Source organism: Magnetospira thiophila, assembly GCF_054657015.1.
Genome location: NZ_BAAHXF010000002.1, coordinates 1,540,001 through 1,596,942, shown reverse-complemented (window position 1 = coordinate 1,596,942; position 56,942 = coordinate 1,540,001). Strand labels below are relative to the sequence as shown.

The following is a 56,942-nucleotide window of genomic DNA, read 5'->3' as shown; positions in this document are numbered from 1 at the left end:
GTCGTAACGGGTCACGCGATAGAGCTTGTCGGACTGCGCCCTGCGAGCGGCGAAAAAAGACATGAGACGGTCGGGGAACAGCACATCCATGCTGGTGACGAAGGCGAAGTCGCCCCGGCTGCGACGGAGGGCAGCGTTGCGGGCATGGCTGCCCATCACCGCACGGTCCAGGGAACCGGCCCGTTGTCGGTGCAATTCAGGGGACACAGTGATTACCCGAATGGTGGTCTGTCCGGGCACCGTCGGCCATTCCAGGGCTTCGGCCAGGGGGCGGCGATCCTCAGGGGTATTCCAATCGACGAGGATGAATTCACTCGGAATGCGGAACTTTTCCAACTGCTGGAACAACGCCCCGAAGACCCGGTTCATGCGCCGGATCGGGTCCCCCGCATGGTCGTCATTGCGCGAGGTGGTGACGATGCTAAGATAGGGTGTCGCGTCCATGCCACCTAGCTTTGGGAGGTTACGAAGGCCTTGATCGTCTCGGCAACATAGTCGCGGGCCGCGTCGTCGATGCCTTGATGATTGCCGACGGAAAACCCGTGGCTCATGATCGTATCGGCCTCGGTCAGCGGTCCGGCGATGCGGTGCTCAAACAATTTCATGCCCGGCTGGGCGGCGATATTGCCGGCGATCAATGGACGGGTCTCGATACCCTGGGCGTTGAGATGACGGCAGATGGCCGCCCGGTCGAAGGGCGCGCCCGGTTGAACGATGAGCGGAAAACCGAACCAGGAATGGCGGCCCTTGGGGGTTTCTTGCTGCTGGCGCAAGTGGTTGCTCACGGCTTCCAGATCCGCACCAAGCCGCGCCGCGTTATGCCGCCGGATATCGACGAAGCCTTCCAGCTTGTCCAACTGCACCAACCCCATGGCGGCTTGCGGTTCGGTGACTCGCAGATTGTACCCGGCGTTGACGAACAGGAACTTGGGGTCGATGTCCGGGTGGGCGGCGGTATGGGGCGTGGGGTCGTCCAATTCCCGGATCCAGCCATGGGCCCGCAGCACGCGCATCAATTCCGCATCGTCTTGCGCGCCGGTGACGCAGATGCCGCCTTCCAAGGTGGTGATATGGTGCGAGAAATAGAAACTGTAGGTGCCGACGCGCCCAAACGAACCCACGTAGTTTCCGTCGTAACGTGCGCCCAGGGCTTCGCAGCAGTCCTCGATCAAGATCAGGTCATGGCGGGCGCAGATGTCCGTCAGGGCGTCCATGTGGCAGGGGTTGCCATAGACATGCACCGGCATGAGGGCGCGGGTCTTGGGACCGATGGCCCGTTCCGCCGCCGCCGGGTCGATGTTCAGGGTTTGGGGGTCGATATCGACGATCACCGGCACCAGCCCGCATTGCACCAACGGCCAGATGGTGGTCGACCAGGACAGGGCCGAGACGATGACTTCGCTGCCCGGTTCCAGCCGGTCGCGGGCCGCCGGATTGGTCAGCGCCGCAATGGCCAGCAGATTGGCCGAGGAGCCGGAATTGACCATCACCCCGGCCCCGAAGTGGTGATGCGCGGCAAAGGCTTTCTCAAATGCCCGGACCTTGGTCCCGGCGGTGACCCGGGTGGTCAGCAAAGGCTCGACGGCGGCGACAATTTCCGCCGCACCGAAGGCCGGATCATGCAGCCGCACGGCGGGATGGGCCGGGTCGAAGGCAAAATCGTGGCGGGCCTCGCAATAGGCGGCGATGCTCTGCGCCACCGCTTGCAACAAGGGGTCGTCGGCGGTCATGGGGTCGGGTGATCCTTGCGCGGATGCTGCCAGGGATCGGCGCGCATGGCCAGGGCCTCGGCGACAATGCGGGCAGCGTCGGGAGTGCCGTTCTCCAGCCGTCGGGCCACCCCGGGGGAGCGGTCAACCATGCCGACGGCGCGCACCGGACGCCCGGAGGCAATCATCAGGTCATAAGCGATGGATTGGGCGGCCCCGGCGATTTCATAAGCGGAATCAATGATCAAGCCGCAGGCACCGTCGCGCAGCGGGGCCAGAATCCGTTCGGTCAGATCAAACGGCTTGATCCACAGCAAATTGATCAGCGACACCCGGACGCCCTCGGCGCGCAAGGCGGCGACGGCTTCGATGGCGGCGAAGCGGCCCGCCGACAGGGCGTAAATCACCACCTCGGCATTGTCCTCGATCAGGTCCGGCAGGTCCTCGGTGTTCTTGTAGGAGCGCCGGTGCTCGCTGACCAGCATGGGGTCGTCATGATCGAGAAAGTGCTGCCAAATGGTTTTATATTCGTTGGGGGTCATGGGGGCGACCACGGCGATGCCCGGCATGTGCATGAACAGGCTGTGGTAACAGTTGGTATGCACCGGCCCGGAGGCATCGCCTTCCGAGGCAATGGCGCGGACGAACACCGGCGCCGGATAGCCGAACATTTCCTTCGACTTGGCGGCGTAATTGACGATGGGGCTGCAATTCAGCCACAGGAAACTCTGAAACCGGATGACGAAAATCGGTCGCGGCCCGATGATCGCCGCCCCGACGGCGAACCCGGCACCGGCGATGTCGGTCATGGGCAATTCCACCATGCCCTTTTCCTGTGCCGGAATGGTGTTCTGCACCCAGCCGACGGCGGTCAGGCATTGCCCGATGACGATGCCGTCGCGCTGCTCGATATGTTCCCGGGTCAGTTCCCGGATTGTGTCCGCAACCGTTGCTGCCATAGTTCCCTTACGGACTCCCTGGTTTCGGTTTCAATGCGCCGGGCGTCGTCGCCCAGGCCGAGGTCGTCGAGTTTGTCGCGGACCCGTTGGAAGCGGTCCCATTCCATGGCCCCGTCACAGCCGGTGCCCACATGCCAAAGCTCGCGACAGACGCGGATATTGATCAACGCGGGCAGTCCGGCGTCCTTGAACTCTCGCACCCAATGATCAATCAACCACGGATCGTCGGTGATATCGACCGCATGGATGCCAAAGGATTCCGCCACCTCGGTGACATTCCAGGTGCGCCGGTCCCGGGTCGGGGTGAGCACCGAAAGATCATTGTCCTCGACGATGAACAGCAGCGGCAATTTGCGGCTGCCGACGAAGCTGAAACTGCCCAGCACGTAGTCTTCTTCCGCTGCGCCGTCGCCCAAGAAGCAGACCACCGGGCGGCCCTTGGATTGCAGAGCCACCCCGGCCGCCACCGGCACCTGATCGCCAACCAGACCGTTATGACCGATGATGCCCTGGGCGAAATCCTGCAATGGCGGCGAACCGCCCATGCCCCGGTTGGCGCCGCTGTCCAGGCCGAGCAGTTCGTCGATGAGACGGGGATGATCGCCGCCGAACGACAGATAGACCCCGTGACAGCGATGCTGCGCCAGTACCCAAGACCCGGCCATGGACATGGAAACGGCGGCGGCGGGGGTTTCCTGTCCGGCGGACAGGTAGATCAGGCAGTCGACATGCCCGTTCTGTTGGGCGGCGCGGGCCTCATATTCGTTGCTGCGGATCAAGCACATGCGCCGGAACATTTCCAGCGAGTCCGCTTTCGGGCAAGCCTCCGCCAGACCTTCGATCATGCCGAAATGGGGCGATCGACGCAGCGCGCCCTCGGGGTCCTGGGACAATGAAGGATGCTCCCTATAGACAAAGACTTTTGTATTTTCTCTAAATACCCAAATAGCATAGGTGTGAGTCCGCTCCAAGGCTCTTGTTGCCCGGACAGCGGGGAGGAACTACAATGGCTTCGTCCAAGAAATGGACAGGCCGGGTCACAGAAGCGGACAATGCCATGGATACGCCCCTTACCCCCGAAGAAAAGCCTTTGTTGAAGGTCGAGCCCGGCGCGCTTGCCGCCGACCCGCAATGGGCCGCCAAGGCGCGCGCCGAACTGGACCGCATTTTCAAAGGCGGCACGGTTCAGCGGATTTTGTTCATCGTACCGCCGGACGGCGATGCTTCCATGTTCGATCTGCGCACCGGACGGCTGGGGCGCTATCCCAATTATCCAGCCTATGGAGCCATGTCCATGGCGTCGCATTTGCGCGACGACAAGGTGGACTCAAAGATTCTCAATCTCAATGCCGGGGTGCTGGCTGCATGTCAGGCTTTGCCCGAGGGCGAGGATTTCGATTTCCCGGCCTACGTCCGTCAGGCCGTCGAAACGGCGATCGGCGATTTCCAGCCGAACCTGATCGGAGTCAGTTGCATGTTCTCCCAGACCCACCGGTCGGCCCGCGACACCCTGGCCCTGGTGCGCGACTTGGCGCCGTCGGTGCCGCTGGCGGTGGGCGGGGTGCATGTGTCCAACGGTTTTGCCGAAAGCCATACCCGGGCCTCGCTGGTCCGCGATTTGGATATGGTGGATCTGTATTTTCTGTACGAATGCGACACCGCGTTGCGCGATTTCGTGCGGATGGTCAATGGGGCTGGGGACGTGAACGATCTGGCTCAGGTGGTCTTCAACGGCCCTGAAGGTTTGTTGCATCTGGCCGGATGGAAGCGCCCGGTGGATGCGGAACTGGACCGCTTGCCGGCCCATGATCTGGACCCGCCGACCGACCTCGCCCGCCATGGCCGCATCGGCACCTTCCATGGGCTGGTGCCCGAGGATACGGTTTTCGGCACGGTGCTGTTCAATCGCGGCTGCCGGGCTCAATGCAGTTTCTGCACGGTGCGTAATTTCAACGGCGTCGGCGTGCGCTCCCGCTCAGTGGATTCCATGCTCGACGAACTGACCCTGCTCAAGGAGCGCTACGGGGTCGGCCATGTGATGTGGCTGGATGACGATTTCCTGTATGATCGCCCGAAGGTGATGGCGCTGTTTGACGGCATGGTCCAGCGCAATCTCAACATGACCTGGGACTGCTCCAACGGCGTGTTGGCCCATTCCTGTACCGAGGACGTCATTGCCGCCGCCGAAGCGAGTGGCTGTATCGGGCTCAATATCGGCATGGAAAGCGGTAATCCGCAAATTCTCAAGTCGATCCGCAAACCGGCCACGGTGGATGTGTTGCTGCGCGCCGCTGACGTGCTGCGCCCGCACCAGAAGATCAACACCCGCATCTTTTTGATGTATGGCTTTCCCGGCGAGACGGTGGGCATGGTGCGCGATACCTTCGAGGTGGCGCGGCAGATGAACCTGGATTGGTGTTTCGTGGCCCCCTTGCAGCCCTTGCCCAACACGCCGCTGTTCACCCGCATGGCCACCGAGGGGCTGATTGCCTCGTCGGATTTTGATCAGGTGCGCTATACCCTGGGGGCTTACGGCAAACACCGCACGGCGGCGCAAAAGGCCCATGGTCCGATGGCCTTGCCGTTCGAGGACGTGTTCGAGGGGCTGGACCCCGATGCCCCACCCCAGGGCGAGGATCTGACCCGCATTTGGAGTTACATGAATTATCATCTGAACTTCGGGCGACTGTTGGAGGAAACCCGTAGACAGAAATTGGAACAGGCATTCAAATTCATCGACTACATCGCCCGTGTGATCGCGCCGCGCGATGTGTTTGCCCTGTTGTTCCGCGCCTATCTGGTCAAGGCCCTCCGGGGGCAATCCGACCCGCAGGCCCTGACCGCCATTCAGGCGGTGATTGCCGAAGCCCCGTTCTGGCAGGAGCGATTAGATGAGTTGGGACTCGATGTGGAAGGGCTGGCCGGGTGAGCGACGACAACGACCCCTGGCGCGTGGCCTTCGAAACACCCTGGTTCCGCATTGAGGAGAAAATGACCGTTCTGCCTGGGCATGCGGGGCCGGAGCCTTATTATCGGATTGCCCAGCCCAATACGGTGATGGCCATCGTGGTGACGGCGGCGGGGGAGCTGGTAGTGGTGCGTCAATATCGCCCGGCGGTGGGGGCGAAGACCCTGGAACTGCCCGCCGGGATTTGCGATCCGGGAGAAACGCCGGAACAGTCCATCCGTCGGGAGATTCTGGAAGAAACCGGCTTCGATGTGCCGCGGCTGGATTATCTCGGCGAAGGCAATTTCATGCTCAACCGGGCCGGATGGTCGGATTTTCTGTTTCTGGCCCGCGATGCGGTGCGACGGGAGGGTTTCGTCCCCGAACCGGGCATTGAGGTGCTTTTGTTCCCGCCCGCCGCCCTGGCCGAGGCGGTGGTCAAGGGAGAATTCTACAGTCTGTCTGGCCTCTGCGCCTTCAAACTGGCCGAACTGAGATACGGCATTGATCTGTTTGCCGGGCATCGGCTGAACACCGAGGGGAGCAATCCGTGAGCCGCCTGATCATCGTCGACCCTTGGCTGCTGTCGCATGGCGGCCATCATTTCAATTTCGACCTGTCAATTATCGAGCAGGCGCAGAAACGCGGCTTTCAGTATGCGACCCTGGCCCATCGCAACTTGATCGAGGAATCCTTGCGGCAGAAAGTACAGGCGGTGCCGGTGTTCGAGTGGCATCAATATTCAGCCGTGCCGTCCTGGGTGATGGAAAAAATTGAGACCGGCGAGATTGCCGCGCCGGGTCAGGACCTGCCGACGGACGAACTGGCCGAACGCTGGTTCTCGGGTTACCTCAACACTTATTTCAGCGAGGTGTTCAAGGTCGCCCTCGACCCTCTGGTCGAGAACGGCGATATGATCGTGTTCCACTCCCTGAACGCCCGAATGCTGTCCGCCGTCGCCCAGTGGACATTGCAGGCCACCCGGCGCAAACGCTGCGTGGTGGCGCTGCTGCTCATGGCCACCGACTATATGCGCTTTGCCACCATGACATTCGGCTGGCAGGCCCATGCCTACAAGGCAGCTCTGAACACCCTTGTCGGAGTGAACCCGGATCAACTGTTGATCACCGCCGAGACACAACCCATCGCCGACCATGTGGCCTTGCTGGCCGATCACCGGATTCCCATCGGCGTTTCCGATCATTTCAAGCCAGAAAGCCTGTTGTCGGAGCTGATGCCGCAGGGGGAGTTTCAGATGCCGGACTTGCCGTTGACCCTCGGCTATTTCGGTCACAGCCGGTTTGAGCGCGGCACGCAGTTGTTGCCGGACGTGGTGCCGCAAATCCTGGAGCGCTTTCCGGGGCAGGTAGAATTCAAGATCCAGATCAATCTGACCTATTACGAGGGCTGGCGGCACCTGGCCCCGGACCTGCCGCAGCGTCTGGACAGTCTACGCGGCCTCGCAAATGTGGAATTGCTGACCGGCGAATTGATGTCCAAGGACTTCTACCGCTATATGGCGGGCTCGGATCTGTTGCTGATGCCCTATTCCGGGCGCTACGTGATTGCCGGGTCCGGTCTGTTCTGGGAAGGATTGGCCCTGGGCAAACCGATGCTGGTCCCGGCGGGAAGCTATCTGGCGGAGGCCGTCGCCGCCATAGACGGCGGTGGAGTGCTCATGGCCGAACCGACGGTCGAGTCCCTGGTGGCGGCCATATCCGAGGCCGTGGAGACCTACGAAACCATCGCCCGCAAGGCCTGGGCCGCCGGACCGCAATGGCACAGGGATCACAGCCCGGCGCATTTCCTGGAGGAGATGACCGACCGCTTGGCCCGCGTTCAGGAGAGTCCCCGAGCCTCTTTCTGATGGGCGAGGAACCAGTCGTAGGTCGCGGACAGACCCTCGGCGAGGGCGATTTTCGGGGTCCATCCAATGGCTGTCAGGCGCGAGGAGTCGAGCAGTTTGCGCGGCATGCCGTCCGGCTTGTCCGAATCGAAACGAAAGGCGCCGGTGTATCCCGTGACCTCGGCCAACAGGCGGGCCACCTCGGCTATGCTCTGGTCGCTTCCGGCCCCCACGTTGATCGGCGCGTCTTCCGAATAGTGGCCGAGCAAAAAAACCAGGGCGTCGGCCAGATCATCCACATGCAGGAATTCCCGCAGCGGTTTGCCGGTGCCCCAGATCTCCACGCTGTCAGCCCCGTTTCGCGCCGCTTCGTGCAGCTTGCGCATTAATGACGGAATGACATGGCCGCCGCTCAGGCTGAAATTGTCTCCCGGGCCGTACAGATTGGCCGGAATGGCGGTGATGAAATCGGCCCCATGCTGGCGGCGGTAGGCCTGGCACAGCTTGATTCCGGCGATCTTGGCCACCGCGTACCATTGGTTGGTCGGTTCGAGTGGCGCGGTGAGCAGCGCGTCTTCGGTGATCGGCTGCGCGGCATGGCGGGGGTAGATGCAGGCTGATCCGAGAAACAGCAGTTTTTCGACTCCGCTGCGCCAGGCGGCCTGAATGAGGTTCGCCTCGATCATCAGGTTGTCGTAGAGAAAATCGACGGGCAGGCTGTCGTTGGCCTGAATGCCGCCCACCTTGGCGGCGGCGGCGATGACCACCTCGGGGCGCTGGCTGGCGAACCAGTCCACCACCTGATCCTGTCGGGTCAGGTCCAACTGAGCGCGGTCGACGGTCAGCAGGTGACAGGATTCCGAAGCCAGACGGCGGATCAGGGCGCAACCGACCATCCCCCGGTGCCCGGCGACGAAGACCCGTTTGCCGCGCAGGGAAAACACGGCGGCGGCGTCCGATGTGCCCATGAGCCGATCCGCCGCCTCCGGCGCCCCCTATTTGGCGAGACTGTTCAGCAGCGCCGTCGCCTCGTCCCGCCCCGCAAAAGGCCGATCGCTGCTCAAGGCGCGCTTGAGGTGGGTGATCGCTTCCTTGGGCTCGCCGCTCTTGATCAGCGCCTGGGCCAGATGCAGCCGATAGGACGGGGCTGCCGGGTCCATGTCGACGACCCTGCGCAGATTGACGAGGGCGTTGGGAATATTGTTGTTGGCCAGGAAGATGACCCCGGCGGTATCGACCACCGGTGCCTGGTCGGGCGCCACTCGCAAGGCCCCCTCGGCCTCGGCCTGGGCGGCTTTCAGGTCGCCCAGTTCGAACAGGGTCCAGGCCAGATTGTTGCGGGCCACCCAGTTCTTCGGGTTTTTTTCGACGATGATCTTGAATTCGCGCACGGCATCTTGTTTCTGTCCCAGATCCATGGCGCGGGTGGCATAGATCAGCCGTGCCGGGGTGTCATCCTCATGGGTGCTGAGCCAGTTGAGCAGGGTGGTCTGGGCGGCATCCGTTTGCTCGGCGCGCCATTGGGCCGCCGACAACAGAACGATCAGGTTGCGCGACGGGTCCTTGACTTTGGGCAGACCGGATTCCAGCAGGCTCACGGTTTCCGCCGCCTTGCCCTGGCCAAGGGTCGACATGGCTTCCAACTCCAGGATTTCGGCGTCCACCCCTTCGGCCGGTTTCATGGGCTCATAGAGTTTCGTGGCATCGGCGTACTTGCCGTCCTCGATGTAGAGCCGGGACAACATCAGCCGGGAGTCCCGATGCATCGGGGTCAACTCGACGACTTTTTCCAGGGAATCGATCAGGCGCCGCCGATCCTTGGTGTTGAGATAGGCCGTCGCCAGCAGGAAGTAGTTGTGGGATTGATCCGGTTCCACCTTGACCAGACGACGCAGGGTATCGGCGGCATTGGCGAATTCACCGGCCATCAATTGCGCCTGGGCGACCACCTTCATGAGTTCGGCGTTCTCTGGATTGGCGAGCAGGGTGCTTTGAGTGACGCCCAGGGCCTTGACCGGATTGTTATCCTGCAAATGAATGCGGGCCAGGGCGAGCCGGGGGGGGATGGCATCGGGCGTGGCTTCGACGGCTTTCTGGACCCACGACCGGGTGGCGGCATCGTCGCCCACCGTCGCTTCGAGCTTGGCCAGCATCATCATGAGATCGGAATTCTTGGGATTATGCTCAATTCCCTGGGTCAGGTAGGTGCGCGCAGCATCGTAATTCTTGCTTCCGATTTCCAGGGACGCCATGTTCTTGGCCGCATCCACGGCTCCCGGATCGGCCTTCAGAGACTGGGCGAAGGCGTCACGGGCCTTGTTCAGGTCTCCCTCGGCGATGTGCACGATGCCCTGCATGGAAAAGCCGACCGACTGATCGGGCTTTTCCTTTTGAATGCGCTTGGCCAGTTCATGGGCCTTTTCGAATTGCCGTTCCTTGAGCAGGGTGGCGAACAAGGTGAAAACGGCGGTCTCCATCTGCGGGTCCAATTCGACCGCCCGTTCCAGGTTTTTCACCCCTTCGTCGGCCATGCCCAGGTTGATTTTAATGGACCCCAACTGGGCCTGGGTGGCCGCATCGTCGGGTTTCAACTGAGCAACCTTCTCGATGTAGAGGCGGCTGGATTCCATGTCCTGAGCCTGCATGGCCGCGGCACCGATGAGCGCCAGAAGTTGGCTGTCATCCTGTTTTTCCTCGGCCAGAGTCCGCAGCACTTCCATGGCTTTGTCCCCATGGCCGAGCTGATACAGGGTGGCTCCGTAGAGACGCCGGGCGCGCTCCTCATCCGGGTTGTCGGCCAGATAGCCGCCGATGAATTTCGCCGCCTGCTCGTATTCTCCCAAGGCATATTTCGATGCCCCGGCAATGAGCAGGACGCTTTTGTTGTCCGCATCGGTGGCGAGCATCTGGCTGGTCAGCTTATCGGTTGTTTTATAGTCCTTCTTCATGTAGGCGACCATCGCCCGCAGATAGGTGACCAGGGGGAGATCGGGCAGGCTTTTATAGAGCTTTTTGGTGTTTTCTTCCGCCTCGTCGATTTTCTGGGCCATGATCTGGGCGCGGGTCAGGGCGATGATGGGCACCGGATTGCCCGGCATCATTTTACCAAGGGCGATGAAGGCGACCTCGGCATCCGCGGCGCGGCCCTGGGCCATGGCGAGATCGCCGGTCAGCGACAGGACTTCGGCACTGCCGGGGGCGAGTTTTTCCGCTTCCTTCAAGCGCGAGGCCACGGTGTCGATATTGCTGTCGAGAAAGGCCAGACGCGCCAAGCCCAGGTAGGGATCGGCCAGATTCGGGGCCATGGCCAGCGCCTCTTCGAAGGACTTGCGGGCGTCATCATATTGCTTCAAGGCCATGTAGGCCCGGCCTTTTTGGGTGATCAACTGGGCCGTTTCCGAGGTTGTGGCCGTCTCGGGCAGGGTGATTTTGAGAACGTCCTCGCTTTTGCCCAGGGAAATCCAGGTCCGACTCAGCGGCGGCAGCCAATCCTCGACCGGGGCCTTGAGGTCGCGGGCGGCGATGAATTCGCGCTCCGCATTCCAGGCATCTCCGGCATTGAGATAGGTATTGCCGATCAACAGCCGGGCTTCGATATGATCCGGGTTTTCCCTGAGCACGTTCTTGGCTTGAATGATGGCCCCACGGATATCCCCCTGTTCGGCCAGATCTTTGGCTTCCTCCATGTAGGATTGGGAGGAACGGGTGACTTTTTCCGGAGTCCCGTCATCACAAGCCGTCAGGGTGAGGGCCATCAATAGACCGGTGAAAATCGACGTGGCCAGACGATGGCGAAGGGTGGTGGATCGAGAATGCATAATTGAAGATTCCATTTTGCCAAACAAAAAAAACCGAAAGGGTCCAGGACAACCACCACGGAACATGCCAGAAGAATATGTCGGTGTTATGTCCGAGGTGAGACTAGCGGGAACCAGGACCAACGACAAGGGCTGGCGGGTGCCGCGACGGAATGAAACATTGATTCATGGCCTTGAAACGACGAAGATCGGCCCGCATTCATGGACACACAGGGTCACCGGCAAGATGTCGCGTGATGGGGACAAATGTCAAAGACCATTCATCTGATCGCCGGCGCACGCCCCAATTTCATGAAAATTGCCCCGCTTTACCACCGCCTCAAAAAAGAACCGTGGTGCGATCCGCTGTTGATTCATACCGGCCAACACTACGACCCGGCCATGTCCGATGCCTTTTTCCAGGACCTGGGATTGCCGCAGCCCGACCTGCATCTGGGGGTGGGCAGCGGCTCCCATGCCGAACAAACGGCCAAGGTGATGGTCGCTTACGAGCGGGTTCTTCAGGACAATCCACCGGCCTGGACCATCGTCGTCGGCGATGTAAATTCGACCCTGGCCTGTACCCTGGCGGCCAAGAAGCTGTGCCTGCCGGTGGCCCATCTGGAGGCCGGATTGCGCAGCCGCGACCGCACCATGCCGGAGGAAATCAACCGGTTGGTGACCGACGTCATCGCCGATCTGTTGTGGACTCCGTCCCTCGACGCGGATGAAAACCTGCTGGCCGAAGGGGTCGCCCCGGAGCGGATTGTCCGGGTCGGCAATATCATGCTCGATTCCTTTGAGATGGTCCGTCCGCAGGTGGAGGCCGAACGGACCTACGAAGAATTCGGGCTGACCGCCAGGGGATATGGGGTCGTCACCCTGCACCGCCCGAGCAATGTAGACGACCGGGCGACCCTGGCCGGTCTGGTCGAGTCCCTGCTTCGGGTGTCGCGGGATATTCCATTGGTGTTTCCGGTTCATCCGCGCACCCTGAAAAGTCTTCAGGCGCACGGTCTCGAAGCGGCACTGGTCGCGGCACCGGGCATTCATCTGACCACGCCCATGGGCTATATCCGCTTCATGGGGCTGGTGGTCGGGGCGCGGCTGGTGCTCACCGATTCCGGCGGCATTCAGGAGGAAACCACCTATCTGGGCATTCCCTGCCTGACCCGCCGCGATACCACCGAACGCCCGATCACCGTCAGTCAGGGCAGCAACCGGCTGGTCTTGCCCGAAGAAGTGGAGTCCGCCGTGGCCCAGGCCCTGAGCGGCGATTGGCCGACCGGCAGCCGCCCGGAATTCTGGGACGGCCATACGGCGGACCGTATCGCCTTGGACCTGGCCCAGAGAGTCTGAGCTATTTGGCTTTGAGCAGGCTGTCGAACAGGGCGACCACCCGGCGGGCGTTGCCGTCCCAGGTCAGGTCGCGATCCTCGATGGTGGCCCGTGCCCCGGCACCGATGGCCTGACGCAGTTCCGGGTTATAGACCACCCGTTCCAAAGCGCCACGGAAGGCACCGTCGACGGCCGGATCGAATAGCACCGCATTCTCCCCATCGACCAGGATTTCGCGGATGTTCGGGGTGTCGGGACCGACGATGGCGCGGCCCAGGAACATGTATTCGAACAGCTTCAATGGCGAGGCATAGGCGGTGACGGCCGGTTGCAGGGCAATGTCAAAGGCGGCGACATAGGCGGGCACCTCGTCGCGTCCGACGAAGCCGGTGATGGTGATGCGGTCTTCCAGATGGGCGGCGCGGGCCTGTTCTTCCAGTTCGGCACGCACCGGACCATCGCCGACCAGCAGCAAATGCAAATTTGTCTCTGGCGGGGCATCGGCCAGCAGGTCGATCACCAGATCCAGACGATGCCAGTCGCGCACATAGCCGGTGAAGCCGAGCACCAATTTGCCATCCAGTTTCAGCGCCCGCTTGGCCTCTTCGGGCGACGGGGCGGCGGCGAAGTGGGCGCGGTTGATGCCATTGGGAATGACTTGGATATGATCGTTGGGGACACCGACCGCCCGCAGGTGGTCGGCCAGCACGTCGGTCACCGGCAGGCAATAATCAGCCCCGCGCCAGGTATGGTTTTCCGACCAGCGGGCGAGGGACTTCAGGGCCAGGCCGCCAAATTTGTCCCGCTCCTCGACCAGCGGCGCATTGACTTCCAGCAGCATGGGCAGGCCGTACTTGCGTTTCAACCGCACCCCGGCCGGCTGATAGAGATTGTAGCGTTCATAGAGTACGTCGGGGTGATGTTTTTTGTACAATCGTTCCAAACGTCGGTAGGCGGTCACCGAATAGCCCAGTTCCAGGAGTTCATAGGCCGCCTTGGGCAACAGGCGCTTGAGCAGGCCCACCGCGCCGCCGCTGTGGCCGCTGCTGGCCTCGACCATTTCCGGGGCCGCCACCACAACCTCGTGACCCAGGCGGCGCAAGGCCCCGATCATTTCCTCGATATGCACATTCTGGCCGTCCTTGGAGCGGCTGCGGTGATGATACAGAATTTTCATTTCTGTGCTGTCCGTTCAATAATGTTACCGAACAGGCGCAATTGTCCTTCGGTGGTGTCGTCCCAACTGAACCGTTCCGCATAGGCGCGGGTGTCGGCCCGGTCGGGATAATGAGTGAACAGATCGTTGGCCGCCTCGGCCAGGGCCTGCGGCGTGCGCTCGGCCATCAGCCGTCCGGCCTCGGGTGCGGTCACCACTTCCGGGGTGCCCCAGATGTTGGAGGCGACCACCGGCGTGCCGCAGGCCATCGCTTCCAGCAGCACATTGGCCCAACCCTCGCGGGACGAGGCCAGCACCAGGGCATCGGCGGCGCTGTAGATCCAGCTCAGTTCCTCGTGCGGGCGGCGCCCGAGAAAATTGACCCGCTCCGTTACCCCCAGATTTTGCGCCAGGGCCTTGAGCGCCCCGTCTTCCGGCCCATCTCCGGCAATGACCAGGTGCACATCGGGCAACAAGGGCAGCGCCCCGATGACAATCTCGTGGCCCTTGCGCTCAATCAGATGACCGACCGAGGCGAGCAGTCGCCGGTCGTCAGTGATGCCCAGTCGCGCACGTGCCTCGGTGCGCTCCCGGGGCACAAAATTTTCCAGGTTCACCCCGTTGCGCAGCACGGTGACCCGCTCGTCCGCCACCCCCAGTTCGAGCAGGCTGTCCTTGAGCGCCTGACAGACGGTCATCATATGGTCGGCCCGTTCGGCAGCCCATTGGATCATTTGGCGCGGCTTGGGGAATTGCGGAATCAGATTGAGGTCGGTGCCCCGCGCGGTGATGGTCAATGGCTTGTTGAATTCCCGGGCCAGCAGGGCGGCGGCGACCCCGTCGGGATAGAAATAATGGGCATCAATGACGTCGAAGTCATAGCCCTCGCGCAAAATGCGCGCCACCGTGCGCCGTGCCCCGCGATACATCAAATAGGGTGTCCAGTTCATGCCGATCTTGGGAATCAGCACATAGCGCGGATGCTCGATGACAACTCCGTGGCGTTCCTCGCGGGCCGGAATGCGGGCGAAGTCGGCGTAACTGCCGAAACGGGAAGAGGTGAAGGGAAACCACGGCACCGGGGCCACCACCCGCGCCTCGACCTGCCCCGACGCCCGAAGATAGCGCTGGCGGTTTTCCACGAATACCCCGTGGTGGGGCTGTATCGCATTGGGAAACAGGGTGGTGAAGGTGAGCAGTTTCATGGGATGTCCTTGCCCAACAGCTTGTCATATTCACTCAGATAGCCATTCACCATGGCCGTCACGCTGAACTGGTCTTCAATGCGTTGACGCCCGGCGATCCCGTGTTGACGCGCCAAATCCGGCTGATCCATGTAAGTGGCCAGGGTTTCGGCCAGGGCCACCGGATCGCGGGACGGCATCAGCAGGCCGGTCTGCCCGTCGAGCACCAGTTCCGGATTGCCGCCGACCCGGGTCGCCGCCACCGGCAGGCCGCTGGCCATGGCTTCCAGGATGGAAATGGAGATGCCCTCCGAGATCGACGGCAGAACATAAACATCCAGGCTCCGCAACAGCTCCGGCACGTCGTCCCGCGCCCCGGGCAACCATGTCAGGTGAGTCAATTCCGCCGCGTCGAGCACCCTCAGGCATTCGGCGCGCAGGTCGCCGTCGCCAATCATCGCCAGACGGGCGCGGCCCATCAAATCGGGGCGGCGTTCGGCCAGGGCGACGAAGGCCTTGGCCAGATTGACCTGATCCTTGACTGTTTGCATGCGACCGACGGTGCCGAAAACCACCCGGTCCGGCTGATCGAAACCGGGAACCGGCAACGGCTGGCGCGGCCCCTCCGGCGGGTGAAAACAGGTGGTGTCGACACCGTTGTAGATATGGCGGACCTTGCGGGCGGGCAGTCCGACGCGATCCTTCAGCCAGGTCTCGATATCCCGCGACACCGGCACATAGCAATCCACCAGCGGCGACAAAAAACGGCGCATGAGATTGTATTTGCGACTGCCGCCCCGTTCCTCGGAAATGTCCCAGCCATGTTCGCTATGCACCAGATGACGGACTCCGGCCAGCTTGGCGGGCAGGCACATGTCGATGGTCGGCAGGTTATGGGAATGGACGATGGCCGGTCGCAGTTCCCGCAGCACCGACCAGGCCTTGCGATAGATGGACAGGTCCTTGCCCGGTCGGCGACCCAGGCTGTGGATGGGCAGGCCGGGCACGGTGATCCGCTTCTGGAAATCGGTGGCCCCGCGCAGACAGATGATGCCATGACGATAGCGGCCGGGGGGGGTATGGTTGATCAGATTGACCAGCACCACTTCCAGGCCGCCGATCCCCAATTGATCAATGATATGGACGACCAGGGGGTCGGACGGCGGAGCAGACATGAAACTTCCTACAGTGGACCTGGAGTGGATTTCCCAGACAGTGGTAGCGGCTGCGCCGGAAGGAGACAAGGCGGAATATATGGGCCAAGCCAATCGCTTGTTGCAGAACCAAGGTCTCAGGCGCTATTGAACGGGGGGTTGGCAGAAAATGGGGGATGTGATGAGCAAGGGAACGGTCTTGGTGAGTGGCGGTGCCGGTTATATCGGCAGCCATACCTGTTACGCGCTGCTGGAAGCGGGATGGCAGGCGGTGGTGATCGACAACCTGACCACAGGGGTGCGCGAGCAATTGCCGGACGCGGTGACCTTTTACGAAGGGGACGTGGGCGATTACGACAATTCCCTGGCGATCATGAAAAAGCATGGCTGTTCTGCGGTCATCCATTTCGCCGGATTCACGGTGGTGCCGGAGTCGGTCACCGACCCCTTGAAGTACTACCGCAACAACACCTGCGTCAGCCGGTCGCTGATCGAAGCCAGTCTGGCCGCCGGGATCGGGGCCTTCATTTTTTCGTCCACCGCCGCCGTGTATGGCGATCCGGTGACCCTGCCGGTGACCGAGGACGAGCCCGTAAAGCCGCTGACCCCCTATGGCACCTCGAAGCTGATGACCGAATACATGCTGCGCGACGTGGCGGCGGCCAGCGACATGACCTATGTGGCCCTGCGCTATTTCAACGTGGCCGGGGCCGATCCGAAAGGCCGCACCGGGCAGAGCACGCCCAATGCCACCCATCTGATCAAGGTGGCCTGCGAGGTGGCGGCGGGCCTGCGCCCGTCCATGACCATTTTCGGCGATGACTATGACACGGTGGACGGCACCTGCGTGCGCGATTTCATCCATGTCACCGACCTCGCCGACGCCCATGTGGCGGCGCTGGACTATCTCAAATCCGGCGGCGAGAGTCAGATCATGAATTGCGGCTACGGGCGCGGATTCACCGTCCGTCAGGTGGTTGACATGGTGGGCGACATCTCTGGGGCACCGATCAACGCCATCGTCGGGCCGCGTCGCGAAGGAGATATCATCGACATCTGCGCGGCCACCGACCGCATTCGCACCCTGCTCGGCTGGACGCCCCGTTACGATGACCTGCGGACGATCATCGAATCGGCCTATACCTGGGAAAATCGCCCCCGCTGAATTGGCCTCAGCGACCGCGCAAGGCGGTCCTTTGGAGGACAATCAGCATGATGACGAGCGACAGCACGACCAGATAGAAAATCCAGTTGCCGAGCAATGACTTCACAATGCCGGTGAAGCCGCTGTCGGCGGTCCGCTCGACGGGCTTGCGGGTTTGCATCTCGTTGATCTGGTTTTGGGCATCGGTCGTGGCGCCGGCATTGAAAGTTGAGCTGTTGAAATCGGTGTTGGAGCCCGAGCCGCCGTCGACGTCCTGGTCGGCCATGTTCCGACCGCCCTGGTTGAGATCGATTCTTCCCAGGCCGAGGACGGAAATGCTCACCGTTCCGTCACTCTGCACGACCGGATCAAGCAAGGTATCAGCAATGTCCTTGAAGGCTTCCTTGACGATCAGGGGGGGGGCGTTGCTGCCGCCGCCCTCGCCACCGCCCGTCGGGGCCTGAGTACTCGCCCCGCCGGGGGAACTGAGTGCGGCCTTGATGGCGCTGAGAGCCTCGCGGGTGGCGGGGTCCGTGGGATCCTGCTCAGGCGGCTGTTGCCCCGGAACCGCAGGAGACGCCGTCTGAGTCGGTGCTTGCGGGGTGGCGCCGTACATGTCGAGAATGCGTCCGAGATTGACGCCGGAAGCGGGCGATGCCTTGGGTTGATTATACAGATCCGGGGTCTGGCGCTCGCCTGTACCGGACAGATTGGAGAAGGTGGCATCCGGTGTGAACGTTTCCTGCTGGGCGGGGGCCGTCGGCAGGAAGGCCCCGGAATCAAGGGGGGTGCCCAGCGAAAGGGGGGCATTCTTGCCTTTCAGGAAGGAACCCTCCCCGAAACCGGTGCTGCCCAAATCCTTGAAATTGAGACCGCCGGAGCTTTGTCCGCCAATCTTGGCCGGGTCGGCCAGGGCGGATGCGGCGAGAAGCAGGGTGGCGATCATGCCCAGCCCGATCCTGCCAATCTTGCGATGCGTATAAGCCTTGTTGGTGCGCCAGCCGCTCATGTCTGCCTCAACTCTTGATTCGCACACAACCCCGAAGGGAACCTGCCCTGGGGATCAAGGGTACGACAAGTGGCAAAGGCTGTCCATGGGCAGGGAGTCAAAAATAGCGCAGCAGACGTAATTGGAGATAATCGTCCTGACGCAGGCCGGTCATCGGATCATTCCAGGGCATATTGGCGATAATGCTGCCCTCCAGTTCCGCCGTCCAGTTGGCGTTGATCCGGGTGCTGGCTTCGATGCCGACCCCCATGCCGCCGGTGAGGCGGTCGATGGTGGTGCCGAGCAGAAAGTCCGTATCATCGGAATCATTGACGGTCAGCCGCAAGGCCATGAACAGATCGTGGTCGGCAGAGGTGACCGGGGCATTGGCGTTGCGGTCATCGTAGAGATATTCCGCTAGTAGCCCCAGATCGGCCCCCGTCTCCATCAGATCATAAATGGTGTATTCAACCCCCGGCACGGCGGCGAAGAACTGGCGGTCGCCGTTGCCCCAACGGGAGATGGCTTCGAGCTTGAACAGCCAGGCATCCTGGGTGGATTGCAGATCAAGCCCCACCTGATCAATCAGGTCATAGGTGGGCGTGCGGACCAGACGGCCCCCTTTGTCCGTGGTGATGGGCAGTCTCGGCTCGCGTCCGGTGCCATGGAAATAGGACAGACCGATATCCCAGTCGTCGATGAAGTGGGCATAGCGTAGGGCAAAATCCACGTGACGCCCCCGCGAATTGGCCTCATAGGCGGGATTGTCCACATCGGTGGGGATCTGGTCGCGCAGCCGCCCACTCCAGCCCGGATAGGTGCGCTCGCGGAAGCCGGGCAGGACGAACACGCCGACGGTGCCCCAGTCGCGCAGGAAATTGACGTTCAGCATGGGCTGGCCCAGCTTGTCCTCGCCGTTGGGGTTTTCCACCGTGTCGCTCTGATTGATGATATCCACCAGATGCCGGGATTCGGTGACGCCCCAGAACACCTTGGCCAACCCGACCCGCATGTCCCAGTCGTCGCCCAGACGCTGCCAGTTGAGCTCGCGCATGTCGAAGTGGGTGCGCTGGCGATCCACCGCGTCGATCCGGCCATAGGGAATGACCGTGATGCGGTCCAGGCCGTCGTTCCATTCGTAGCGGTATTCCGGTTGCAGCATCAAGGAGGGCTGCACCCGCGATCCTTCCTGCCGGTTGAACGCCGGGCTGGAGAAGAACACCCGGCTCTCGAAGCCCAGATAGCCGCCGAACTCGTGCACACCGCTCTCTCCCGTGTCTTCAGCCACGGCGGGGAAGGCCAGGACGGCGGCCAACAGGCCGAGGGTGGACAGGGAGAGTGAACGGGCAGTCATATCCGGGTCCCTCTTTTCTTAGCGCACGGACTTCAAGCGGTTAGGTTGGAAATTGCCTTCCGACAGACCGGCTCCGAAGTTGAAGTCGCTCCATTTCATGGTCGTGCTTTTGCCGGTTTGATGGTTGACCATTTCCATGTTGTGCGGCCGCCAGTGCTTGTCCTTGTAGACCTTGTATTCGGTCTGGGTCAGGGTCTTGAGGAACGAGTCCTTGCGATCGTAGTAGTCGATCTTGACCACCCGATAGGTCTGGGTTTCGAGCCACAGGATCTGTTTCTTGTAGCCCGAGGTCTTGTCGGTGGGATACCGCTCGGACACTTGGCAGGTCAGGGCGGCGTCGGTCGGGCAGGGCTCTTCCTTGAGCCATTTGTAGGTGTACTTCTCCACCTCGGGGCTCGACAGGTCTTCATAGGAGAACTCGGAGCCAACGAACGAACCGGAGCGGTTGGACGAGCTGATCCGCTTGACCCGCTTCATGGCCGGGAGATAAAGCCACTGGTCGTCATCGGCGGTTTTGTGGGCGTGGGTGAGCAAGGCGGTGCCCTTGATGTCGGCCGGCGACTGGAACACCATCAGGCTCTTGTCGCCCTCGCCAGGCTGTTCCAGGGTCTGCGACGAGAAACTGCGCACGCTTTCGTCGCCGCTCTTGTTGCGCAGGGTCATTTCGCCATTGGCCTCGTAATCGCCGAAGCCGCCGTCATAGGCCTTGGCTTCGGTGGCGATGCGCAGGCCCTTTTCCTCCGGGGTTTCCGCCAGGGCGGCAAAGGGCAGAGCCAAAACAACGGCGGTCAGGGCAGCGGTACGAAACATCATGATTCTTTCCTCTCGAACATCATCAAAAGCGGCGGCAGGAAAAACAGGTCGGTAATCAGCGCCACCGCGATGGTGATGGCACTCAACAGGCCCATATCGCCGTTTACCGCGAAACCGGACGTGGCCAGAATGCCGAAACCGACCACCAGGGCAAAGGTGGTGACGACCATGGCCGTGCCGACGGCGCGGATGGCATAGCGCACCGCCTCTTCGGGGGAATAGCCGTACTCGCGACGGGCACGCAGGTATTTGGATAGCACATGCACCGTGTCATCGACCACGATGCCCAAGGTCATGGCGACCACCACGGCAATAGCGAGGTTGACCTCTTGGAACAGGTAGCCCCAGATGCCGAAGGCGATGGCGGCGGGCATCAGGTTGGGGGCCAGGCTGATCAGGGCGACCTTGGCGTTGCGCAGCACGAAATACAGGATGAACGAAATGATCACCAGCGCCCCGAGGGTCCCGCCGAGCATGGATTTGATGTTGTTGCCGGAGATATGCGACACCGCCACCGACATGCCGGTGGCCTTGGTGTACATCTCCGGGGCGTTCTGCTTCAGCCAGCCCTCGCTCTTGTCGACCAGAGCCAGGATGTCGTTGGCGGTGGTGTTGACGACCGTCGCCGTGAAGCGCGACGAGGACTTGCCGATATCCATCTGTGAATTGAGGTCGAGGCCGTAGGGCACCGATAGCTCGTAGAGCATCAGATACTGGGCCGCCGCTTCGCTCGATTCGGGAATGCGGTATTGGCTCGGGTCGTCCGCGTGGACGTTCTCGTTGAGCCGCTTGATGGTATCGGACAGCGCCGACACATGAACTACATGGTCTTGTTGGCGGAACCATTCGGCGAAAGCATCCACCTTGGCCAGATAGCCAGGGTCGGTGATGCCGCCTTCCTGCCCCGAGGGCAGGGAGAATTCGAGGGCATGCAACCCGGTCAAGTTCTGCTGGGTGTAATCCGCATCGACGCGGAATTGATAACGATGATCGAAGTAGCGGATGAAATCGTCATCCAGCACGATCTTGAAACTACCCAGGGACAGCACCACGGTGGCCAGGGTCATGGTGATCAGCAGTTTGCGTCGGTTGGCGACCACGAAGTCGCCGATCTTGTTCATCCAGCTGTTGGAACTCTCCACCGCCTTGACCCGGGTCGGCAGGATGGCGATCAGGGCGGGCAGGAACATGACCGAATAGAACCAGGCGAAGGTGACGCCGCTGGCGACCACCGTGCCCAGTTCGCGCAACGGCGGTGATTCGCTGGAATTCAGGGACAGGAAACCGACCGCCGTGGTCAGGCTGGTGACGAACACCGGCGACATGTTGACGCGGATGGATTCCTTGATCGCCGCGTCGCGGTCCAGCCCCTCGCGGAGATAGAAATAATGGCTGGCCAGCAGGTGGACGCTGTCGGCCACGGCCAGGGTCATGATGATTACCGGGGCGGCGGCGGTGGAGGAATTGATGACGAAGCCCATCCAGCCAGCCAGTCCCATGGTCGAGACAACCGCCAGGGCAATGACGATCACCGTGCCGACGGTACCCCAGAAGGTTCTCAGGGTGAAACCGACGATCAGGAAAATGAAGATCAGCATGGCCGGGATCAGGGTCTTGGAATCCTCCTGCGAGGCCTCGGCGAAGGTCATGTCGATCATCACGCCGCCGGTCAGGTAGAAGTCGATTTCCGGGTGCTTGGCCTTGGTCTCGGCGACCAGATTGCGCACGTAGGTGACGATTTCGGGGATTTCCTGCTGCGAATTACCCGGGTTGAGAACGGTGATATTGATGGCCGTCACATCGCCCTTGGCGGTAATCACCTTGCCGAACAGCGGCTTGCGGGTGACCGCGATGTCGCGCAGTTTTTCCAGGTCCTCATCGGTCATGGACTCCGGGTCGGACACGAAATCCTCGATGATCAATTCATCGCCGTTGGCGTGGGAATACTGGAAATTGGTCAGCGAGTCGACGCGGCGCGAGTAGGGAGTCTGCCACCCTGCCTCGGTCAACTCCTTGATCACGGACAGGGTCTCACGGGTGTAGATATTGCCGTTCTTGGGGGCCAGCACGATGAGCAGGCTGTTGTCCTTGGTATAGGTCGATTCCAGGGTCTCCAGCGCGATACGGTCGGGATTGTTGTGGTCCAGGTAGACCCGGCTGTCCGTATCGAGGGTCAGGAAACGCCCTCCAGAACCGACCGCCGCCGCCATCACAAAGCTCAAAACGATGATCAGCCAACGATAGTGAATGATCAAACGCGCCAAGGCACTCTCATGCTTGACGTCCGTTCCTTGTCCGGCCAACGGAACCTCCCCACCAAATATTGAACTGCCCGCCCGCAGACGCGCAACCGCACTCGGACAAACCCGTCCGCCCATTGTGCAGACTACTCAAGTTCAAGGTCCCCGTCACGGCATTTTTGCATTTATGCCGGGTTGTTCGCGGGAACTTCAAGCGGCGCTATGTCATGGAAATACAGAAAGTTTTCGTGCTAAAATGGCGGCAAGGAGGGTGCGGGAATGGACCAGATGCAGCATCTGCCCTATCACGATATGGCAGCCGGTGGCCTGCCAGAGCTGGCCGGGATGGAAGCAGCGCGGTTGCACATGCTGCTGAAAACCGCGCGGCGGGATTACGGCAAGATGGCCCTGCGCCTGGGGGACCGGCTGTCGCGCCGTTGGCTGGAACGGTCGGACGATCCCTACATCGACGAGATTCACCAAATCGCCAAACTGGTCGGTCGCCCCGGCGCCTATTTGTTGAATCTCAGCTACGAATGGGCCTGCACGGCGGCGGCGGCTCCGGATCCCGAGGCAGAAACGCCGCGCCTGGTGCGCACCCTGGACTGGCAATTCGATGGCCTGGGACGAGCGGCCATGGTGCTGCGTCAACACGGACCGGCCGGAGATTTTCTCAACATTACCTGGCCGGGCTTCGTCGGAGTGTTGACCGCCATGGCCCCGGGCCGGTTTGCGGTGGCGATCAATCAGCCGCCAATGACTCGGCGATGGGGACCCAAATGGATCGACTGGGGACTCAATCGATTGGCCTGGCGGCACCGTCTGGCGTTACCGCCTTCTCATTTGCTGCGACAGGTCTGCGAGACCTGCGCCACCTACGACGAGGCCCTGGAAGTCCTGCGCGATACGGAACTCTGCCTGCCGGTATTTTATACCCTGGTCGGGGCGGCAGTCGGTCAGGGCTGCGTCATCGAGCGGACCGAGGACGCGGCCGCCGTGCGCGCCTATCCCGCCGTGGTGGCCAACGATTGGGTGGCCCTGGAGCATCCCGGCCATGACCGGGGCTGGGACTCGCCGGGGCGCTATCATCATATGCTGGCCGAACGCGACCGGCTGCCCACGGACTTTTCCTGGGTCCGTCCGCCGTTGCTCAATGCGGCCACGCGGCTGTCGGTCATCGCCAACCCGGGCAGCGGCTCCCTGAAGGTTCAGGGCTGGGAGGACGGCGCGGCGGCGACGTTGCCCTTCACCCTGTGACAAAAAAGCGGTCGGTCGGGGCGCGGCGGCATGGTAAGACCAATACCGACTCCACCTCCCCGGCTCACCTACGGATCGACGGACCTTCAGAACATGACGAACAGTATCATCGGCACCGATAGCGGCTTTCCCCTCAATGCCCCGGATCTCACCCTCGACGTGCGCGAGACCTTCAAGATCGACGTGGACCTCAAGGTTCCGGCGTTCAGTCGTGGCGAGGCCCATGTGCCGGAGCGCGACGACACCTATCTGTTCGACAAGGAAACCACCCTGGCGATCCTGGCCGGGTTCGCCCATAACCGGCGGGTGATGATCCAGGGCTATCACGGCACCGGCAAATCGACCCATATCGAACAGGTGGCGGCCCGGCTCAACTGGCCCTGTGTGCGGATCAACCTGGACAGCCATATTTCCCGGATCGACCTGATCGGCAAGGACGCCATCGTATTGCAGGACGGCCAGCAGATCACCGAGTTCAAGGAAGGTATGTTGCCCTGGGCGTTGCAGAACCCGGTGGCCCTGGTGTTCGACGAATACGACGCCGGACGCCCGGATGTGATGTTTGTGATTCAGCGCATTCTGGAGCGCGAGGGCAAGCTGACCCTGCTCGACCAGACCAAGGTGATTCGCCCGCATCCCTGTTTCCGGCTGTTCTCCACCGCCAACACGGTGGGGCTGGGCGATACCACTGGCCTCTATCACGGCACCCAGCAGATCAACCAGGGACAGATGGACCGCTGGAACATCGTCGCCACCTTGAACTATCTACCCCATGACGCCGAGGTGGACATCATGCTGGCCAAGATGCCCGCCTATCAAAGCGCCGAGGGCAAGCAGCAGATCGGGGCCATGGTCGAACTGGCCGACATGACCCGCTCGGGCTTTATCAACGGCGATATTTCCACCGTCATGTCGCCGCGTACGGTGCTCACCTGGGCCGAGAATGCCGAGATTTTCGGTGATCTGCCGTTCGCTTTCCGGGTCACCTTCCTCAACAAGTGCGACGAGACGGAACGCGCCGTGGTGGCCGAATACTATCAACGCTGTTTCGGCGAGGAACTGCCGGAATCGGTGGCCCGGGCGTCGGTGCTGTAGGCTGTCATGACCGCCGAAAATCGTCAGGAGCGGATCAAGCGGGTCACCGCTGCGGCGGTCAAGGCGCTGGCCGAGGACCGGCGGACCGAAGTGGTTTTTTCGCCCGGCAATCAGAATGTCAGCGGTCAGACCGTGCGCCTGCCGACGCCGACTCTGAAGGTGCCGTCGGAGGAACTGGGCCGTCTGCGCGGGGCCGCCGATGCCGCCGCCCTGCGACTGCGCTATCACGACGACCGCCTGCACCAGCGCCTGAGGCCGAAGGGCAGCGACGAGGCGGAAGCCCTGTTCGACGCGGTGGAACAGGCGCGGGTGGAAGCCTTGGGCAGTCGCCGCCTGCCCGGCGTGGCCGGAAATCTCGACCGCCTGCTCAATGAACGGGGCCGCGCCCGGGGCTACGGTTCGGTGACCGACCGGGCCGAGGTGCCGCTGGCCGATGCCCTGGGGTTGCTGGTGCGCGAAACCTTGACCGGGCGGGCGTTGCCCGATGTGGTCCAACCGGCGGCCAATCTGTGGCGGGCCGAACTGACAAAGCGGCTCAAGGGGCGGCTCGATGATCTGCCTGACGTGATGAGCGATCAGAAGCGTTTCGCCCAGGTCTTGCGCGAAATCATGAACCTGCTTGATCTGGCACCGCCGCAAGACCTGGATTCCGAGGAAGAGGAAGACAGCGAAGAGGGCGAGGACCGGGCCGAAAATCCTGCCGACCCGCCCCCCGACGAGGCCGGGCGCGAACAGGCTGGCGAGGATCTGCCCAGCGACGGCGAAGCCCGCATGTCCGACGGCGAGATCGATAGCCAGGAAAGCGGCAGCACCGAGGGCACCGAGGACCTGATTCCAGGCCATGGGGACGAGACCCCTGCTGGGCCGTCGAAGCCGGGCGACAATCGGGAGGAGCAGGGCGCGCAGCGCACCGCCTACCGGGCCTACAGCACCGCCTTCGACGAAGTGGTGGACGCCGCCGAGTTGTGCGACCCGGAAGAGCTGACCCGACTGCGGGCGCAGTTGGATCTGCAATTGTCCCATCTCCAGGGGGTGGTGTCGCGGCTGGCCAACCGGCTGCAACGCAGGCTGATGGCCAAGCAGCAACGGTCCTGGGATTTCGATCTGGAGGAAGGCTATCTGGATGCGGCGCGGCTGGTGCGGATCGTCATCGACCCGTTGCAGCCGCTGTCCTACAAATGGGAGAAGGACACCGATTTCAAGGACACGGTAGTCAGCCTGTTGATCGACAATTCGGGCTCCATGCGCGGGCGACCGATCACCGTCGCCGCCATCTCCGCCGACATTCTGGCTCATACCCTGGAACGCTGCGGGGTCAAGGTGGAGGTGTTGGGCTTCACCACCCGGGCCTGGAAGGGCGGCATGGCCCGCGACAAATGGGTGCAGGATGGCAAACCGGCCAATCCGGGCCGCCTCAACGATTTGCGCCATATCGTCTACAAGGCCGCCGATGCCCCCTGGCGGCGGGCAAGACGCAATCTCGGACTGATGCTGCGCGAGGGATTGCTGAAGGAAAACATCGACGGCGAGGCCCTGAGCTGGGCCCATGACCGGCTGATCGGGCGGCCCGAACAGCGACGCATCCTGATGGTCATTTCCGACGGTGCGCCAGTGGATGACGCGACCCTGTCGGTCAATCCGGGACATTATCTGGAACGTCATCTGCGCCATGTGATCGACTACATCGAGACCCGATCGTCGGTGGAACTGCTGGCCATCGGCATCGGCCATGACGTGACCCGCTACTACCGTCGGGCCGTGACCATTGTCGACGCCGAGGAGTTGGGCGGCACCATGTTGCAGAATTTGACCGATCTGTTTGATGAGCCGGCCGTCAACCGCCGTCAGCGACACGGTTGAAGGGATGGACTCATTTGGGGTTGATCCCCATATGAGGAAGGAACCAGACGAAAAGGGAGCCAACCATGGAGTCCTGCAAACGCTGCCCGGGGGCCGACGCCTGTGCATCGGAAAACATTCAGCCGCTGCTCGAACATGCCTACCGGCTGCATCAAAAGGGTCTCGACAAGATGGAGATCCTGTTTGCCGTCGATGATCAATTGGAGCAGTTGGTGGAACGCTATACCGCCAACATCAGCGCCAATTGCTGGAACAAGGCGGCGGTGCTGGCGCTGACCCACATACTGGCCCAGGCGGACAATGCCACCGAAACCGACGGGGCCGGTCTGGAAAGCCTGTTCCGCACCCGGTTGGCCCGCGCCGTGGCGGCCTTCGAGGCGTTTCCCTGGAACGTCAAGGATCTGGATCGCAAGGCGGCGGAAATCTATGGCCGTCTGAGCGACCTGACTTCCCAGCCGCCGCTGTCTGATCGGGTCAGCCAGCGCACCTTCCGCAAGATCTGTTCCGACGTGGCCCTAGGCCGGATATGAAACTGGTCGTGCAGCGGGTGTCCGAGGCCGCGGTGAGCGTCGAGGGGGAAACCGTCGGGGCCATCGGACGGGGGCTGCTGGTGTTTGTCTGCGCGATGCCCGATGACCGACCCGAAGATGTTGGCTTTCTGGCCGGGAAAGTCGCCAGATTACGCATTTTTCCCGATGCCGACGGCAAAATGAACCAATCGGTTCAGAATATCGAAGGGGCCGTGTTGGCGATCAGCCAGTTCACCCTGGCCGCCGATTGGCGCAAGGGCAATCGGCCCGGTTTCTCCGCCGCCGCTCCTCCAGATAAAGGTCAGGCTTTTTATGAAATGTTCGTGCAAGAACTTCGAGGGCAGGGGCTGACCGTGGCGACCGGGCGTTTCGGCGCGGATATGAAGGTGCGTTTGATCAACGACGGCCCGGTGACCCTGTGGCTGGATAGTGGGTCGTAGGTCTGGTCACGATGCGGCGGGCAGGGTGAAAAAGAACCTGCTGCCGACGCCGGGTTCGCTTTCCACCCAGATGCGACTTCCGTGATTCTCGACGATTTTTTTGCAGATGGTGAGGCCGATTCCGGTGCCTTCAAATTGTTCCCGATTGTGCAGGCGCTGAAAGATCACGAAAATCCGTTGGTAATAGGTGGGCTCGATGCCGATGCCGTTGTCGTCGATCCGGAACAGCCATTCGTCACCCTGTGGTTCGGCGGTGATGGTGATTTCAGGGGGGCGGTCGGGGGCGGCGTATTTGAGCGCGTTGCCGATCAAATTCTGGAACAGGCTGAGAAATTGCGCCCCGTCTCCGACCACCGTCGGCAGGGGTCCGACCTGGAGGGTGGCGCTTTTTTCGCTGATGGACGCGCGCAGATTTTCCCGCACCCGTTCGATGATCAACTGACAGTCTATCGGTTGGGCTGCGGACTTCTGAGAGTTGATCCGGGAGTAGGACAGAAGATCGAGGATCAACTGTTCCATGCGCCGCGCGCCATCGACGGCGAACGCGATATACTCGTGCGCCTCCTGGTCGAGATTCTGACCATGTGAGCGTTGCAGCAATTGCAGATAACTGGTGATCATGCGCAACGGTTCCCGAAGGTCATGGGACGACACATAGGCGAATTGCTCCAATTCCTCGTTGGAGCGCTTCAATTCGGCGAGCACCTCCTCGATGCGCGCCTGGGTTTCTTTTTGTTGCGTGATGTCCCGCGTCAGGCCGAGCAGGGCTTCCACACGGCCATTCGCATCCAGAAGGGGCACCGCGTGGGTGGAGAGCCAGCGCGGGGTGCCTTTCAATCCGACGATCCGAAAATCCAGGTTGCCGGTTTCGCCGTTCAACACCCGTTCGGTCAGATCGGTAAAAGCCTTTCGATGTTCCCTGTCGATGATCGGATAGACGGATTTGCCGAGGACCTTCGACAGTTCGTCGGATTCGATCATCGCCAGACCAGCCGGGTTCATGTATTGCAGCACCCCGCCCGGCCCGACGATTTTCACGCATTCCGGCTCGTTTTCGATAATCGCCTTGGCGAAGGCTTCACTGCGGCGCAGAGATTCCTCAATGCGTTTTCTGTTGCTGATGTCCCGACCGATGCCGAGAATACCGATGACGGAGCCATCCTCGTCGATGATCGGCGTCTTGATGGTTTCCGTCTGTGCGATATGGCCGTCATCGGCAAAGGTGAGCGTTTCCTCATTGATCGAGGGGCCGCCCGCCCGCTCGGCCTTTTTGTCGTGCAGGCGGAAAAAGTCGGCTGTTTCCTTGTCGACGAAATCGTAATCGGTCTTGCCGAGAATATCGGATTCCTTGGCTCCATACAGCCGTTCAAAAACTGGATTTCAGGCGAGGTAATAGCCTTCCGTATCCTTCAGCCAAACCAGATCGGGCAGGGCGTTCAGAATCTGTTTTTTCAGCTTTTCACTGGCGACCAAGGCCCTCTCGGCCCGCGTGCGTTCGGTGATGTCCTCCCCCGAGGACAACAGGCCGACGATTTTTCCCGCATCGTCGGTCAGCATGGTGTTGTACCAGGAAATCAACCGCCGCTCGCCGGATTTGGTCAGGATTTCGTTGGTGTGCTGGGCCGCCACTTGCAAGTCGCCGGACCCGACACGACGGGCCACCTCCTTGACCTCCTGGCAGACGTCCGGGGGCAGACAGGTGTCGAACCAATTGCGTCCAACCAGTTCCTTCGCAGACCACCCCAGGACGTCGCAGCCTCGACGATTGACCATCGTCACGGTGCCCTTCGTATCCAGGGTGATGATCATGACTCCCGCGATATCGAGGTATGTCTCGGCCCGCGCCTTTTCGCTGAGGATCGTCTGGGCGGCTATTTTTCTGTCGGTGATGTCGCGACCGAAGGCGAGGACTTCGATAAGCGCACCCCGGTCGTTCATTTTGCCCACATGCCGCCACTCGATCCACACCGGATCCCCCTTCGGGCCCGTGCACCGGTAGGCCTGCGACCTTTCCGGTTCCGCCGGGGTCAGGGACTGATAATGCGCCCGCGCGAAGGCGCGGTCGTCCTCGGAAAGGAAGTCGGTGAACTTACTATTCTCGATGTGGGCAGGATCAAGGCCAAAAAAACGACAGTAAGCCCTGTTGGCGAAAACCAACGTTCCGTCGGCAAGAAATTGACAGATCAGGTCGGCATGATGATCAACGATGTCGCGGCAAACAAATGAATCCTGTTTTTCCGCCGCGAATTCTTTGTTGGCTTCTTGAATCCTGTTTCCCATTCCCGATTTCGGACTCCCTGACCATGAGCCAGGTTTTCAGCATGGCGATGAAAACCTAACCTCTTAGGAATGTTTATCATGGAATTATATACCCCTTACAAAAAAACAGTTACTCTTCAGGGTCCGAGGGTGCGGTTTTTTTGCGCTTGGCGGTCTTGGGGTCGGCGGTGATGGGGCGATAGATCTCGACCCGAGTCTCGTCTTCCAGTGGGTCGTCCAGTGCCGCCAGCTTGCCGAAGGTGCCGACTTTCTGGGTGCTCAAATCAATTTCCGGGAATTCATCACAGATGCCCGAGGCGTCGATGGCCTGTTGTACGGTGCTGCCCTCGGGCAAATCGACGGTAAGCCAGAGTTGCCGTTGCGGGGTGGCATAGCTGACTCCGACCCGAATAATTTTCTCCGACATGCTCAGCCTTCCGCCGCCAGACCCCCGGCCTCGGCTTCCGCCCGCCGCGCCAGACGGCCGTCGATGATCCGTTTGCCCGCCAGCAGGAAGCCGAGCACGATAAATGCCCCTGGCGGCAGGACAAACAGCAAGACGCCCTTATAATCCGGGATCACGGTCATTTCCAGCCCCTCAAACGCCGGTCCGAGCAGCAAGGAGGCATTGGCGAACAGGGTGCCCGACCCGAGAATTTCCCGCACCGCGCCGAGCAGCGTCAGGGCGGCGGTGAAGCCCAGGCCCATCATCAGGCCGTCGAACAGGGCGCGCATGGCGCTTTCCTTGGAGGCAAAGGCCTCGGCCCGTCCGAGAATGGCGCAGTTGGTGACGATCAGCGGGATGAACAGTCCCAGCACCTTGTACAGCTCATGCACCCAGGCGTTCATGGCCATATCGACCAGGGTCACGATGGCGGCGATGATCAAGACGAAGGCGGGAATGCGGATGTCATGGGCGATACCTCCGCGCAGCAGCGAGACAGAGAGTCCCGACAGCATCAACACCGCCGTGGTCGCCAGTCCCATGCCCAGCCCGTTGGTCGCCGTGCCGGTCACCGCCAGCAGCGGACACAGGGCCAGCATCTGGGCAAATACCACGTTGTTGGTCCACAGGCCGTCACGGGCCAAATCCCCATAGCTACGTTGGCTCATGGCTTGTCTCCCTCCGGGATGGCGAGCAGCGCCTCTCGATGTTGGGCGAACAAGGTCAGCCCCCCATGCACCGCCGCCACCACCGCCCGGGGCGTGATCGTGGCGCCGCTGAATTGGTCGAAGAGGCCGCCATCTTTCTTGACTTTCCAGTCGTGATCTGGTGGGTGGTCCAGGCTGCGTCCATCGAAATCCAAGATCCAGTCGTCCTTGGCCCGTTCGATGCGATCCCCCAGCCCCGGCGTTTCCTGATGGGCCAGCACCCGCACCCCGAGAATGCGTCCGTCCGGGTTGAGGCCGAGAATGAGCCGGATATCGCCCGCATAGCCGCGACCGATTTGCGCGAAGGCCAGACCGGTCACCTGGCCCTGGCGAGTGCCACGATAGACGGTGAGCGGACCTTCGTCGAAGGACAGCACAAGCGGTTCGGCCAACAGGTCATTGTCATGGCTTTCCGGCGGCAGAACCTGAGTTAACGAGGCTTTCAGGTCTTCCGCCTGCCGTTGGGCAATGGCGTCACGGGTGCTCAGGTCGCCCCCAGCCAGCAGCGCCGCCCCCCCCATGGCAAACAGGCCCAGGGTCAATGCCTGAAACACCAAGCTCTGGCGAAAACGTCCCCACAAGGAGGTGTTGGGCATTGTCGTGCTCATCGGTCGCTCCGCGTCGGCAGTGGAGCCCCGCTGCGCGTCCTGCCGAACACCCGGGGGCGCACCCAGCGGTCAATGAGCGGGGTCGCTGCGTTCATCAGCAGGACCGCGAAGGCGACACCCTCCGGATACCCGGACCAGGTGCGAATGACGAAAATCAGCAGCCCGCACCCGGCCCCAAAGATCAACTGGCCGCGATGGGTGACCGGCGAGGTGACCATGTCGGTGGCGATGAAAAAGGCCCCCAGCACGGTGCCGCCGGCTAACAGATGAAAGGTCGCGCCGGGATAATGGGTCGGGTCGATAAAATGGAACGTTCCTCCCAAAACCCCGACGGTGGCCAGCAGGGCAAAGGGGATGTGCCAACTGATGATTCCCTTGGCCAACAGAAACAGGCCGCCCAGAAAGATCAGCAGCGCCGAAGTCTCGCCGAGACTGCCGGGTACCGGCCCGAGCCCCAGAGACCACCATTTGACGGTGCCGAGTTGTGCCTGAGCCAGGGTCAGACCGCGCCCCAGTTCGGTGCGCAGATGGCCGAGCGCCGAGGCGCTGCTCACGGCGTCCATGTCGGCCCCGCTGCCGAAGGTGATGTTCAGAGCCTCCAGGAATAGCGGTGCCTGGGCCGAGCCGAGGGGATGAGGCGCAACAAAAAAAGTCATTTCCAGCGGAAAGGAAATCAGCAGGGCGACCCGTGCCACCATGGCCGGGTTGAACACATTCTGACCAATGCCGCCGAACACTTGTTTGCCCAGACCGATGGCGGCAATGCCCCCCAGCACGCCGATCCACCAGGGTGCCCAGGGCGGCAGGGTCATGGCCAGCAGCCAGCCGGTGAGCAGGGCCGAGCCATCGAACAGGAAGGGAGTGATGGGACGTTGCATCAGGGCCAGGCACAGGACCTCGCACAAGACGGCGGAGAGAATGGTCACACAAAACAGATTCACCGCCGGCCAGCCAAACTGATAGAGGCCATAGGCGGTGGCGGGGAGCAGGGCGAGGACCACCAGCATCATGATCCGTGGCACACTGCGCCCGTGGTGGGCATAGGGTGCGGCGGCCAGCGGCGGCACCTGGGTCATGGCGCCGGGGCCTCGTCTGGGGCTTGTCGGGCGGCTTCGGCCTTGCGCGCCGCCTCCGCCTTGCGGGCCGCCATTTTTTCCTTTTTCGCCGCCAGTTCCCGTTCCAGCCGGGCCGCCCGCCGGGCTGCCAGATCCTTGCTGCCCTCGATACGCCGTTCCTCGGTCGCCAGCACCTTGGCCTTGCCCTTGGCATGGTTGAAATACTGCACCAGTGGGATATGGGACGGGCAGACATAGGAACAGGAGCCGCAGGACATGCATTCGGCGAGCCCCTGGCGCATGGCCGCCGGAATGTCGTCGTGGCGGATATGGGCCGCTAGGTCCAGCGGCACCAGACCACAGGGGCAGATATCCACGCAATCACCACAACGGATGCAGGGCAGGGGACGGTATTTGCGCGCCTCCTTGGCGGTCAGGGCGAGGATGGCGTTCATGCCCTTGACCGAGGGGACGTCGGTGGAGGTCAGCGGTTGGCCCATCATCGGTCCGCCGGACAGCAACTGTTTCGGCGTTTCCTTGAGACCGCCGCAATCGGCCAGGATATGCGCCACCGGGACACCGAACGGCACCCGCAGGTTGGCCGTTGTGCGAATGGCACCGCCGCTGACGGTGACAATGCGGTCGATCAGCGGCTTGCCATGACGCACCGCCTCGGAGACGGCATAGGCGGTGGCGCTGTTGTGCACCACGAATCCCACATGGGCCGTCAATTGACCGGACGGGGTTTCGACCCCGGTCAGGGCCTGCACCAGATGCTTTTCCGAACCCATGGGATAGCGCACCGGCAGGCCGACGACCCGAATGGCGGGGAACGGCGTGGCGGCGACGCGCAGGGCGGCCAAAGCGGCGGGCTTGTTGATCTCCACCCCGACCAGAATGTTTTTCGCCCCCAGGGCATGGGCCATGAGTCGCGCCCCGTCGATCACCTCGGGGGCGTATTCGCGCATCAGGCGGTCATCGCAGGTCAGATAGGGTTCGCACTCGGCCCCGTTGAGCACCAGGGTATGCAGGCGATGGGAATCGCGCAAATTCAGCTTGATGGCGGACGGAAAGACCCCGCCGCCGAGACCGACAATGCCGCACTCGGCGACCCGTTGGGCGATATCCGCCGGGGGGTGGGCGAAGGGATCGGCCAGCGGCGGCAGAAGGTCGCCCCATTGGTCCAGACCATCCGGTTTCAGGGTGACCGTATGCACCGGCAGGCCGGACGGATGGGGGGCCGGAAACATGCCGATGCCGAGAATCTCGCCCGAGGTGGGGGCATGAACGGCGGCCGAGACGACGCCATCCCCCTTTGCCAACAGTTGCCCCTTCAGCACATGATCGCCGGTCGCCACCAGCGGCGCGGCCGGGGTGCCCACATGCTGCTGTAACGGCACATGCAGGACCTCCGGCAAAGGAATGTCGCGGATCGGTTTTTCCGAAGACAGGGATTTGCGTCCCTCCGGATTCACACCGCCACGGATATTGAACAGCTTCATGCGGCCATTTTCCCCAGTTCGGGTTTCGGCTTCGGCCAGTACCAGGTGTTCACCGTCGGGGCAATGGGGCGCATCTCGATGCAGTCGGTCGGGCAGACCTGGACGCATTTGTCGCAGCCATCGCAGATCGCGGCGATGACCGTATACATCTGTTTCGGTGCGCCGACCAGGGCATCCACATGGCAGACCTGGAAACAGCGGGCGCAGCCGATACAGCCGTCCTCGTTGACGAACGCCACCGCCGGTTCCTTTTCCGCCACTTTCGACAGATCAATCTGGAGGCCCAGTTTCTGCGCCAGATCGGCGGCCAGTGCGCGGCCGCCGGGTGGGCACAGGGTGACCTCGGCCGCGCCGGTGGCCAGGGCTTCCGCCGCCGGGGAGCAACCGGGAAACCCACACTGGCCGCATTGGGTGCCAGGCATCATGTCCTCGATTTCCTTCGCCAGCGGATTGCCCTCGGTCTTCAGGTACCGTGCCGCCAGCCCCAGAATCAGGCCCAGGGCGATCCCCAAAACGGTCAAGCTGCCTATCGCCTCGTACATGCCTTGGTATACTCTCGCAAAGTGGTTATTGAACGACCAGACCTGAAAAGCCCATGAAGGCCAACGACAGCAGACCGGCAACCACGAAGCCGATGGGGGCTCCGGCGAAGGCGGCCGGAACCTCGGCCAGGGCCAGCCGCTCGCGCAGCCCGGCGAACATCACCATGACCAGGGTAAAGCCGAGCGCCGAACCAAAGCCATAGAGCAGGCTTTGGACAAATGTATGCTGTTGCTGCAAGTTCAAGAGGGCGACCCCGAGCACCGCGCAGTTGGTGGTGATCAGGGGCAGGAAAATGCCCAGGATTTGATACAGCGCCGGGGAGAACCTGCGCACCGCCATCTCGGTGAACTGGACCACCGCCGCGATCACCAGAATGAAGGTCAGGATGCGCAGAAAACCGATGCCGAGGGGGGCCAGGACGTACTGTTCCAAAATCCAACTGGCCGCCGCCGACAGGGTCAACACGAAGGTGGTGGCAAAGCCCATGCCGAGGGCCGAATCCACCTTGTTGGACACGCCCATGAACGGACACAGGCCGAGGAATTTCACCAGGACCACGTTGTTCACGAGCGCCGTGCCCAACAGGAGCAGAAGATACTCTTGCATGGTTTCGTCACGTTCACTTCCGCCGTCGCGGAAGCTCCAGGATGATCATCATTCTGTTACATAGCAATCCAAAGGCCTTCTGACCAGCGCCGAAATCCCACTTTTTTGTTGGGGAATTGGCGGGAGTGGGTGCTGCCCTACTCGGCGACCACCAGCCGTGGCGGTTCGCCGGGCTCGAAGGTCACCCGCGCCGCCATGGCTGGGGTGGCATAGACGGTGCCCGCGTCATCGACCAACAGCACCTGATCCAACCCCATGGCGCGGGCGATACGCTGCCAATGCTCCGGTCCGGCCACCGACAGGGCGGTCGCGGCGGCGTCGGCCAGTCCACCGTCGCGATGCAGTACGCTGGCCGAGACGATATGGGTCACCGGCATCCCGTTGCGCGGGTCGATGATATGGGCATAGCGAATGCCTTCGTGTTCCCGAAACCGTTCGTAGTTGCCGGAGGTATAGAGATTCTCGCCGTCGGCCAGCTCCACCGAGGCAATCACCCCCCAGCCCACCGGATGCCGGATGCCGACCTTCCAGGGCCGGTTGCCAGGCCGTCCGATGACATTCAGGTCTCCCCCGGCATTGACGATGGCGTTGCGGATGCCGCGTGCGCGTAACAGGGCCACCGCCTCGTCCAGGGCCACCCCCTTGGCAAAGGCACCGAAATCCAACTGCACAGCCGGATTACGGCTGCGCACCGTGAGGCCGTCGATCACGATGTCGTCCATACTCGGGTGCTGGGCCACCAATTCTTTGATGCGGGCGAAATCGGGCAGGGTGCCCTTGGGCATTTCGTCGGCATGGAAGCCCCACAGGCTGACCAATGCCCAGATGGCCGGATTGAACAGCCCGTCACTCAGTCGTGAGAGGTCGCGCCCGCGCTCGATCAGGGCGACGATTGACGGCAGGGTTTCTAGGCTGCGGCCCTCGGCGAAGGCCTGGTTGAGGGCGGTCAAGGCCCCGGGCTGCCAGGCGTGCCAATCCTCATGCATTTTGCGAAATTTGTGGTTGATTTCGGCCACGGCAGCGGCGGCCTCGTCGGCGGGCACGTCATACAGGCTGATTTCCACCAAGGTGCCGAAAACATACAGGGTTTCCTTTTGCACCGTCGGGGCCTGGTCACAGGCGACGAGCCCGCCCAAGAGCAGAACCATCAGGAGTTTCAAGGGCCTCACGAACGGGAACCGGAATCAGAGGGACAGTCCTCGGCGGAAAAAACGATGCCATCGGCGCGGCGCAGAAAGACCGGATTCAGACGTTCAAGAGAATCGGGGCGTCGTCCCAGGGCCTGGGACAGCGCGAAACCGCCGATCAGTCCGCTCAGCGCGGTGACAACGGTCGCCAACTCGTTGAACCCGGCCAGACTGCCGCCGACGGCACCGATCATCAGGCCGAGCACCGGCACCATATAGGCGATGATCGAGGCGCCAAGCAAAGCCGATTGGGAAATGCCGATCACCACCCGTTCCCCGGGGCGGGCATCGAAATCATTGTTCAAACGAAAGCGCACGTCCTTCCGCCCGAGAAACTTTGACAGCGTTGAGACGCCGCAGGATTTGGTGGACTGGCAACTGCCACAGGCCGACTGGCTTTCCGCTTGCAGCCAGACGCTTTCCTCGGAGACCGCCAGCACCCAGGCGGTGCCTTCCACCAGAGGTATATGCAGGTCACTGTCATAGGAGACATCGGTCATGGCGGGTCTCAGGCGTGATAGGGATCGTCGAGCCAGTTTTCCAGGATGCGCAGATCCCGCTGGGTGACCGCGCCGTAGTCGGTCTTGCCTTCGGCGAGGGAATCATGGATGGCGCTGACGGTGCCGTAGGGCAGAAAATTCTGCGTCAGCATCAGGTAGTACCAGGCCATGGGCGACCGGGCGCGGCTGTTAATTTCCTGGATGGTGGCCTGCAACTCCGGACCGGGGGCCACCTGCGAACCGCGCAATCCGTAAACCAGCGGTGCCAGCGGGCTGAGAATCTTGACTTCGGTCACATGATCGCCGTTTTCAGACAGATAGGGCCGTTCCTTGATCATCCAATGATTACAGAAACAGGAGTCCCTGGCGGTGCTCGACATGTTCCATTCCTCGATGAAGCGTCGGAACCGGGGGTCGCCCGAATAGTCGTTGGTCAGGTCCCAGATGCGCTCCAGCATGATCACCAGACGGCCCAACTGATAGCGGGGCGGCCCATAGGGCTTGGGATTGAAATGCGGCGCGTCGAGGGGGTCGATGACTTCCTCCAGGCTGTCGGGCAGATAATCGTCCTGGAACAGCGGGCGCTCGATGACCTCCTCCACTTCCTCGATCTCGATCTGGTAGAAATCCAACGGCTTGCGTCCCAGCGGCACGCCGAAATAATGGGTCCGGCCGATGATCGCCGTGGCCTGATATCCGGAGGCGTGATGGCGTTCGAGCAACTGGTCCAGGTTTCCCCCGGATTCCTTCTCCACCCAGGCCATCAGGTCATCGGCGACGCGCTTGCCCTGCTGATCAACAACGCCGCCGACCCGGTACCAGTCGTCCTCGGTGAGCATGTAATGGGCCTGCAACTCGGGCATCGCCTGATTGATGCGCGCCAACAACTGGACGGGCTCGGGCTCGGGCTCGGTAACCGCGCAAATCTCGATCAGTTGTTCTTCGGTCAGGTCGGTGAACATCATGATAGTGGGGTCTCGCCGGATAATCTATTCACGATTTTGCAATAACCCATTGTCCCCGTGCCCATCGCGGAATGCAAGACTCAACCCGCTTGTGACGGCGGCAACGGTTCATCCTGGACCGACGTTTCGCGGAAGCGACGCAGGCGGGCCGATTGGCGGGTGCGTAAATATTTCAGCGACCAGACATAACCCAGCCACGCGGTGATGATGGCCCAGGGGAGACTGCCGACGAACATCGCCAAACCTTGTTCCTCGGCGGCCAGGGTGATCAGGGCCCAGGCCATGTCGAGCATGGACATGTCCATTTTCACTGCGGCGCTGAACACATCGACGAACCCCTGGTAGCCGGACAGGTCGTCCCAGCGACCGAGCATGAACTGACCGGTTACGTAGAAACCGTAGTAAATGGGAAGCATGGTGAACACGTTGGTCACCCACACCCAGGCCAGGGCAACCACCAGGGAAAAGTCGGTCCGGGCCGACCAACGCAACAGAATCCAGATGCCCAGAACGACGACCAACTGGATGCCGACGGTGGGGGTAAAGGCCACAGCCAAGCCGATGGCGGCAGCGCGGGCAGTGTATTCCGGCGGGTGAGGGCTGCGCTGCATGGGCACGATGAGCCGAAACCGGGCCAGCCGGTGCATGCGTTCAAGCAGGGTTCTTTGTGGGCGAAGGCTCACGGGCAGGGACTCCGGGGCGGCGCGTCTCCTTCTGTTTAGAGTTGCAGCCGCGCGCTGTAAACCGCGATCATGCGTCGGGACCGCGAAGACACCCGGAATTGCAAGAGTCCTTGCATGGGAGAGGGATACCCCCTTTAATCGGCGGCGACCCCTGGCCCCCCTTTCACTTTTCCACAGGCCGCCATGCACGCCGCCCGAATCTTCCTGCCCTTTGCCCTGGGCTACTTCCTGTCGTATCTGTATCGTACGGTCAATAATGTGATCGCGCCGGATCTGATACGGGAACTGGGTCTGACGGCGGCGGATCTGGGGCTATTGACCAGCGCCTACTTTTTGACCTTCGCCGCCTTTCAATTGCCGTTGGGGATGCTGCTCGACCGTTATGGGGCCCGGCGCACGGAAGCCGTCCTGCTGCTCTTCGCGGCCGCCGGAGCGGCGTTGTTTGCCACCTCCGAAAGCCTCACCGGATTGTTGATCGGACGGGGGCTGATCGGATTTGGTGTTTCGGCCTGTCTGATGGCCGCCTTTACCGCCTTCGTGGCCTGGTTCCCGGCGGAAAAACTGCCCCAGATCAATGGCCTTCAGATGGCATTCGGCAGCCTGGGCGCCCTGGCCGCCACCCAACCGGTCGAATGGGTTTTGGGAATCACGGATTGGCGCGGGCTGTTCTGGGGGGTGGCCCTGGTCACCCTCGGGGTGGCGGCGCTGGTGTGGAAAGTGGTGCCGGAAAAACCCTCGACCAGGGAACCGGCCCGCCTGGACGAAATCCTCGAAGGCGTGGGCACCGTTTTCACGTCGCCCGTATTCTGGCGGGTAGCCCCCCTGACCTTTGTGTCCCAGGCCTCCTTTTTGGCCATTCAAAGCCTGTGGTCGGGGCCTTGGATGCGGGACGTGGCGGGTCTGGAGCGGACCGACATCGGGCAAAACCTGTTGTGGATCGCCTTGGCCATGATGGTCGGGAATGTGGGATTTGGCACCCTGGCGACCCGCCTCGCCCGAGTCGGAGTCGCCCCGATCACCGTGGCGGTGACAGGCATGGCGCTGTTCCAGGTGGTGCAGATCGGATTGGCCGGGCAATGGACCACGTTTGCCCTGCCCCTGTGGATCGCCTTCGGCTTCTTCGGGACCGCCGGAATCGTGCCCTATGCCGCCCTCTCCCAGGCGTTTCCGGCACATCTGGCGGGGCGGGTGAATACCGGGCTCAATCTGCTGGTCTTCGTGCTGGCCTTCGCCACCCAGTGGGGCATCGGGGCGATCATCGATCTGTGGCCGCGCCCCTCGGCGCTGGGCTATGCCCCCGAAGGGTATCAGGCCGCGTTTGCCACCTTGTTGGCGGTGCAAGTCCTGGGTCTTGCCTGGTATCTACTGCGGCGAGATGTGCCAATCCGGCCCCGGGATATTGGATGATAAATGTATTCAAATCATGTTTCTGGATCATGATTTGAAATATAAAGATTTATCTAAAATTTTATCCAATAATACTTCCATTTAATAAAATTGATAAACGATCACTTATGTTTATCATATGTGTGTACTTTGTTTATTGAAGTTTTGTTACGTAAATGGATTTTAGGATGTATTTAGGCAACGTATTCAATTTCTCCAATTCTTTACTATCTGAGCAAATGTTTGTAGGTAAATGCGCAACGTGTGGGGTGAGGCCATGAGTACGACTCTTTTGGATATCGAAGCTGGAATCGTTTCTCCGGACTCCGAGTGGGATGTCATCGACGGTGTGATCCAGGGGGGCTGGCGCAGTGGCTATTTGGACCTCAGCGGCCTCAACCTGTTGGATATCAGGCTGATTGACGGCGGTGCCGGCAATGACACCATTTTCGGCACGGCCTTGGCCGATACCATTCGCGGCGGCACCGGTAATGACATTCTGAGCGGCGGCGGCGGAAACGATGTGTTTCTGGTGAGCGGCACCAACCAGGGCAACGACCGCATTGAGGGCGGCGCGGGCGACGACACGATTCTCGGCGGCTCCGGCAATGATGTGATCGGGGTCGACCAGGATCTCGACGTCAGCGATTCCATCGAGGTGATTGACGGCGGGGCGGGGATCAACAGCATCCGAGGCTCCTGGCGGCATAACCAGATGGATTTCAGCCAGACCGAATTGCGCCAGATCGACCTCATCGACGGCGGCAGCGGCAACGACACGATCACCGGCAGCGCCGGGGCGGATACGATTCAGGGCGGGGCGGGCGAGGACATTCTTTCCGGCGGTGATGGCGACGACCTGTTTCTGGTCACCGGCAGCGGTCAGGATTTCGACCGGTTCGACGGCGGGGCGGGCATGGATACGATCCTCGGCGGTTCCGGCGACGATGTGATCGGCATTTCCGACGATTTCAGCGCGACCCATGCTGTCGAAGTGATTGACGGTGGTGCCGGGTTTGACACCATCCAAGGCTCCTGGCGCTCCAATTATATGGATTTCAGCGCCACCGAACTGCGCCAGATCGACCTCATCGACGGCGGCGATGGTCAGGATATCCTGATCGGGTCGGCGGCGGCGGATACGATCCGGGGCGGGGCGGGCGACGATGTGCTGTACGGCGGCGACGGCGACGACGTGTTTCTGTCCTCCGGCCTGGATCAGGGCTGGGACCAGTTGGACGGCGGCAGCGGCGATGATCAGTTGATCGGCGGCTCCGGGGACGATCTTTTCGGCCTGCAAGGTGACTTTGGCGCGGCCAACTCCATCGAGGCGATCCACGGCGGCGACGGCCTGGACGTGATCCAGGGCTCCTGGCGCTCCGACCAGTTGGATTTCAGTGCCACGGACCTGTTCGGCATCGAGCGCATCGACGGGGGCGATGGTCACGATACCATTACCGGGTCCGCCGAGGCGGACATTATCGATGGCGGCGCGGGCAACGACTGGCTGGTGTCCAACGGTCTGGGCGGCGACACGTTCTTCGGCGGCGACGGGATCGACACGGTCGCCTTCAGCGGTCGGATGGCCGACTACGTTCTCAACGGGACCGCGCGCACCGTCACCTATGCCAATGGCGTCTCCGAGACCATCGGCGACGATGTGGAATTCCTGAATTTTGCCGACGTGCAGTTGGCGACGACGGATATGCCCATCGCTGACAACGGCCCCTCGATCACTCCGCCGTTCGCGCTTTCCGGGATCGTGCTGCAAGTCGGTGTCGGTCAGACCTATGCCACGGTGCAGGAGGCCTGGGCGGCGGCGCAGAGTGGGGACACCATCCTGGTCCACGAAGGCACCTACAGCTTCTCCGGCAACGAATATTACAGCCGCTACGACCCCGATCACCCCCTGCTGATCGAGCAGGATCTGGTAATCATGGGGGTCGGCGATGTGGTGTTCGATGTGGGGCAGGTCACCAAGGGTGCGCTGGTCACCCAGGGCGCGGCCAATCTCTATGTGGAAAACATCACCTTCGCCAATGCCAACAATACTTATCTCAACGGCGCGGGCATCCGGCATCAGGGTAGCAATTTGACGGTGGTGAACTCGACCTTCGAGAACAATCAGAACGGCATCCTGGGCGGCGGCGACGGCCAGACCGTCCATATCGTCGGCTCGGAATTCATCGGCAACGGGGCCGGCGACGGCTTCAGCCACGCCATTTACATCTCCGGCGGCGACAGTCTGGTGGTCGAGGACAGCAGCTTCCGCGACACCTCCATCGGCCATCATGTCAAATCCCTGTGTGCCGAAACGGTGGTGCGCAATTCCATTCTCGATGATGGTGCCGGGACGGCGAGCATGAATATCGACGTGACGGCGGGCGGCGATCTGCTGGTCGAGGGCAATACCCTGATCCAGTCTCCCGCCAGCGACAATCCCCACATGATCTGGTATTCAACCTCGCGCGGCGGCACGGCGGGCAGCATCACCATCCGAGATAACGTCATCATCAACAATATGGATGGCGGCACGGTGATCGGCGTCGCGGCGACGGACCTGGGTCTGCCCATGGTGCTTGAAAACAACACCATCACTGATCCGGTGGGAACCATATCCATTTCCAACAATCCCTACACGAGCAGCGGCAACCTGATGAACGGGGAAGCCATGGTCGATGGTCTGTACGACCCGGCGGTGAATTGGGGAAATTATGCCAGCAACACCTTGGACCTGAGCACGACGGACCCGTCTGTGGTGCGAATGCTCGACGGCGGCGACGGCAATGACACGCTGATCGGTTCGGAGAGTGCGGACTTGCTCATCGGCGGCGGCGGTAACGACACCCTGTACGGCAACGGCGGCGATGATCTGTTCCGGGTGCAGGGCGCAGGTCAGGGCTTCGATCAATATTTCGGTGGCGTCGGTTTCGATACGGTCCTGGGCGGCGCGGGCGATGACGTTATCGGGCTGACCGGAACCTTCGGCCCGGGCAACGGCATAGAGGTCATCGACGGCGGCGCGGGACAGGATGTCATCCTGGGATCGTGGCACAGCAATACGTTCGATTTTTCGGCCACCGAGTTGCGCGGCATCGAATGGATTGATGGGGCCGACGGCTCGGATACCATCATTGGCACCCAACAGGCCGACACCATTCTGGGCAACGCGGGCGACGATACCCTGTTTGGCAATGGTGGGGATGACCTGTTCCTGGTCAGCGGTGTCAATCAGGGCTTCGACGTGGTGAACGGCGGGGCCGGGATGGATACAGTTCAGGGCGGTGCCGGGAACGATGTCATCGGCATCAAGTATGATTTCAATGCCAGCCAATCGGTCGAAGTGATTGACGGCGGTGCCGGGATCGACATTATCCAGGGCTCCTGGCGCTCCAATACCTTGGACTTCAGCGGCACCGAACTGCGTGGCATCGAAGCCATCGACGGCGGCGACGGCAACGACACCATCATCGGTTCCAACAGCGACGATACCGTGTTGGGCGGCAACGGCAACGATACGTACGTCTATGACGCCTCCAATCCGACGTCCGGTCAAGACCACTTCGATGGCGGGGCGGGCACCGGGGACACGGTACAGGTGGAATTCGACAACCTGGTCGATTACGCGGCGGGATATCAGGATCTGATGGCGCTGCTGGACTCGATCAGCGGTGGCAAAGCCCCGGCTGATAATGCCCCAACACCTCAATTCGTCGGCCTGACGGTCGAGAATGTGGAGAACCTGACGGTCGTGGTTGCCGGTTTTGATGATCCGGTGATCAGCTACAGCACCGCCCAGCCGGACAATGCCGTGGTCTCTGCTCCCGCCGACCTGGGGAATTGATCAACGCTGGGTCAGCTTGAATTCGATACGGCGATTACGGCGCAGAACCTCATCTCCCTCCCCGGTATCCAGGGGATGGCGGTCGGCGAAGCCGGTAGCGGCCAGATGGTCTGCCGGGAGGCCCTCCGCGATCAGAAAACGCACCACGGAAATGGCCCGCGCGGTGGAGAGTTCCCAGTTGGAGGGATAGCGCCAGTTGTTGATCGGCGTGCGGTCCGTGTGGCCGTCGACGCGCAAAATCCAATCCAGATCCTCGGGGATGCGCGGCACGATGGTGCGCAGGGTGGCGGCCAGTTCGGCCAGCTTTTCCTTGCCGCCGTCGCCCAGTTCCGCCGAGCCGGTGCCGAACAGCACTTCCGATTGCAGGACAAAGCGATCACCGACGATGCGCACGTCCTTCTGATCGCCCAGAATGTCGCGCAGCCGTCCAAAGAATTCCGAGCGGTAGCGGGCCAGTTCCTGAACCTTGGTGGCGAGGGCGGCATTGAGCCGTGAGCCCAGGTCGGCAATCTGCACATTCTGCTCGGTATTCTTCTTTTCCGCCGCTTCCAGGGCTTCGTTGAGGGCGGCCATCTGGTCGCGCACCGCCTGAAGCTGCTGATTGAGCAGGGCCGCCTGAGCCCGAGCCGTGGCCGAAAGTTCCTTTTCATTGGCCAGGGAGGAATCACTGGCCAGCAGTTTCTCCTCCAATTCCTTCTTCAGCGCCTGGAGGGCTGCCAGTTGGCCGTTGAGATCGGCCAGTTCTTGCAGTTTCAGTTGCAAGGTCTCGGTCTTGACGGTGATGGATTTGTTGGCTTCCTCCAGTTCCGCCTTGGCCTTGGCCAGGGCGGCGGCGTTGCGCAGGGTTTCCTTTTCCAGTTGCGACAGCTTCTGACGGTCTTCCTGCAAACTGGTGAAGGCGGAATCCATGTCCGCGTTGAGGCGCTCGTTTTCCGCCTTCAGCCCGGCGTTGGTCAGGTTCAGTTGGCGCAGTTTCTCGGATAAATCGTCGCGGCTGCGCACCGAAGCCTGTAACTCTTCGGACATCACCGCCACATTGAGCCGCAGGTCGGCATTGGCCTTGCGTTCCAGGCCCAGCAGATCGGTCAGTTCGGTGAGTTCGGACTGGATGCGTTGCAGGGCCTGATCGCGTCCGGAGAGGGCATGGCTGAGCACGAACTGGGCGAGCACGAAGATCATCAACAGGAAAATGACGACCATCAACAGGGTCGCCAGGGCATCCACGAAGCCGGGCCAGATATCGGGGGAATGACGGGTGCGACGGGAGCCAGCGCCGGGCATCGGGGCGGCCTCTAGTTCTGATCCCCGCCCTGGCCGAGGGCGGCGATGGTCCGGGCCAGCAATTTAATCTCACTGCGCAATTGGCGCACCGTGTCATCCCGGCCGGAGGACATTTCCTCCATGATGCGCGCCGCATAGACATCGAGATTGCGCAAATGGCCGCGCGAGGTCTCGTCGAGGCCGCCGGAACCGATGGTGGCGTCGGCCAGCTTGTCGAGGATCGGGCGCATCTCGATCTGGGTTTCCGAGAGCTTTTTCAGCAGGTGTTGTTCGGTGCGCATCTGGTCGGTCAGGATGCTGACCCGCTCCACCAGGGAGTTGATCCCGGCAAAGGTGTCGATGCGGTTCTCCTCGCCCCTGGCCAGGGTGTGTTGCAGGTTTTCCAGGCTCTCCGCCGTCTGTTCCAGCAACGCCTGGACATAGGCCGGAACCGAATGGTCCCCGGTGCCTTCGCCGAGCACGCCGCTGGACAGCCGGGTCAGCCCGGACAGCCATTCTTCCAGATCGTTATAGAAGCGGTTCTGGGCCTGCGAGGCCTGCAAATCGAGGAAGCCCAGCACCAGCGACCCGGAAAGCCCGAACAGGGAGGAACTGAAGGCCGTGCCCATGCCGCTCAGGGGGGCTTCGAGACCGGCTTTCAATTCCCCGAACACGGCAGCCATGTTGGCGACATCTTCGGGCAGACTGCCGATCACGTCGGCGATGGCGCTGATGGTTTCCAACAGACCCCAGAAGGTGCCGAGCAGGCCGAGAAAGATCAACAGGCCAGTCATGTAGCGGGAAATATCGCGCGATTCGTCAAGCCGCGACGAAATGCCGTCGAGCAGGGTGCGGGTCGACAGAGTCGACAGGCTCAGGGCATGGCCGCGCCGTTCGCCCATCATGGCCGCCATGGGGGCCAGCAAGGTGGGTTGGCGGGCCTCCGACAGCACCATGTCCTCGCGGCGAAAATTCTCGATCCAGCGCACTTCCGGATAGAGCAGCAACACCTGCCGGAAGTTATAGATGACGCCCAGCAGCAGGACACCGAGGATCAACCCGTTGAGCGGGGCATTGGCGAGAAAAGCCTGCTTGAGCGGAGGAAACAGCACGAAACAGCCGCCGCACACCACGGCAAGGAACAGGATCATGCGGGTCAGGAAACGCTGGGGCCGTTTCATGGCGGTCTCGGTCCTTCGGGCGAGGGGGCGGGGCTAGCGAACGACCGGGAGCAGGTCCACCCGGTTCATCGGCTCCTCGGTGGACTTGTCGCCCAGGGCGCGCACGTCGATGCGGTTGCTGGCGACACCGTTATCCATCAAGAACGACCGCACGGCCAGGGCGCGGGACAGCGACACCCGGCGGGCGCGACTGGCCGACAAACCCTCGCCACCGGCAAAGGCGCGCAATTGCAGGCGCGAGGACGGGCTATCGGTCAGCAACTTGACGGTCTGTGCGAGAGTCGTGCGGGCATCGGCGCTCAGGCGGGTCTCCTCACCCTTGAAGGTGACCATCGCCTTGGGCATTTCAGCCACAGCCTTGTCGAGGACGGCTGCCGGGGCCTCGGTCAGCGAGGCGACCACCTCGGGCGTCTTGGTCGGAGTCGGCGGCGCAGGCGGGACGCTCACCGCCTTGGGCGCGGCGGGCGGTGCCGTCGGCGGTGTCAGGCCGGGGGCCTTGGGTGGGGGCGGCGGGGCCGGAGGCAACGGGGTGACGCTCTTGACCTCAGGCTTGGTTGGAGCCGGCGGCGGCGGAGCCGGTTGCGTTGTCACGGGCGCGGCGGGCGGGGTCGGCGGCGGACTGATCCGGGTCGGCGCCGAAGCGGGGGCGGGCGGGCTCTCGACGGGAGCCGCCGGTTTGGCCATCGGCGTATCGGGAGCCTTGGGCGGGGCCAGCGGGGCCTGGGGGGCCGGGGCCGCAGGCAGGGCCTTGGGCGGCGCGACTTCGAGCCGGGAGACCGGAATTTCATCGTCCTCGGGGACCGGCGTCGCACGGGGCGTCGGTTGGCTGCGCGCGGCCAGAGACGAGGTTGGGGCCAGTTGCGGTGCCGGAACGTGCAATTGCGAGTGCGGGTATTTAGTATTGGGCATGAGCAGGCCCCGGCTGCCGCCGCCATAGGCCTCGGGTCCGATGGTGGCCCCGTAGCCGGTGCTGCCGTAGGACGGCGATCCCTGTCCGAGGACGCTCAGATCCACCACCACATTGGGATTGTAATCCATCCCGCTCTGGGCCTGGGCGGTTCCGCACCAGGTCAGCGCCGCCACGGCGACGAGACAATCCCGCCACCGCGGAATCCCGTTCATGATCTTACATGCTGATGTTGCGCGCGTCATCTGGCCGCCCTGTTCGCCCCGCTTCATTGGCCGACGATCAGGGCACCAATCCACAAACCCCACCGTCGCTGGTCCACCATAGCCCAGGGGGTCGCCACTTCTCAATAGGTTATCTTGAATTCAAGCACGCAAAGCCTGTTGCAGCAGGCGGCTGAACGGACCATGCAGGCGGTCGTTGGCGGCGATGACCTCGCCCTTGTCGAGCATGGCGGAGCCGCCCTTGAGATCGGAGACGTAGCCCCCGGCCTCGCGGACCAGCAGAATGCCCGCCGCCATGTCCCAGGGTTTGATGCCTTCTTCCCAATAACCGTCGTAGCGTCCGGCGGCCACATAGGCCAGATCCAGCGCCGCCGAGCCCATGCGACGGATACCGGACGACACCGCCATTACCGCTTCGGCGGTCTTCAAAAAAGTGTCGTGACCGGGACGGCCCTGATAGGGAATGCCGGTGGCAAACAGCGCCTGACTCATGTCGGTACGGCCAGACACCCGCAGGCGGCGGTCGTTGAGATGCGCCCCCTCGCCCTTGGCGGCCCAGAAGGCCTCGTCATAAACCGGGTTGTAGATCAATCCTTCGAGAATCTCGCCGTTGCGCTCGTGGGCGATGCTGATGGCGAAATGCGGGATGCCATGCAAAAAGTTGGTGGTGCCGTCGATGGGGTCGATGATCCAGCGGTCGTCGGAGCCGTCGCCGTCCACCCGACCGCCTTCCTCCATCAGGAACGACCAGCCGGGCCGCGCCTTGCCCAGTTCCTCGAACAGAATCTTTTCGGTCCTGAGATCGGCGGCGGACACGAAATCGGACGGTCCCTTCTTCGAAACCTGGAGGTTTTCCAGTTCCCCGAAGTCCCGGATCATCCGGCGGGCGGCCTTGGTGGCGGCGGTCATCATGACGTTGACCACCGGATTGCGGACGGTGCGCATCGGTTCAGTGCCCCTGTTCAGTCCTTGGCCCGCTCCACATAGGAGGAGTCGATAGTGGCCACCACCACGCGGGTGCCGGTGGAAATGTGCGGCGGCACCAGAATGCGCACGCCGTTGTCGAGAACTGCGGGCTTATAGGACGAGGACGCCGTCTGCCCCTTGACTACGGCGTCGGCCTCGACAACTTCGCAGACCACCTTTTCCGGCAACGAGACGCCGATGGGGCTGTTCTCGTGGGATTCGATGACCACCTGCATGCCTTCTTGCAGGAACGGAATCATGTCCTCGCCGATCAAATCCGTATGAACGGCAATCTGCTCATAATTCTCGTTGTCCATGAAGGTATGCATGTCGCCGTCGGAGAACAGATACTGGAAGTCGCGCTGTTCCAGGGTTGCCCGCTCGACGGTTTCGGAAGAGCGGAAGCGCTCGTTGAGCTTGGTGCCGTCGCGGATATCCTTCAATTCGGCCTGGGTATAGGCACCGCCCTTGCCCGGCTGGGTATGGGAAATCCGCACACAGCGCCAAAGGCGGCCTTGATGCTCAATGATATTCCCCGGCCGGATGGCGTTCCCGTTGATCTTCATAATATGTCACCTGTGGAGAAAAAGACTGGGTCCGAAACAGGCGCGGAACCTATCAGCTTGTCCGGCCACTGGCAATGCCTGGCAGACTTGATGAAAGTCAAGGAAGGCGGTGGTGCGGCTTGTCATGGTCCAGCCCGGACCGCCTGGGAAAGGAAATCCTCGCATGAATATCACAACGGCGGGGGGGCTGCTGTTTGTCGGCGTGGGCCTCGCCATGGCCGCCATCGCCGTCACCCTGTGGACCGGTCCGATGGCCGAAATGGGACAGACCGACTCCTTGCAGCCGGTGGATCTGACCCTCAAGGGGCACGAATTTCAGATCCCCAAGGCATTCCTGTGGTACAAGCCGAACTGGGAGGGCAAGGTTGACGGTGCCATCCACATGACGGCGGTGTGGCCTGATTTCAAACCCTATGGCGAAGACACCAAGGCTTTTTTCCAGGGTGGGCTGGGCCTGCCCTACAAGATCTCATTTGATCTCTATGCCCTGGCCCCCGGCGCGCACCTGAACGACCTCTATTTCAAGCCCGGGTTCCTGGCGACCTGTCCCCGCGAGCGGTCGGGATTCAAGGTCTGCGCCCATCCCGACACGCCCCAGCTATTCGATGTGCTGGTGCGCCCGGACCCGCAACAGCCGCTGGCCCTGGTGTGCCGCAAGACCGAGACCGAGCGTTCGCCCTTCTGTCTGACGGATTTGCCCTATGCCCCGGGGCTCAAGCTGGTGGTGGGATTCCATATCAAGCGGTTGGCCGATGCGGCGGAGGTGGTGCGGCTGGCCCGTCAAACCGTTTGCGGCTTTCGTCGTCCGGGCACGCCCGACGTGGCACTGTGTCCCTAAAAGAGATCGTTGAAGGCGCGGACGGCGGCGGCCGGACCGTCCGGGTGCTCCCAGACGCCGGACGACACGGCCAGGAAATCGGCCCCGGCCTCGACCAGCGGGCGGGCATTGTCCGGGGTGATGCCGCCAATGGCGACGCAGGGCACGGTCATCAGCTCCGACCACCAAGACAGCAGATCGGTTCCGGCGCGGGTTTTGGGGGCCTTGGTCGGGGTATCGTAAAAGGCGCCGAAGGCCACATAGTCGGCCCCGGAATCGGCGGCTTCCATGGCCAAGTGCCGGGAGTCATGGCAGGTCACTCCGACAATGGCCCGATCCCCCACTTCCAGGCGGGCTTTTTTGTACGGCCAGTCGTCCTGCCCCACATGCACCCCGTCGCAGCCGCATTCGGCGGCCAGATCCGGGCGGTCATTGAGCAGAAAGGCCACGTCGTGGGATTGGGCCAGCGGGCGCAGAATATCGCAGGCGCGGCGGATGTCGTCGTCGCTCACGTCCTTGAGGCGCAATTGCAGACAGGCCACATCGCCCGCACTCAGCGCCGCAACCAGAATCGGCGCGAAAGCCTGCGGGTCGAGCCGGGGTGGGGTGATCAGATAAAGTCGGCAGTTTGATTCGCTCATGATGGCCGCATCATAGACAGAAATCCGCCGCGTCGCGAAGCCATTCCGACAGGGCGTTCGGTCGAAAATCCGGTGCGCCCAGATCCAGCGCCTCGGGCCATGAAGAAAGCAGCCGTGCCTCCTGCGCTTCGGCCATCTGGCGGACCTTCTCAAAGACCTCCGGCGCGGTTTGCAGATGGATCAAGGTCACCCCCTGGCGCAACGCATTGAGCGCCAACCCCGGCGCATCGCCGCAATCCAACAAGGCGTGCAGGGACAGTTCGGGGAACTCTTCCGCCGTGATCTGCGCCATGTGATGGAACACCGCCGCGCCGATATTGGCCCCGGCGTTGGGCGGCGAACAGAGCAGCAAGGCCCGCCCGGCGGCCTGTGCGGCGGTGGCTGCCATGCGGCAGTGGTGCAGATGATGGACGATGACCGGGACCATGGGGTATGACTCTGCACCGTCATGCACCGGGAGACAAGCCGTCGCGCCTTTCCGATTTGAGGAGACTTCATGACCGATCCCTTGGCCACCCTGAAACAGGTGTTCGGCTTTTCCGCTTTTCTGCCCAATCAGGAGCGGATCGTGCGGACCTTGCTCGACGGACGGGACCTGTTGGCGGTGTTGCCGACCGGGGCCGGGAAGTCGCTGACCTATCAGCTTCCCGCCGTCTGTCATGGCGGCCTGACGGTGGTCATCTCGCCATTGAAGGCTCTGATGCGCGATCAGGTGGCGCAGATGCGGGCGCTCGGGGTGCGGGCATCGGGCATACATTCGGGCAATAGCCCGGAGGCCAACCGGGAAGCGGAAGTCGCCCTGTCGCGGGGCGAACTGACCTTGCTCTATCTGTCACCGGAAAAAGCCTGTCAGGATTTCATGGTGCGCCGTCTGACCGAGGCGCGGCCCTGGCTGTTGGTGGTCGACGAGGCCCATTGCATTTCCGAATGGGGTCATGACTTCCGGCCCGAATATTTGATGCTCGGCGATTTGCGTCAGCGGCTGGGCGGCATTCAATGTATCGCCCTGACCGCCACCGCCGACGAGGCGACCCGAGCCAGTATCGCAGCGCGGCTGTTCGACCATCGGGTGGAACAGATCGTCGCCAGTTTCGACCGCCCCAACCTCAAACTGGCCTTGACCCCGAAAAACGATCCGACGACCCAGATCACCCGCTTTGTGCAGCGTTTTCCGGGCCAATCGGGGATCGTCTATTGCGGTAGCCGGGCGCGCACCGAGGAACTGGCCGAAGGACTGCGCAAGGCGGGCATCGATGCCGAGGCCTATCACGCCGGATTGGGGGACGATGTGCGCAACGCCGCCCAGGACCGCTTCCAGACCGAGGACGGGGTGGTCATTGTTGCCACCAATGCCTTCGGCATGGGGATCGACAAGCCCGACGTGCGCTTCGTTGCCCATGCGGACCTGCCGTCGAGCATTGAGGCCTGGTATCAAGAAATCGGCCGCGCCGGACGGGACGGCCTGCCCGCCGAGACCCTGACCCTGTACGGGTTGCAGGATATTTCCTTCCGCCGTCAGCAGATCAACAGCTCGGAGGCCGACGCCGACCACAAGCGGGTGGAAAACCAGAAACTGGACGCCATCGTCGGCCTGTGCGAGGCCCCCGATTGCCGCCGTCAGACCCTGTTGTCCTACTTCAACGAAAGCGCCGGACCCTGCGGCCATTGCGATCTCTGCCTGGGCGACGCGCCACGCGAAGAGGCCACGGTGGAGGCGCAGAAGGTGCTCTCCGCCATCTGGCGCAGTGGGCAGAGCTATGGGGCGCGCCATGTGATCGACATCCTGCGCGGCACGGTCACCGACCGCATCGTCGAGCGCGGCCACGACCAACTGAAGACCTTCGGGGTCGGGGCCGACTTGACCATCCAGGCCTGGACCACACTGATTCTGCAAATGTCGGCGGCCCATTTGATAACGCCGGATATCGCCAACTACGGGGTGCTGCGCATCCTCGAACGGGGCAACCGGGTATTACGCGGCCATGAAAGCTTTTCCCGTCGCAAGCCGACCCTGGTCGCCGGGGGCAAGCGCAAGGCGGTCAAGGCCCCGCCGCCGGAACTGGCCGATCTGGACGAAGATTTGTACCTGAGATTGCGACAGTTGCGCACCGCCCTGGCCAAGGAAGCCGATGTCCCGGCCTATGTGGTGTTCCCCGACCGCACCTTGCAGGAAATGGCGGCCCGACAGCCGACCACCCTGGACCAACTGGCGGCCTTGCATGGCATCGGCGAAAAGAAACTGCAGCGCTATGGGGCGCAGTTCCTGGACGTTATTTGCGCTGGTGCTGGGTAAGAAATTTCTGCGGCTTGTTTTTCTGTCCGACCCGACGGCCCTCGCCGCCGCCCTGGCCGGTGCCCTTGGGCTGCCAGGCGGGGACCAGATGTTTCTTGCCCGGACCGATGAGGTCGGTACGGCCCATCTTTTTCAGCGCCTCGCGCAGCATCGGCCAGTTTTCCGCATCGTGATAACGTAGGAACGCCTTGTGCAGGCGGCGCTGCTTCAGGCCCTTGGCGGTCACCACGATTTCTGGATTGACGCGATTCAGGGGTTTGAGCGGATTGCGCTCGCTGTGATACATGGCCGAGGCCAGGGACATGGGCGACGGCAGGAAGGCCTGCACCTGATCGGCACGGTAACCGTTCTTTTTGAGCCACAGGGCCAGATTAAGCATGTCCTCATCGGAAGTCCCCGGATGGGCGGCGATGAAATAGGGGATCAGATACTGTTCCTTGCCCGCTTCCTTGGAGAATTTGTCGAACAGGATCTTGAAGCGGTCATAGCTTCCCATGCCCGGCTTCATCATCTTGGACAGCGGCCCGGGTTCGGTGTGCTCCGGGGCAATCTTCAGATAGCCGCCCACATGATGGGAGACCAGTTCCTTCACATAGGCCGGGCTGCGCACCGCCAAATCATAACGCAGGCCGGAGGCGACGAGCACCCGCTTGACCCCGGTGACAGCACGCGCCTTGCGATAGAGCTGAATCAGCGGCCCATGATCGGTGTTCAGGTTCTTGCAGATATCCGGGAAGACGCAGGACAGACGACGGCAGACCGATTCGGTTGCCTTATCCTTGCAAGCCAGTCGCCACATGTTCGCCGTCGGTCCGCCAAGATCGGAAATGGTGCCGGTAAATCCGGCGGTGCGGTCGCGGATCGCCGCCATTTCGCGCAGGATCGAGTCTTCCGAACGATTCTGGATGATGCGGCCTTCGTGCTCGGTGATGGAACAGAAGGAGCAGCCGCCGAAGCAGCCGCGCATGATGTTGACCGAAAAGCGGATCATCTCCCAGGCCGAAATTCGAGCTGCGCCATAGGCCGGATGAGGGGCGCGGGCATAGGGCAACTCATAAACCCTGTCCAGTTCCGCCGTCTCCAGGGGAATGGGGGGCGGATTGAGCCAGACCTCGCGGTCTCCGTGGCATTGCACCAACGGCCGCGCATTGCCCGGATTGCTTTCCAGATGCAGGGTGCGCGAAGCCTGGGCATAGAGCGTCGGATCGGCAAGCACCTGCTCGTAGGCGGGCAGCCGAACGACCACCTGATCGCCACCCAAGCGGGGCGGACTGTCGTGGACCTGGCTCCAGTCCTCGACCCGCCAGCCCTCGGGCAGTCCGGTCCGGGCATAGGCGGTGCCGCGCAAGTCGGTGATCTCGGACACCTTCTCACCGCGCGCCAGACGGTGGGTCAGCTCGACGATGGCCCGTTCCGCATTGCCGTACAGCAGCAGATCGGCCTTGCTATCCAATAGCACAGAGCGGCGGATTTTCTCCGACCAATAATCAAAATGGGCGATGCGGCGCAGCGAAGCCTCGATACCGCCGACGATCACCGGGACTCCCTTGAAGGCTTCCCGGCAGCGTTGGGCATAGACGGTCACCGCCCGGTCGGGACGCTTGCCACCCGCGTCGTCCGGGGTGTAGCTGTCGTTGTGGCGCAGGCGGCGGTCGGCGGTGTAGCGGTTGACCATGGAATCCATGTTGCCGCCGGTTACCCCGAAATACAGATTGGGCGGCCCCAAGGCGGTGAAGGCGGCGGCGGAGGTCCAGTCGGGCTGGGCGATGATGCCGACCCGGAAGCCGTGCGCTTCCAGCAGCCGCCCGATGATCGCCATGCCGAAACTGGGATGGTCGATGTAGGCATCCCCGGTGACGATGATCACGTCGCAGGAGTCCCAGCCCAACAGCTCCATTTCCGCCCGGCTCATGGGCAGGAACGGCGCGACTCCGAATCGTTTCGCCCAATGGGGGCGATGGGAGAACAGCGCGGGGGGTGTCGACATGTGGCTATGTATCGAGGAAACGCCGCAATCTGTCCAGAAAAGCCTGTGGCTGGTCCGTATGGACCCAATGCCCGGCGTCGGGAATCTGTTCCAGCGTCGCATGGGGGAACAGGCGACGGATGATCCCCAGATGGGCCGGAGTCACATAGTCCGACTTCATCCCGGCCAGAAAGCGGGTCGGGCCGTTGAAGGCTTGATGGGGATGAATCTCCGGGAAGCCGGTGATGGATTCCATGTCCCGATGCAGCGTGGCGAGATTGAGTCGCCAGGCCAGACCATCAGGGGTGCGCTGGAGGTTTTGCAGGAAAAAGCCGCGCAGTCCGGGGGTGGGAATGTGGTCGGCCAACAAAGCGTCCACATCGTCCCGGTTATCGCATTCGGCCAGCGGCACTTCGGCCAGAGTCTCGATGATGTCGCGGAAATCGCCGTCCGAGGGCAGTGGGGCGATATCCACCACCGCCAGCCGCCGTACCAGTTCCCCATGGTTCAGGGCAAGCAGCATGGCCGCCTTGCCGCCCATGCTGTGGCCGACCACGTCGCAGGGGCCGAGATTGTGCTGGCGGATGAAATGGGTCAGGTCCTCGACCATGTCCGGATAGGTCATGCGCTCGGTCCAGGGGGACTGGCCGTGATTGCGCAAGTCGAGGGCGAACACATGATGGTGGGCGGCCAGCGCCTTGGCGACCCCGGCCCAGTTGCCTTTCGAGCCGAACAGCCCATGGATCAGCAACAGGGGCCGTCCGGCACCCTGGGTCTTGTAGGAAAGATCGAGGCTCACCGAACCCTCAGTCCGCTTGCGCCACCTGACTGGTCGGCGCGATCCCGGCCCATTTGCGGTCCAGATCCTGGCGGGTCTTTTCGAAGCTCTTGAATTCCTTGCCTTCAAGCTTTTCGCCTGACGGCATGCGGACCCGTAGCGGATTGACCTGACGGTCACCCTTGAGAATTTCAAAATGCAGATGGGCCCCGGTGGAACGTCCGGTGGTGCCCACATAGCCAATGACCTGCCCCTGACGAACCCGGCTGCCGACGCTCAGGCCCTTGGCAAATCGGCTCATATGGGCATAGGCGGTATTGTAGGTGCTGTTATGGCGGATGTTGATGTAATTGCCGTAACTGCCATTGCGCTGGCGCTTGACAATGACACCGTCCCCGGCGGCGAAGATCGGGGTGCCGGTGGGGGCCGCGAAGTCGATGCCCTTGTGCATCTTCGAATAGCCGAGCACCGGATGCTTGCGCTTGCCGAATCCGGACGACAGGCGCGCCCCGTTGATCGGAGTCCGCATCAGGGCCTTGCGTGCCCCTTGGCCGTTCTGGTCGAAATAATCCACCCGGCCGTCGCTCAGTTCGTGACGATAAAGATCGCGCTTGTCGCCGGACAAGGTCATGGAAGCGACCAGGATGCGACCGGTGGCGACGGATTCGCCGTCTTCGTCGATCAGCCGCTCATAGACCACGTCGAAGCTGTCCCCGGTGCGGATGTCGCGCTGAAAATCCAGGTCCCAGGAGTAGATTCGAATCAGTTCGGCGATGATGCTGGCCGGAATGTCGGCTTTCTGAGCCGCCACGTACAGGCTGCCGGAGATGGTGCCGGTGCCCCGTGCCAGTTCGCGGGCCAGGGCTTTTTCGACTTTTTGGGCCTTATAGCCATCGTCCGTGGAGAACAAATGGACCTCATGCCGGTAATCCACCTTGAGCACCAGCTTCTCCAGAGCCCGCGCGCCCTCGGAGTCGGGCGCAGCAAGGGTCATCTCGAATTCCTGCCCGGGCAGGATGCGGCGGACGTTATAGGCCTTGCTCAGGGCGCGAATAACCTTCAGGCGTTCCGGAGCGGACAGATTGACCTGGGCCAGAATGGAAGCCAGGGTGTCGCCGCGTCCGACAGTTTGGTGAAAAGTCTTTTGCAACACGGGCGGCGGCGGGGCCAAGGCGGGACGCGGCGTTTGCAGGGCGGCGACGGCCTGTTCGACCGAAGGCTGCCGGGCAGTGTCCTTGTTGT

50 protein-coding genes and 1 pseudogene (2 of these 51 running past the window's edge) are annotated in these 56,942 nt (G+C 62.2%); 15 read left to right on the top strand and 36 right to left on the bottom strand.

The window, feature by feature from the left end; genetic code table 11:
* The 4 genes in view from ACYQ1P_RS17270 to ACYQ1P_RS17255 are tightly spaced (at most 5 nt apart) and all read right to left on the bottom strand, a layout consistent with a single transcriptional unit that may run on beyond the window.
* Positions 1-444, bottom strand: the start of a protein-coding gene (locus ACYQ1P_RS17270) for a hypothetical protein (RefSeq protein ID WP_460021583.1). It extends 513 nt beyond the left edge of the window; 444 of the gene's 957 nt are visible here — the first part of the coding sequence; its start codon is at positions 442-444; its stop codon lies off the left edge, out of view.
* A gap of 5 nt (positions 445-449) precedes the next feature.
* Complete coding sequence (locus ACYQ1P_RS17265) at positions 450-1,730, bottom strand: DegT/DnrJ/EryC1/StrS family aminotransferase (RefSeq protein WP_460021582.1); 1,281 nt, start codon at positions 1,728-1,730, stop codon at positions 450-452.
* Positions 1,727-2,668, bottom strand: a complete 942-nt coding sequence (locus ACYQ1P_RS17260; RefSeq protein ID WP_460021581.1) for a transketolase C-terminal domain-containing protein — start codon at positions 2,666-2,668, stop codon at positions 1,727-1,729. Before ACYQ1P_RS17260 ends, ACYQ1P_RS17265 begins: the two co-directional genes overlap by 4 nt.
* Positions 2,632-3,561 (bottom strand): thiamine pyrophosphate-dependent enzyme, encoded by a 930-nt coding sequence (locus tag ACYQ1P_RS17255; protein WP_460021580.1) that lies wholly within the window; start codon positions 3,559-3,561, stop codon positions 2,632-2,634. Before ACYQ1P_RS17255 ends, ACYQ1P_RS17260 begins: the two co-directional genes overlap by 37 nt.
* Positions 3,562-3,725: 164 nt before the next feature.
* Here ACYQ1P_RS17255 and ACYQ1P_RS17250 point away from each other — a divergent pair, with 164 nt between their 5' ends.
* From ACYQ1P_RS17250 to ACYQ1P_RS17240, 3 genes are read left to right on the top strand one after another with little or no spacing between them, the layout of a single operon-like run.
* A complete protein-coding gene (locus ACYQ1P_RS17250; RefSeq protein ID WP_460021579.1) occupies positions 3,726-5,597 on the top strand; it encodes a B12-binding domain-containing radical SAM protein in 1,872 nt (623 codons plus the stop codon).
* Positions 5,594-6,169: an NUDIX hydrolase gene (locus ACYQ1P_RS17245; protein WP_460021578.1), complete on the top strand. Its 576-nt coding sequence runs from the start codon at positions 5,594-5,596 to the stop codon at positions 6,167-6,169. Before ACYQ1P_RS17250 ends, ACYQ1P_RS17245 begins: the two co-directional genes overlap by 4 nt.
* Positions 6,166-7,482, top strand: coding sequence for a glycosyltransferase family protein (locus ACYQ1P_RS17240; protein ID WP_460021577.1), 1,317 nt, complete (start codon positions 6,166-6,168; stop codon positions 7,480-7,482). The genes ACYQ1P_RS17245 and ACYQ1P_RS17240 overlap by 4 nt, the downstream gene beginning before the upstream one ends.
* Here ACYQ1P_RS17240 and ACYQ1P_RS17235 read toward each other — a convergent pair.
* Both ACYQ1P_RS17235 and prsT read right to left on the bottom strand, forming a co-directional pair.
* Entirely contained in the window at positions 7,455-8,429 is a 975-nt protein-coding gene (locus tag ACYQ1P_RS17235; protein ID WP_460021576.1) for a GDP-L-fucose synthase family protein, read from the bottom strand. The two genes, ACYQ1P_RS17240 and ACYQ1P_RS17235, sit on opposite strands and share 28 nt — an antisense overlap.
* A 27-nt stretch (positions 8,430-8,456) precedes the next feature.
* Positions 8,457-11,279, bottom strand: a complete 2,823-nt coding sequence (gene prsT, locus ACYQ1P_RS17230; RefSeq protein ID WP_460021575.1) for an XrtA/PEP-CTERM system TPR-repeat protein PrsT — start codon at positions 11,277-11,279, stop codon at positions 8,457-8,459.
* Between the two features lie 246 nt (positions 11,280-11,525).
* Here prsT and wecB point away from each other — a divergent pair, with 246 nt between their 5' ends.
* A complete protein-coding gene (gene wecB, locus ACYQ1P_RS17225) occupies positions 11,526-12,617 on the top strand; it encodes a non-hydrolyzing UDP-N-acetylglucosamine 2-epimerase (protein WP_460021574.1) in 1,092 nt (363 codons plus the stop codon).
* Between the two features lies 1 nt (position 12,618).
* Here the strand turns inward: wecB and ACYQ1P_RS17220 are convergent, their stop codons facing one another.
* From ACYQ1P_RS17220 to ACYQ1P_RS17210, 3 genes are read right to left on the bottom strand one after another with little or no spacing between them, the layout of a single operon-like run.
* The gene (locus ACYQ1P_RS17220; protein WP_460021573.1) at positions 12,619-13,773 is read right to left on the bottom strand and encodes a glycosyltransferase family 4 protein; all 1,155 of its coding nucleotides are present in this window, start codon (positions 13,771-13,773) and stop codon (positions 12,619-12,621) included.
* The gene (locus tag ACYQ1P_RS17215; RefSeq protein WP_460021572.1) at positions 13,770-14,957 is read right to left on the bottom strand and encodes a glycosyltransferase family 4 protein; all 1,188 of its coding nucleotides are present in this window, start codon (positions 14,955-14,957) and stop codon (positions 13,770-13,772) included. The genes ACYQ1P_RS17220 and ACYQ1P_RS17215 overlap by 4 nt, the downstream gene beginning before the upstream one ends.
* Positions 14,954-16,111, bottom strand: a complete 1,158-nt coding sequence (locus tag ACYQ1P_RS17210) for a TIGR03088 family PEP-CTERM/XrtA system glycosyltransferase (protein WP_460021571.1) — start codon at positions 16,109-16,111, stop codon at positions 14,954-14,956. Before ACYQ1P_RS17210 ends, ACYQ1P_RS17215 begins: the two co-directional genes overlap by 4 nt.
* Here ACYQ1P_RS17210 and ACYQ1P_RS17205 point away from each other — a divergent pair.
* Both ACYQ1P_RS17205 and galE read left to right on the top strand, forming a co-directional pair.
* A complete protein-coding gene (locus tag ACYQ1P_RS17205) occupies positions 16,110-16,241 on the top strand; it encodes a hypothetical protein (RefSeq protein ID WP_460021570.1) in 132 nt (43 codons plus the stop codon). The two genes, ACYQ1P_RS17210 and ACYQ1P_RS17205, sit on opposite strands and share 2 nt — an antisense overlap.
* Before the next feature lie 30 nt (positions 16,242-16,271).
* The gene (gene galE, locus ACYQ1P_RS17200; protein ID WP_460021569.1) at positions 16,272-17,255 is read left to right on the top strand and encodes a UDP-glucose 4-epimerase GalE; all 984 of its coding nucleotides are present in this window, start codon (positions 16,272-16,274) and stop codon (positions 17,253-17,255) included.
* Positions 17,256-17,262: 7 nt separating this feature from the next.
* Here the strand turns inward: galE and ACYQ1P_RS17195 are convergent, their stop codons facing one another.
* The 4 genes from ACYQ1P_RS17195 to ACYQ1P_RS17180 all read right to left on the bottom strand — a co-directional run bounded on the left by ACYQ1P_RS17195 (position 17,263) and on the right by ACYQ1P_RS17180 (position 22,653).
* Positions 17,263-18,243, bottom strand: a complete 981-nt coding sequence (locus ACYQ1P_RS17195; protein WP_460021568.1) for a hypothetical protein — start codon at positions 18,241-18,243, stop codon at positions 17,263-17,265.
* Positions 18,244-18,340: 97 nt separating this feature from the next.
* Positions 18,341-19,576 (bottom strand): hypothetical protein, encoded by a 1,236-nt coding sequence (locus ACYQ1P_RS17190; RefSeq protein ID WP_460021567.1) that lies wholly within the window; start codon positions 19,574-19,576, stop codon positions 18,341-18,343.
* Positions 19,577-19,594: 18 nt separating this feature from the next.
* The gene (locus tag ACYQ1P_RS17185) at positions 19,595-20,389 is read right to left on the bottom strand and encodes an outer membrane lipoprotein-sorting protein (protein WP_460021566.1); all 795 of its coding nucleotides are present in this window, start codon (positions 20,387-20,389) and stop codon (positions 19,595-19,597) included.
* Complete coding sequence (locus ACYQ1P_RS17180; protein ID WP_460021565.1) at positions 20,386-22,653, bottom strand: efflux RND transporter permease subunit; 2,268 nt, start codon at positions 22,651-22,653, stop codon at positions 20,386-20,388. The genes ACYQ1P_RS17185 and ACYQ1P_RS17180 overlap by 4 nt, the downstream gene beginning before the upstream one ends.
* A gap of 255 nt (positions 22,654-22,908) precedes the next feature.
* Between ACYQ1P_RS17180 and ACYQ1P_RS17175 the strand changes: the two genes are divergently transcribed.
* From ACYQ1P_RS17175 to dtd, 5 genes are all read left to right on the top strand, one after another.
* Positions 22,909-23,886, top strand: a complete 978-nt coding sequence (locus ACYQ1P_RS17175; protein ID WP_460021564.1) for a hypothetical protein — start codon at positions 22,909-22,911, stop codon at positions 23,884-23,886.
* A 93-nt stretch (positions 23,887-23,979) separates the two neighbouring features.
* Positions 23,980-24,981, top strand: a complete 1,002-nt coding sequence (gene cobS / locus ACYQ1P_RS17170) for a cobaltochelatase subunit CobS (protein WP_460021563.1) — start codon at positions 23,980-23,982, stop codon at positions 24,979-24,981.
* Between the two features lie 6 nt (positions 24,982-24,987).
* A complete protein-coding gene (gene cobT / locus ACYQ1P_RS17165; RefSeq protein ID WP_460021562.1) occupies positions 24,988-26,841 on the top strand; it encodes a cobaltochelatase subunit CobT in 1,854 nt (617 codons plus the stop codon).
* Positions 26,842-26,906: 65 nt separating this feature from the next.
* Entirely contained in the window at positions 26,907-27,371 is a 465-nt protein-coding gene (locus tag ACYQ1P_RS17160) for a hypothetical protein (protein WP_460021561.1), read from the top strand.
* On the top strand, positions 27,368-27,811 hold the full coding sequence (gene dtd, locus ACYQ1P_RS17155; protein WP_460021560.1) for a D-aminoacyl-tRNA deacylase: 444 nt from the start codon (positions 27,368-27,370) through the stop codon (positions 27,809-27,811). The genes ACYQ1P_RS17160 and dtd overlap by 4 nt, the downstream gene beginning before the upstream one ends.
* Before the next feature lie 6 nt (positions 27,812-27,817).
* On the opposite strand, the pseudogene ACYQ1P_RS17150 reads toward dtd, so the two are convergent.
* The 13 genes and pseudogenes from ACYQ1P_RS17150 to ACYQ1P_RS17090 all read right to left on the bottom strand — a co-directional run.
* Positions 27,818-29,179: pseudogene (locus ACYQ1P_RS17150) on the bottom strand (sensor histidine kinase); the annotation flags it as partial.
* Between the two features lie 12 nt (positions 29,180-29,191).
* Positions 29,192-30,091, bottom strand: a complete 900-nt coding sequence (locus tag ACYQ1P_RS17145; RefSeq protein ID WP_460021559.1) for a PAS domain-containing protein — start codon at positions 30,089-30,091, stop codon at positions 29,192-29,194.
* Between the two features lie 109 nt (positions 30,092-30,200).
* Positions 30,201-30,497, bottom strand: a complete 297-nt coding sequence (locus tag ACYQ1P_RS17140; protein ID WP_460021558.1) for an RnfH family protein — start codon at positions 30,495-30,497, stop codon at positions 30,201-30,203.
* A gap of 2 nt (positions 30,498-30,499) precedes the next feature.
* On the bottom strand, positions 30,500-31,183 hold the full coding sequence (locus tag ACYQ1P_RS17135; RefSeq protein ID WP_460021557.1) for an electron transport complex subunit E: 684 nt from the start codon (positions 31,181-31,183) through the stop codon (positions 30,500-30,502).
* On the bottom strand, positions 31,180-31,830 hold the full coding sequence (gene rsxG / locus ACYQ1P_RS17130) for an electron transport complex subunit RsxG (RefSeq protein WP_460021556.1): 651 nt from the start codon (positions 31,828-31,830) through the stop codon (positions 31,180-31,182). Before rsxG ends, ACYQ1P_RS17135 begins: the two co-directional genes overlap by 4 nt.
* Positions 31,827-32,906 (bottom strand): RnfABCDGE type electron transport complex subunit D, encoded by a 1,080-nt coding sequence (locus ACYQ1P_RS17125; RefSeq protein WP_460021555.1) that lies wholly within the window; start codon positions 32,904-32,906, stop codon positions 31,827-31,829. The genes rsxG and ACYQ1P_RS17125 overlap by 4 nt, the downstream gene beginning before the upstream one ends.
* Entirely contained in the window at positions 32,903-34,387 is a 1,485-nt protein-coding gene (gene rsxC, locus ACYQ1P_RS17120; protein ID WP_460021554.1) for an electron transport complex subunit RsxC, read from the bottom strand. The genes ACYQ1P_RS17125 and rsxC overlap by 4 nt, the downstream gene beginning before the upstream one ends.
* Positions 34,384-34,929, bottom strand: coding sequence for an RnfABCDGE type electron transport complex subunit B (locus ACYQ1P_RS17115; RefSeq protein WP_460021553.1), 546 nt, complete (start codon positions 34,927-34,929; stop codon positions 34,384-34,386). Before ACYQ1P_RS17115 ends, rsxC begins: the two co-directional genes overlap by 4 nt.
* Before the next feature lie 25 nt (positions 34,930-34,954).
* Positions 34,955-35,536 carry an electron transport complex subunit RsxA gene (rsxA, locus tag ACYQ1P_RS17110; RefSeq protein WP_460021552.1) on the bottom strand — a complete coding sequence of 194 codons (582 nt, stop codon included), beginning with the start codon at positions 35,534-35,536 and terminating at the stop codon, positions 34,955-34,957.
* Positions 35,537-35,673: 137 nt separating this feature from the next.
* Positions 35,674-36,684: an FAD:protein FMN transferase gene (locus ACYQ1P_RS17105; protein ID WP_460021551.1), complete on the bottom strand. Its 1,011-nt coding sequence runs from the start codon at positions 36,682-36,684 to the stop codon at positions 35,674-35,676.
* A 17-nt stretch (positions 36,685-36,701) separates the two neighbouring features.
* A complete protein-coding gene (locus ACYQ1P_RS17100; protein ID WP_460021550.1) occupies positions 36,702-37,223 on the bottom strand; it encodes a SoxR reducing system RseC family protein in 522 nt (173 codons plus the stop codon).
* An 8-nt stretch (positions 37,224-37,231) separates the two neighbouring features.
* Positions 37,232-38,188: a hypothetical protein gene (locus ACYQ1P_RS17095; protein ID WP_460021549.1), complete on the bottom strand. Its 957-nt coding sequence runs from the start codon at positions 38,186-38,188 to the stop codon at positions 37,232-37,234.
* An 80-nt stretch (positions 38,189-38,268) separates the two neighbouring features.
* On the bottom strand, positions 38,269-38,871 hold the full coding sequence (locus ACYQ1P_RS17090) for a DUF2062 domain-containing protein (RefSeq protein ID WP_460021548.1): 603 nt from the start codon (positions 38,869-38,871) through the stop codon (positions 38,269-38,271).
* Positions 38,872-39,054: 183 nt separating this feature from the next.
* Here ACYQ1P_RS17090 and ACYQ1P_RS17085 point away from each other — a divergent pair, with 183 nt between their 5' ends.
* Positions 39,055-40,278: an MFS transporter gene (locus ACYQ1P_RS17085; RefSeq protein ID WP_460021547.1), complete on the top strand. Its 1,224-nt coding sequence runs from the start codon at positions 39,055-39,057 to the stop codon at positions 40,276-40,278.
* Between the two features lie 256 nt (positions 40,279-40,534).
* Positions 40,535-44,101 (top strand): hypothetical protein, encoded by a 3,567-nt coding sequence (locus ACYQ1P_RS17080; protein ID WP_460021546.1) that lies wholly within the window; start codon positions 40,535-40,537, stop codon positions 44,099-44,101.
* Here the strand turns inward: ACYQ1P_RS17080 and ACYQ1P_RS17075 are convergent, their stop codons facing one another.
* The 5 genes from ACYQ1P_RS17075 to efp all read right to left on the bottom strand — a co-directional run bounded on the left by ACYQ1P_RS17075 (position 44,102) and on the right by efp (position 49,205).
* A complete protein-coding gene (locus ACYQ1P_RS17075; protein ID WP_460021545.1) occupies positions 44,102-45,382 on the bottom strand; it encodes a peptidoglycan -binding protein in 1,281 nt (426 codons plus the stop codon).
* Between the two features lie 11 nt (positions 45,383-45,393).
* A complete protein-coding gene (locus ACYQ1P_RS17070; RefSeq protein ID WP_460021544.1) occupies positions 45,394-46,542 on the bottom strand; it encodes a flagellar motor protein MotA in 1,149 nt (382 codons plus the stop codon).
* Between the two features lie 33 nt (positions 46,543-46,575).
* Positions 46,576-47,664 carry an OmpA family protein gene (locus ACYQ1P_RS17065; RefSeq protein ID WP_460021543.1) on the bottom strand — a complete coding sequence of 363 codons (1,089 nt, stop codon included), beginning with the start codon at positions 47,662-47,664 and terminating at the stop codon, positions 46,576-46,578.
* Positions 47,665-47,814: 150 nt separating this feature from the next.
* Positions 47,815-48,618, bottom strand: a complete 804-nt coding sequence (locus tag ACYQ1P_RS17060) for an inositol monophosphatase family protein (protein ID WP_460021542.1) — start codon at positions 48,616-48,618, stop codon at positions 47,815-47,817.
* A 17-nt stretch (positions 48,619-48,635) separates the two neighbouring features.
* Positions 48,636-49,205, bottom strand: a complete 570-nt coding sequence (efp, locus tag ACYQ1P_RS17055) for an elongation factor P (RefSeq protein WP_460021541.1) — start codon at positions 49,203-49,205, stop codon at positions 48,636-48,638.
* A 163-nt stretch (positions 49,206-49,368) separates the two neighbouring features.
* On the opposite strand from efp, the gene ACYQ1P_RS17050 reads away from it, so the two are divergent.
* On the top strand, positions 49,369-50,043 hold the full coding sequence (locus ACYQ1P_RS17050) for a hypothetical protein (RefSeq protein ID WP_460021540.1): 675 nt from the start codon (positions 49,369-49,371) through the stop codon (positions 50,041-50,043).
* On the opposite strand, the gene thiE is transcribed toward ACYQ1P_RS17050, so the two are convergent.
* The gene (gene thiE / locus ACYQ1P_RS17045; RefSeq protein ID WP_460021539.1) at positions 50,040-50,663 is read right to left on the bottom strand and encodes a thiamine phosphate synthase; all 624 of its coding nucleotides are present in this window, start codon (positions 50,661-50,663) and stop codon (positions 50,040-50,042) included. The genes ACYQ1P_RS17050 and thiE overlap by 4 nt on opposite strands.
* Positions 50,664-50,673: 10 nt before the next feature.
* A complete protein-coding gene (locus ACYQ1P_RS17040; RefSeq protein ID WP_460021538.1) occupies positions 50,674-51,090 on the bottom strand; it encodes a hypothetical protein in 417 nt (138 codons plus the stop codon).
* Between the two features lie 69 nt (positions 51,091-51,159).
* Between ACYQ1P_RS17040 and recQ the strand changes: the two genes are divergently transcribed.
* Entirely contained in the window at positions 51,160-52,956 is a 1,797-nt protein-coding gene (gene recQ / locus ACYQ1P_RS17035) for a DNA helicase RecQ (protein WP_460021537.1), read from the top strand.
* Here the strand turns inward: recQ and ACYQ1P_RS17030 are convergent.
* The 3 genes in view from ACYQ1P_RS17030 to ACYQ1P_RS17020 are tightly spaced (at most 7 nt apart) and all read right to left on the bottom strand, a layout consistent with a single transcriptional unit that may run on beyond the window.
* Positions 52,934-54,943 (bottom strand): YgiQ family radical SAM protein, encoded by a 2,010-nt coding sequence (locus ACYQ1P_RS17030; RefSeq protein ID WP_460021536.1) that lies wholly within the window; start codon positions 54,941-54,943, stop codon positions 52,934-52,936. The genes recQ and ACYQ1P_RS17030 overlap by 23 nt on opposite strands.
* Positions 54,944-54,947: 4 nt before the next feature.
* On the bottom strand, positions 54,948-55,721 hold the full coding sequence (locus tag ACYQ1P_RS17025) for an alpha/beta fold hydrolase (protein WP_460021535.1): 774 nt from the start codon (positions 55,719-55,721) through the stop codon (positions 54,948-54,950).
* A 7-nt stretch (positions 55,722-55,728) separates the two neighbouring features.
* Positions 55,729-56,942 carry the 3' portion of a peptidoglycan DD-metalloendopeptidase family protein gene (locus ACYQ1P_RS17020; RefSeq protein WP_460021534.1) on the bottom strand. The gene runs 124 nt beyond the window's last position, so 1,214 of the gene's 1,338 nt are visible here — the last part of the coding sequence; its start codon lies off the right edge, out of view; its stop codon occupies positions 55,729-55,731.

What these genes read in the sequence shown, in the direction of transcription:
- ACYQ1P_RS17265 (WP_460021582.1), bottom strand. Translation starts at nt 1,730, where the DNA reads ATGACCGCCGACGACCCCTTGTTGCAAGCGGTGGCGCAGAGCATCGCC.
- ACYQ1P_RS17260 (WP_460021581.1), bottom strand. Translation starts at nt 2,668, where the DNA reads ATGGCAGCAACGGTTGCGGACACAATCCGGGAACTGACCCGGGAACAT.
- ACYQ1P_RS17250 (WP_460021579.1), top strand. Translation starts at nt 3,726, where the DNA reads ATGGATACGCCCCTTACCCCCGAAGAAAAGCCTTTGTTGAAGGTCGAG.
- ACYQ1P_RS17235 (WP_460021576.1), bottom strand. Translation starts at nt 8,429, where the DNA reads ATGGGCACATCGGACGCCGCCGCCGTGTTTTCCCTGCGCGGCAAACGG.
- prsT (WP_460021575.1), bottom strand. Translation starts at nt 11,279, where the DNA reads ATGCATTCTCGATCCACCACCCTTCGCCATCGTCTGGCCACGTCGATT.
- wecB (WP_460021574.1), top strand. Translation starts at nt 11,526, where the DNA reads ATGTCAAAGACCATTCATCTGATCGCCGGCGCACGCCCCAATTTCATG.
- ACYQ1P_RS17220 (WP_460021573.1), bottom strand. Translation starts at nt 13,773, where the DNA reads ATGAAAATTCTGTATCATCACCGCAGCCGCTCCAAGGACGGCCAGAAT.
- ACYQ1P_RS17215 (WP_460021572.1), bottom strand. Translation starts at nt 14,957, where the DNA reads ATGAAACTGCTCACCTTCACCACCCTGTTTCCCAATGCGATACAGCCC.
- ACYQ1P_RS17205 (WP_460021570.1), top strand. Translation starts at nt 16,110, where the DNA reads ATGAAACTTCCTACAGTGGACCTGGAGTGGATTTCCCAGACAGTGGTA.
- ACYQ1P_RS17210 (WP_460021571.1), bottom strand. Translation starts at nt 16,111, where the DNA reads ATGTCTGCTCCGCCGTCCGACCCCCTGGTCGTCCATATCATTGATCAA.
- galE (WP_460021569.1), top strand. Translation starts at nt 16,272, where the DNA reads ATGAGCAAGGGAACGGTCTTGGTGAGTGGCGGTGCCGGTTATATCGGC.
- ACYQ1P_RS17195 (WP_460021568.1), bottom strand. Translation starts at nt 18,243, where the DNA reads ATGAGCGGCTGGCGCACCAACAAGGCTTATACGCATCGCAAGATTGGC.
- ACYQ1P_RS17190 (WP_460021567.1), bottom strand. Translation starts at nt 19,576, where the DNA reads ATGACTGCCCGTTCACTCTCCCTGTCCACCCTCGGCCTGTTGGCCGCC.
- ACYQ1P_RS17185 (WP_460021566.1), bottom strand. Translation starts at nt 20,389, where the DNA reads ATGATGTTTCGTACCGCTGCCCTGACCGCCGTTGTTTTGGCTCTGCCC.
- ACYQ1P_RS17175 (WP_460021564.1), top strand. Translation starts at nt 22,909, where the DNA reads ATGGACCAGATGCAGCATCTGCCCTATCACGATATGGCAGCCGGTGGC.
- cobS (WP_460021563.1), top strand. Translation starts at nt 23,980, where the DNA reads ATGACGAACAGTATCATCGGCACCGATAGCGGCTTTCCCCTCAATGCC.
- cobT (WP_460021562.1), top strand. Translation starts at nt 24,988, where the DNA reads ATGACCGCCGAAAATCGTCAGGAGCGGATCAAGCGGGTCACCGCTGCG.
- ACYQ1P_RS17160 (WP_460021561.1), top strand. Translation starts at nt 26,907, where the DNA reads ATGGAGTCCTGCAAACGCTGCCCGGGGGCCGACGCCTGTGCATCGGAA.
- dtd (WP_460021560.1), top strand. Translation starts at nt 27,368, where the DNA reads ATGAAACTGGTCGTGCAGCGGGTGTCCGAGGCCGCGGTGAGCGTCGAG.
- ACYQ1P_RS17145 (WP_460021559.1), bottom strand. Translation starts at nt 30,091, where the DNA reads ATGGGAAACAGGATTCAAGAAGCCAACAAAGAATTCGCGGCGGAAAAA.
- ACYQ1P_RS17140 (WP_460021558.1), bottom strand. Translation starts at nt 30,497, where the DNA reads ATGTCGGAGAAAATTATTCGGGTCGGAGTCAGCTATGCCACCCCGCAA.
- ACYQ1P_RS17135 (WP_460021557.1), bottom strand. Translation starts at nt 31,183, where the DNA reads ATGAGCCAACGTAGCTATGGGGATTTGGCCCGTGACGGCCTGTGGACC.
- rsxG (WP_460021556.1), bottom strand. Translation starts at nt 31,830, where the DNA reads ATGAGCACGACAATGCCCAACACCTCCTTGTGGGGACGTTTTCGCCAG.
- ACYQ1P_RS17125 (WP_460021555.1), bottom strand. Translation starts at nt 32,906, where the DNA reads ATGACCCAGGTGCCGCCGCTGGCCGCCGCACCCTATGCCCACCACGGG.
- rsxC (WP_460021554.1), bottom strand. Translation starts at nt 34,387, where the DNA reads ATGAAGCTGTTCAATATCCGTGGCGGTGTGAATCCGGAGGGACGCAAA.
- ACYQ1P_RS17115 (WP_460021553.1), bottom strand. Translation starts at nt 34,929, where the DNA reads ATGTACGAGGCGATAGGCAGCTTGACCGTTTTGGGGATCGCCCTGGGC.
- rsxA (WP_460021552.1), bottom strand. Translation starts at nt 35,536, where the DNA reads ATGCAAGAGTATCTTCTGCTCCTGTTGGGCACGGCGCTCGTGAACAAC.
- ACYQ1P_RS17105 (WP_460021551.1), bottom strand. Translation starts at nt 36,684, where the DNA reads ATGGTTCTGCTCTTGGGCGGGCTCGTCGCCTGTGACCAGGCCCCGACG.
- ACYQ1P_RS17100 (WP_460021550.1), bottom strand. Translation starts at nt 37,223, where the DNA reads ATGACCGATGTCTCCTATGACAGTGACCTGCATATACCTCTGGTGGAA.
- ACYQ1P_RS17095 (WP_460021549.1), bottom strand. Translation starts at nt 38,188, where the DNA reads ATGATGTTCACCGACCTGACCGAAGAACAACTGATCGAGATTTGCGCG.
- ACYQ1P_RS17085 (WP_460021547.1), top strand. Translation starts at nt 39,055, where the DNA reads ATGCACGCCGCCCGAATCTTCCTGCCCTTTGCCCTGGGCTACTTCCTG.
- ACYQ1P_RS17080 (WP_460021546.1), top strand. Translation starts at nt 40,535, where the DNA reads ATGAGTACGACTCTTTTGGATATCGAAGCTGGAATCGTTTCTCCGGAC.
- ACYQ1P_RS17075 (WP_460021545.1), bottom strand. Translation starts at nt 45,382, where the DNA reads ATGCCCGGCGCTGGCTCCCGTCGCACCCGTCATTCCCCCGATATCTGG.
- ACYQ1P_RS17070 (WP_460021544.1), bottom strand. Translation starts at nt 46,542, where the DNA reads ATGAAACGGCCCCAGCGTTTCCTGACCCGCATGATCCTGTTCCTTGCC.
- ACYQ1P_RS17065 (WP_460021543.1), bottom strand. Translation starts at nt 47,664, where the DNA reads ATGAACGGGATTCCGCGGTGGCGGGATTGTCTCGTCGCCGTGGCGGCG.
- ACYQ1P_RS17060 (WP_460021542.1), bottom strand. Translation starts at nt 48,618, where the DNA reads ATGCGCACCGTCCGCAATCCGGTGGTCAACGTCATGATGACCGCCGCC.
- efp (WP_460021541.1), bottom strand. Translation starts at nt 49,205, where the DNA reads ATGAAGATCAACGGGAACGCCATCCGGCCGGGGAATATCATTGAGCAT.
- ACYQ1P_RS17050 (WP_460021540.1), top strand. Translation starts at nt 49,369, where the DNA reads ATGAATATCACAACGGCGGGGGGGCTGCTGTTTGTCGGCGTGGGCCTC.
- thiE (WP_460021539.1), bottom strand. Translation starts at nt 50,663, where the DNA reads ATGAGCGAATCAAACTGCCGACTTTATCTGATCACCCCACCCCGGCTC.
- ACYQ1P_RS17040 (WP_460021538.1), bottom strand. Translation starts at nt 51,090, where the DNA reads ATGGTCCCGGTCATCGTCCATCATCTGCACCACTGCCGCATGGCAGCC.
- recQ (WP_460021537.1), top strand. Translation starts at nt 51,160, where the DNA reads ATGACCGATCCCTTGGCCACCCTGAAACAGGTGTTCGGCTTTTCCGCT.
- ACYQ1P_RS17030 (WP_460021536.1), bottom strand. Translation starts at nt 54,943, where the DNA reads ATGTCGACACCCCCCGCGCTGTTCTCCCATCGCCCCCATTGGGCGAAA.